The sequence below is a fragment of the Burkholderia sp. WTPI3 genome (assembly GCF_021483755.1).
Taxonomy (GTDB): domain Bacteria; phylum Pseudomonadota; class Gammaproteobacteria; order Burkholderiales; family Burkholderiaceae; genus Burkholderia.
This window is the reverse complement of sequence record NZ_JAGIXF010000004.1, coordinates 114359-171582: the sequence shown is the minus strand read 5'-3', so window position 1 is coordinate 171582 and position 57224 is coordinate 114359. Positions and strand designations below refer to the sequence as shown.

At 66.7% G+C, this 57224-nt stretch carries 47 protein-coding genes and 3 pseudogenes (2 of these 50 running past the window's edge); 25 read left to right on the top strand and 25 right to left on the bottom strand.

The features are described 5' to 3' along the window. Positions 1-916, bottom strand: partial view of an alanine racemase gene (alr, locus tag J7024_RS04055; protein ID WP_234744809.1) — the 5' portion only. It extends 206 nt beyond the left edge of the window; 916 of the gene's 1122 nt are visible here — the first part of the coding sequence; its start codon is at positions 914-916; its stop codon lies beyond the left edge, outside the window. A gap of 303 nt (positions 917-1219) precedes the next feature. On the opposite strand from alr, the gene J7024_RS04050 reads away from it, so the two are divergent. Next, a complete protein-coding gene (locus J7024_RS04050; protein WP_124826253.1) occupies positions 1220-1591 on the top strand; it encodes an MAPEG family protein in 372 nt (123 codons plus the stop codon). A gap of 42 nt (positions 1592-1633) precedes the next feature. Here the strand turns inward: J7024_RS04050 and J7024_RS04045 are convergent, their stop codons facing one another. Beyond that, complete coding sequence (locus J7024_RS04045) at positions 1634-2587, bottom strand: LysR family transcriptional regulator (RefSeq protein WP_234744808.1); 954 nt, start codon at positions 2585-2587, stop codon at positions 1634-1636. Between the two features lie 119 nt (positions 2588-2706). On the opposite strand from J7024_RS04045, the gene J7024_RS04040 reads away from it, so the two are divergent. The 6 genes from J7024_RS04040 to J7024_RS04015 all read left to right on the top strand — a co-directional run bounded on the left by J7024_RS04040 (position 2707) and on the right by J7024_RS04015 (position 11460). Then, a complete protein-coding gene (locus J7024_RS04040; protein ID WP_234744807.1) occupies positions 2707-6249 on the top strand; it encodes an ABC transporter ATP-binding protein/permease in 3543 nt (1180 codons plus the stop codon). Positions 6250-6433: 184 nt separating this feature from the next. Continuing rightward, positions 6434-7483, top strand: a complete 1050-nt coding sequence (locus J7024_RS04035; protein WP_234744806.1) for a C45 family autoproteolytic acyltransferase/hydolase — start codon at positions 6434-6436, stop codon at positions 7481-7483. A gap of 15 nt (positions 7484-7498) precedes the next feature. Continuing rightward, positions 7499-8833, top strand: a complete 1335-nt coding sequence (locus J7024_RS04030) for an aspartate aminotransferase family protein (RefSeq protein ID WP_124826249.1) — start codon at positions 7499-7501, stop codon at positions 8831-8833. Positions 8834-8858: 25 nt separating this feature from the next. Beyond that, a complete protein-coding gene (locus J7024_RS04025) occupies positions 8859-9413 on the top strand; it encodes a carboxymuconolactone decarboxylase family protein (protein ID WP_124826248.1) in 555 nt (184 codons plus the stop codon). A gap of 208 nt (positions 9414-9621) precedes the next feature. After that, complete coding sequence (lpxO, locus tag J7024_RS04020; RefSeq protein WP_124826247.1) at positions 9622-10521, top strand: lipid A hydroxylase LpxO; 900 nt, start codon at positions 9622-9624, stop codon at positions 10519-10521. A gap of 168 nt (positions 10522-10689) precedes the next feature. After that, positions 10690-11460 carry an extensin gene (locus J7024_RS04015; RefSeq protein WP_199568737.1) on the top strand — a complete coding sequence of 257 codons (771 nt, stop codon included), beginning with the start codon at positions 10690-10692 and terminating at the stop codon, positions 11458-11460. A gap of 135 nt (positions 11461-11595) precedes the next feature. Here J7024_RS04015 and ahpF read toward each other — a convergent pair whose 3' ends face one another. Beyond that, the gene (gene ahpF, locus J7024_RS04010; RefSeq protein ID WP_124826245.1) at positions 11596-13194 is read right to left on the bottom strand and encodes an alkyl hydroperoxide reductase subunit F; all 1599 of its coding nucleotides are present in this window, start codon (positions 13192-13194) and stop codon (positions 11596-11598) included. 123 nt (positions 13195-13317) lie between these two features. Further along, positions 13318-13881, bottom strand: coding sequence for an alkyl hydroperoxide reductase subunit C (gene ahpC / locus J7024_RS04005; RefSeq protein WP_006750178.1), 564 nt, complete (start codon positions 13879-13881; stop codon positions 13318-13320). Positions 13882-13956: 75 nt separating this feature from the next. On the opposite strand from ahpC, the gene J7024_RS04000 reads away from it, so the two are divergent. After that, positions 13957-14418: a hypothetical protein gene (locus tag J7024_RS04000; RefSeq protein WP_175750525.1), complete on the top strand. Its 462-nt coding sequence runs from the start codon at positions 13957-13959 to the stop codon at positions 14416-14418. Here J7024_RS04000 and J7024_RS03995 read toward each other — a convergent pair. The 4 genes from J7024_RS03995 to J7024_RS03980 all read right to left on the bottom strand — a co-directional run bounded on the left by J7024_RS03995 (position 14415) and on the right by J7024_RS03980 (position 16168). Further along, entirely contained in the window at positions 14415-14780 is a 366-nt protein-coding gene (locus tag J7024_RS03995) for a type II toxin-antitoxin system VapC family toxin (protein ID WP_124826244.1), read from the bottom strand. The genes J7024_RS04000 and J7024_RS03995 overlap by 4 nt on opposite strands. Then, positions 14774-14950, bottom strand: a complete 177-nt coding sequence (locus J7024_RS03990) for a hypothetical protein (protein WP_175750526.1) — start codon at positions 14948-14950, stop codon at positions 14774-14776. Before J7024_RS03990 ends, J7024_RS03995 begins: the two co-directional genes overlap by 7 nt. Then, positions 14944-15162, bottom strand: a complete 219-nt coding sequence (locus tag J7024_RS03985) for a ribbon-helix-helix protein, CopG family (RefSeq protein WP_124826243.1) — start codon at positions 15160-15162, stop codon at positions 14944-14946. The genes J7024_RS03990 and J7024_RS03985 overlap by 7 nt, the downstream gene beginning before the upstream one ends. 112 nt (positions 15163-15274) lie before the next feature. Continuing rightward, positions 15275-16168, bottom strand: a complete 894-nt coding sequence (locus tag J7024_RS03980) for a LysR substrate-binding domain-containing protein (RefSeq protein WP_124826242.1) — start codon at positions 16166-16168, stop codon at positions 15275-15277. 177 nt (positions 16169-16345) lie between these two features. On the opposite strand from J7024_RS03980, the gene J7024_RS03975 reads away from it, so the two are divergent. The 4 genes from J7024_RS03975 (at position 16346) to J7024_RS03960 (ending at position 21029) form a co-directional block, all read left to right on the top strand. Further along, positions 16346-17512 carry a branched-chain amino acid ABC transporter substrate-binding protein gene (locus J7024_RS03975; protein WP_124826241.1) on the top strand — a complete coding sequence of 389 codons (1167 nt, stop codon included), beginning with the start codon at positions 16346-16348 and terminating at the stop codon, positions 17510-17512. A gap of 16 nt (positions 17513-17528) precedes the next feature. After that, entirely contained in the window at positions 17529-18071 is a 543-nt protein-coding gene (locus tag J7024_RS03970; RefSeq protein WP_124826240.1) for an L-2-amino-thiazoline-4-carboxylic acid hydrolase, read from the top strand. Further along, positions 18064-19314 carry a Zn-dependent hydrolase gene (locus J7024_RS03965; protein WP_124826239.1) on the top strand — a complete coding sequence of 417 codons (1251 nt, stop codon included), beginning with the start codon at positions 18064-18066 and terminating at the stop codon, positions 19312-19314. Before J7024_RS03970 ends, J7024_RS03965 begins: the two co-directional genes overlap by 8 nt. A 170-nt stretch (positions 19315-19484) precedes the next feature. Further along, positions 19485-21029 (top strand): hypothetical protein, encoded by a 1545-nt coding sequence (locus tag J7024_RS03960; protein WP_234744805.1) that lies wholly within the window; start codon positions 19485-19487, stop codon positions 21027-21029. 93 nt (positions 21030-21122) lie between these two features. On the opposite strand, the pseudogene J7024_RS03955 reads toward J7024_RS03960, so the two are convergent. Both J7024_RS03955 and J7024_RS03950 read right to left on the bottom strand, forming a co-directional pair. Continuing rightward, a pseudogene (locus J7024_RS03955) lies at positions 21123-21957 on the bottom strand (c-type cytochrome). Positions 21958-22330: 373 nt separating this feature from the next. Then, the gene (locus tag J7024_RS03950) at positions 22331-23326 is read right to left on the bottom strand and encodes a LysR substrate-binding domain-containing protein (protein WP_124826236.1); all 996 of its coding nucleotides are present in this window, start codon (positions 23324-23326) and stop codon (positions 22331-22333) included. Between the two features lie 632 nt (positions 23327-23958). Between J7024_RS03950 and J7024_RS03945 the strand changes: the two genes are divergently transcribed. From J7024_RS03945 to J7024_RS03915, 7 genes are all read left to right on the top strand, one after another. Further along, complete coding sequence (locus tag J7024_RS03945; RefSeq protein WP_124826235.1) at positions 23959-25374, top strand: circularly permuted type 2 ATP-grasp protein; 1416 nt, start codon at positions 23959-23961, stop codon at positions 25372-25374. A 64-nt stretch (positions 25375-25438) separates the two neighbouring features. Beyond that, positions 25439-26380, top strand: coding sequence for an alpha-E domain-containing protein (locus J7024_RS03940; RefSeq protein ID WP_124826234.1), 942 nt, complete (start codon positions 25439-25441; stop codon positions 26378-26380). Between the two features lie 9 nt (positions 26381-26389). Then, on the top strand, positions 26390-27367 hold the full coding sequence (locus tag J7024_RS03935) for a transglutaminase family protein (protein WP_124826233.1): 978 nt from the start codon (positions 26390-26392) through the stop codon (positions 27365-27367). A gap of 93 nt (positions 27368-27460) precedes the next feature. Continuing rightward, positions 27461-30898: a transglutaminase family protein gene (locus tag J7024_RS03930; RefSeq protein WP_124826232.1), complete on the top strand. Its 3438-nt coding sequence runs from the start codon at positions 27461-27463 to the stop codon at positions 30896-30898. 224 nt (positions 30899-31122) lie between these two features. Then, positions 31123-33729, top strand: a complete 2607-nt coding sequence (locus J7024_RS03925; RefSeq protein ID WP_124826306.1) for a circularly permuted type 2 ATP-grasp protein — start codon at positions 31123-31125, stop codon at positions 33727-33729. Continuing rightward, a complete protein-coding gene (locus J7024_RS03920) occupies positions 33723-34802 on the top strand; it encodes a transglutaminase family protein (RefSeq protein ID WP_234744804.1) in 1080 nt (359 codons plus the stop codon). Before J7024_RS03925 ends, J7024_RS03920 begins: the two co-directional genes overlap by 7 nt. Before the next feature lie 185 nt (positions 34803-34987). Continuing rightward, positions 34988-35260: a hypothetical protein gene (locus tag J7024_RS03915; RefSeq protein WP_124826230.1), complete on the top strand. Its 273-nt coding sequence runs from the start codon at positions 34988-34990 to the stop codon at positions 35258-35260. A gap of 72 nt (positions 35261-35332) precedes the next feature. Here J7024_RS03915 and pip read toward each other — a convergent pair whose 3' ends face one another. Beyond that, entirely contained in the window at positions 35333-36265 is a 933-nt protein-coding gene (gene pip, locus J7024_RS03910) for a prolyl aminopeptidase (protein WP_124826229.1), read from the bottom strand. Positions 36266-36417: 152 nt separating this feature from the next. Between pip and J7024_RS03905 the strand changes: the two genes are divergently transcribed. Then, positions 36418-36660, top strand: a complete 243-nt coding sequence (locus tag J7024_RS03905) for a hypothetical protein (RefSeq protein WP_234744803.1) — start codon at positions 36418-36420, stop codon at positions 36658-36660. Between the two features lie 25 nt (positions 36661-36685). Here the strand turns inward: J7024_RS03905 and J7024_RS03900 are convergent, their stop codons facing one another. Then, positions 36686-37504 carry a multidrug ABC transporter ATPase gene (locus J7024_RS03900; protein ID WP_124826228.1) on the bottom strand — a complete coding sequence of 273 codons (819 nt, stop codon included), beginning with the start codon at positions 37502-37504 and terminating at the stop codon, positions 36686-36688. A 391-nt stretch (positions 37505-37895) separates the two neighbouring features. Between J7024_RS03900 and J7024_RS03895 the strand changes: the two genes are divergently transcribed. Further along, on the top strand, positions 37896-39155 hold the full coding sequence (locus tag J7024_RS03895) for an IS256 family transposase (protein ID WP_175762639.1): 1260 nt from the start codon (positions 37896-37898) through the stop codon (positions 39153-39155). Between the two features lie 3 nt (positions 39156-39158). Here the strand turns inward: J7024_RS03895 and J7024_RS03890 are convergent. Further along, a pseudogene (locus tag J7024_RS03890) lies at positions 39159-39362 on the bottom strand (penicillin-binding transpeptidase domain-containing protein); the annotation flags it as partial. Continuing rightward, positions 39322-40068: an IS630 family transposase gene (locus J7024_RS03885; protein WP_353254558.1), complete on the bottom strand. Its 747-nt coding sequence runs from the start codon at positions 40066-40068 to the stop codon at positions 39322-39324. The gene J7024_RS03885 and the pseudogene J7024_RS03890, both read right to left, overlap by 41 nt. Positions 40069-40946: 878 nt before the next feature. On the opposite strand from J7024_RS03885, the pseudogene J7024_RS03880 reads away from it, so the two are divergent. Continuing rightward, positions 40947-41698: pseudogene (locus J7024_RS03880) on the top strand (acyltransferase family protein). A gap of 336 nt (positions 41699-42034) precedes the next feature. Here the strand turns inward: J7024_RS03880 and J7024_RS03875 are convergent. The 9 genes from J7024_RS03875 to J7024_RS03835 form a co-directional block, all read right to left on the bottom strand. Then, entirely contained in the window at positions 42035-42679 is a 645-nt protein-coding gene (locus tag J7024_RS03875) for a trimeric intracellular cation channel family protein (RefSeq protein ID WP_124826227.1), read from the bottom strand. Continuing rightward, the gene (locus J7024_RS03870; RefSeq protein ID WP_175750587.1) at positions 42676-43944 is read right to left on the bottom strand and encodes a M20 family metallopeptidase; all 1269 of its coding nucleotides are present in this window, start codon (positions 43942-43944) and stop codon (positions 42676-42678) included. Before J7024_RS03870 ends, J7024_RS03875 begins: the two co-directional genes overlap by 4 nt. Positions 43945-44401: 457 nt before the next feature. Next, entirely contained in the window at positions 44402-45466 is a 1065-nt protein-coding gene (locus tag J7024_RS03865; RefSeq protein WP_124826226.1) for a 2-aminoethylphosphonate aminotransferase, read from the bottom strand. Beyond that, entirely contained in the window at positions 45466-46653 is a 1188-nt protein-coding gene (gene aepY, locus J7024_RS03860) for a phosphonopyruvate decarboxylase (RefSeq protein WP_124826225.1), read from the bottom strand. Before aepY ends, J7024_RS03865 begins: the two co-directional genes overlap by 1 nt. Beyond that, positions 46650-48323: a phosphoenolpyruvate mutase gene (gene aepX, locus J7024_RS03855; protein ID WP_234744802.1), complete on the bottom strand. Its 1674-nt coding sequence runs from the start codon at positions 48321-48323 to the stop codon at positions 46650-46652. Before aepX ends, aepY begins: the two co-directional genes overlap by 4 nt. Continuing rightward, positions 48320-49087, bottom strand: coding sequence for a phosphocholine cytidylyltransferase family protein (locus J7024_RS03850; RefSeq protein ID WP_124826223.1), 768 nt, complete (start codon positions 49085-49087; stop codon positions 48320-48322). The genes aepX and J7024_RS03850 overlap by 4 nt, the downstream gene beginning before the upstream one ends. Before the next feature lie 36 nt (positions 49088-49123). After that, entirely contained in the window at positions 49124-50125 is a 1002-nt protein-coding gene (locus J7024_RS03845) for an HpnL family protein (protein ID WP_124826222.1), read from the bottom strand. Continuing rightward, positions 50122-50931 (bottom strand): HalD/BesD family halogenase, encoded by an 810-nt coding sequence (locus tag J7024_RS03840; protein ID WP_124826221.1) that lies wholly within the window; start codon positions 50929-50931, stop codon positions 50122-50124. The genes J7024_RS03845 and J7024_RS03840 overlap by 4 nt, the downstream gene beginning before the upstream one ends. After that, positions 50928-51623: a CDP-alcohol phosphatidyltransferase family protein gene (locus J7024_RS03835; RefSeq protein WP_124826220.1), complete on the bottom strand. Its 696-nt coding sequence runs from the start codon at positions 51621-51623 to the stop codon at positions 50928-50930. Before J7024_RS03835 ends, J7024_RS03840 begins: the two co-directional genes overlap by 4 nt. Positions 51624-52269: 646 nt before the next feature. On the opposite strand from J7024_RS03835, the gene J7024_RS03830 reads away from it, so the two are divergent. Further along, positions 52270-53784, top strand: a complete 1515-nt coding sequence (locus J7024_RS03830; RefSeq protein ID WP_124826219.1) for an acetyl-CoA hydrolase/transferase family protein — start codon at positions 52270-52272, stop codon at positions 53782-53784. Between the two features lie 55 nt (positions 53785-53839). Here J7024_RS03830 and J7024_RS03825 read toward each other — a convergent pair whose 3' ends face one another. Beyond that, positions 53840-55321: a DHA2 family efflux MFS transporter permease subunit gene (locus J7024_RS03825; RefSeq protein ID WP_124826302.1), complete on the bottom strand. Its 1482-nt coding sequence runs from the start codon at positions 55319-55321 to the stop codon at positions 53840-53842. Between the two features lie 189 nt (positions 55322-55510). On the opposite strand from J7024_RS03825, the gene J7024_RS03820 reads away from it, so the two are divergent. Together J7024_RS03820 and J7024_RS03815 are read left to right on the top strand one after the other, a co-directional pair. Beyond that, positions 55511-55951, top strand: coding sequence for a MarR family winged helix-turn-helix transcriptional regulator (locus tag J7024_RS03820; RefSeq protein ID WP_124826218.1), 441 nt, complete (start codon positions 55511-55513; stop codon positions 55949-55951). A gap of 56 nt (positions 55952-56007) precedes the next feature. After that, positions 56008-57081, top strand: a complete 1074-nt coding sequence (locus J7024_RS03815; RefSeq protein WP_124826217.1) for a tetratricopeptide repeat protein — start codon at positions 56008-56010, stop codon at positions 57079-57081. An 87-nt stretch (positions 57082-57168) separates the two neighbouring features. Here J7024_RS03815 and J7024_RS03810 read toward each other — a convergent pair whose 3' ends face one another. After that, positions 57169-57224 carry the 3' portion of a DUF2938 domain-containing protein gene (locus tag J7024_RS03810; protein ID WP_124826216.1) on the bottom strand. The gene runs 442 nt beyond the window's last position, so only the last 56 of its 498 coding nucleotides appear in the window; its start codon lies beyond the right edge, outside the window — the gene reads right to left on this strand; the stop codon is at positions 57169-57171.

Here is a 57224-nt window from a genome sequence, read left to right as displayed (position 1 = left end):
CGACGGTCAGCATGTCCATCGACACGCGGCCGACGACGCGCGTCATCACGCCGTCCACCGCGATCGGCGTGCCGGTCGGCGCGTGGCGCGGATAGCCGTCCGCGTAGCCGCACGCCACGACCCCGATCCGCATCGGCTGGTCCGCCGTGAAGTGGCGGCCGTAGCCGACGGTTTCTCCGGGCGCGAGCGTCTGCACGCCGATGATCCTGCTGGTGAGCGTCATCGCGGCCATCAGCGGCGTGTCGGCGATGTGCCGCGCCGCACCGGTCGGCGATGCGCCGTACAGGATCGTGCCGGGCCGCACCCAGTCACGATGCGCGCGCGGATGCCACAGCACGGCCGCCGAATTCGATGCCGAGCGCTCGCCCGGAATCCCGGCGGTGGCCGCATCGAACTGCTCGAGCTGCCAGTCGACCTCGCCTTCGTCGGCGTTCGCGAAATGCATCATCAGCGTGATCTTGCCGATCGACGGCGCGGCCGCCACGCGTTCCCATGCGGCGCGAAACGCGTGCGGCCGGTAGCCGAGCCGGTTCATCCCGGAATTCATCTTGAGCTGGATGTCGATCGGTTGCTGCGGCTTCGCGGCGATCAGCAGGTCGAGCTGCTGGTCGCAGTGCACGGCCACCGTCAGCCGGTGGCGATCGGCGAGTTCGACGTCGGCCGGCTCGAAGATCCCTTCGAGCAGCAGCACCGGCTTGTCCCAGCCGAGCTCGCGCACGCGCACGGCTTCGTCGAGATCGAGCAGCGCGATGCCGTCGGCGGCCGCGAGGCCCGGATAAATGCGCTCGATTCCGTGACCGTATGCGTTGGCCTTGACCACGGCCCACACGCGCGACTGCGCGGCGGTGCGGCGGATGAAGTCGAGGTTGTGGCGGACGGCGTCAGGACGGATATGGGCGACGATGGGACGGGGCATGGGCGGGCTCGGGTCGAAAGTCGTTCGGTGCGCGCGGCGGCGCCATTCGGGTCGGCAGGCTCGCGCGGCAACGCGTCAAGCCAGTGTTGATCGCTATATTATTGGTGTTCGACCAGTTTTAATTAACGTATTTGTCGACGATTTGGTGGAATTTTTGGTGTCGGACCACTGCCGTCGCGGCGTCCGATAGCCGCCGATGCCGAGTCTCCCGTCTAGAAAACCGGTGCGCGATCGGCGCGGCGCAATGCTAAGCTTCCGGCAATCATGTCATTGAACAATGTAATCATAAAGGAGGAGACTTTGATGACGACGTCCCAGCTGTGCCTGTTCATCGTGGCGCTGTTGCCGTTCCCGATGACGTTCCTGGCCAAGGCCCGCAAGGGTTACGACAACCATGCGCCGCGCGAGTACCTGGCGAAGCTCGCCGGCTGGCGTGCGCGGGCACAGGCCGCGCATCAGAATGCATGGGAAGCGCTGGCGCTGTTTACCGCTGCATTGGTCGTGGCATGGCACAACGGCGCGAACGCGCACCACGTCGACCAGCTCGCGATGGCGTTCGTCGCGACCCGCGTCGTCTATGCGTTGATGTATCTGCTGAACTGGGCGTCGCTGCGCTCGCTCGTGTGGTTCGCCGGCATGGCCTGCGTCGTCGCGCTGTTCTTCGCTACGCCGTGACGCGATGACGGGCGGCCGGCAGCGGCTTCGCGTGCCGGCGCGTCATGCGCCGCCCGCACCGCGCGCATGACTGTCGTTGGATGCGGGCGCAACGATCTTCGCGACATCGAACGGCGGGGCATCCGCTTCGCGGTGCAGGAACGCGATCAACGGATCGAGCAGCCGGTGCCGCGTCGCCGGATTGCGGCGCAGCACGAAGCGCCATGACGCATCGCGCGCGAGGCCCGGCACCAGCGGAACGAGACGGCCGCTGCGCAGTTCCGGCTCGATCAGCGGCACGCGGCCGAGCGCGATGCCCGCGCCGCCGACCGCCGCGCCGATCACCTGGCTGAAACTGCTGTAGCGGACGATCTTCGTTTCGAAATCTCCCGGCAGCCCGAACGCGGACGCCCAGTTGCGCCAGTCGATCTCGGGGCTGTCCTCGTGCATCTCCTGCAGCAGCCGCGAGCGGCACACGTACCCCGATGCGTACGGGAACAGCTCGGGGCTGCAGACGGGGAACACGGTTTCCCGTATCAGGATGTCGTCGTCGGCGCGCAGCCGATGCGCGGGCACGTGCACGATCGCAAGATCGACACCGCTGCGCGCGAAGTCCGGTTCGTCGTCGACCACGACGGCGTGCAGCGGCGTTTCAGGGTGGAGCGACGAGAATTCGGCGAGACGGCGCGCGAGCCACATCGACGAAAACGGTGCGTTGGCGGACACCGTGAGCCGTTGCGTGGCGGTGCCGCGAATCTCGGCGCACGCGTCGGTCAGCTTCGACAGCGCGTCGCTGACGGTCGGCAGCAGGCGGGTGCCGGCCGGTGTGAGGCTGATGCCGCCGAGCCCCGTGCTGCGTTCGAGCAGCCGTGCCCCCAGCGATTCCTCGAGCGCGCGGATCTGGTGACTGATCGCGCTGGTCGATACGTTCAGCTCGGCCGCCGCGCGCGCGAAACCGCCGAGGCGGACGGCCGCCTCGAAAGCACGCAACGCGCTGAGGGGAGGAAGGTGCGACATGCGGGGTATTGTAGTTGACTCAACACCCGTTGAAAAATCATCTTTTGCCGCGCGTCGGGTGCGCGGGTAGCCTTGGTTCGGTCAATAAAACCGCAACGAAAATCCGACCGGAGGGCTTCATGTATTTCGACCGACGACTATGGGCAATGATGGCGGGATTGCGTGGGCGGGTCGCCGCGGCGGTCGCGCTCGGGCTGCTCGCGATGGGCGTCGGCATCCTGCGTTTCGTGTTTCTCGGCCGCGTGCTGGCGCTCGTGTTTTCCGGTGCAGCGGCGCGCGATGTCGCCGAAACCGTCGCTGCGACGGCGGCCTGCGTGCTGTTGCGCGCATGGCTCGACCATCGCCGCACGCTGCTCGCGCAACATACGGCCGGGCGCGTGCAGTCCGCGCTGCGCGCGCGGCTGTTCGACCGGATCGCCGCGCTCGGACCCGCGTGGTTCAGCGGCGAGCGCACCGGGGGGGTGATGCTGGCTGTCGTCGACGGGGTCGAGCAGTTGCAGACCTTTTTCGGCGTCTACCTGCCGCAGCTCGTGATCGCCGCGTGCGCGCCGGTGATGATCTTCGCGGTGCTCGCATGGTGGGACGTGCCGACGGCCGCGGTCCTGCTGGTCGCGGCGCTCGTCACGCTCGCACTGCCGCAGCTCGTGCATCGCGCGGATCGTCGCGCGGCGCTCGCGCGTTCGTCGGCGTTCAAGGCGTTCGGCGAGGAGTTTCTCGACGCGGTGCAGGGCCTGCCGACGCTGAAGGCGTTCGGTCAGAGCCGCGCGTTCGGCGCGAAGCTGGCAGAGAAGGCGCGCGCGTTGTCCGACAGCACGTTCTGGGTACTCGCGCTCGGGCTGCTGACGCGGCTCTTCACCGATCTCGGCACCGGGCTCGGCGCGGCGGCGGCCATTGCGGTCGGCGCATGGCGCGTGCGCCACGGCGACATGAGTCTCGAAGCGCTGCTGATCGTGCTGATGGCCGGCAGCGAGATTTTCCGGCCGCTGCGCGACCTGCGCGCGGTACTGCATCAGGGGATGATCGGCCAGTCGGCGGCGAACGCGATTCACGCGCTGCTCGACGCCCGCAGCGAGACGCCGGCCACCGCGGCACCGCGCGTGCCGCACGTGCGGCCGGAGATCGCGTTCGACGGCGTCAGCTTCGCGTATCCGGGACGTCGCGCGGATGCGCATGCGGCGCTGAGCTTCACGGTCCGCGAAGGCGAGACGGTCGCGATCGTCGGCCCGAGCGGTGCGGGCAAGTCGACCATCGTGCGTCTGCTGCTGCGCCAGCACGATGCGCAGGGCGGCGCGATCCGCATCGGCGGTCACGACGTGCGCGCGCTCGACGCCGGCCAAGTGCGCGAAATGATTGCAGTGGTCGCGCAGGACGCGACGCTGTTCGACGGCAGCGTCGCCGACAACCTGCGGCTTGGCCGTCCCGACGCGAGCGACGCCGACATGATCGCCGCCGCGCGCGCGGCCAACGCGCACGATTTCATCTCGGCGCTGCCCGAAGGCTATGCGACGCGCATCGGCGAGCGCGGGCTCATGCTGTCGGGCGGCCAGCGCCAGCGGATCGCCATTGCGCGGGCGCTGTTGCGCGATGCGCCGATCCTGCTGCTCGACGAGGCGCTGTCGTCGGTCGACGCGGAGAACGAGGCGCTGATCCAGCAGGCGCTCGACCGGCTCACGCGCGGCCGCACGACGCTGGTGCTCGCGCACCGGCTGTCCAGCGTGATCGGCGCGGACCGGATCCTGGTGCTCGACCAGGGGCGCGTCGTCGACGAAGGCGCGCATGCCGAACTGATCGCGCGCGACGGTCCGTATCGCCGGCTGATGGGGCCGCAGCTCGAAGCGGCGACCGAAGCCGTCGGCATGGCCGCGGCCGGCAGCGGCGCGGGCGCGCGTGCCGCATCGGGCCCGCAGGTCCGGCCCCTGAACGACGACGCGGCGACCATCGGCTGGCCGGAAACCCTGCGCGCGCTGTTGCGATTCGTGCGACCGTGGACGGGCAAGGTCGTGCTGACCGTGCTGTTCGGGATCGGCCGCGTGCTCGCGTTCATCGGCGTCGGTGTGATCGGCGCGCTGGTGGTCGGCGGCGTCTCGACCGGGCATGCGAACGGCGCGCTCGTCACGGCGCTGCTCGTCGTCGCGCCGGTCGCGGCCGTGCTGCACTGGCTCGAATCGTGGCTCGCGCACGACATGGCGTACCGGATGCTCGCGGAAATGCGTATCGCGTTGTTCGCGACGCTCGAACGGCTCGCGCCGGCCGGGTTGCTGCGCCGTCGTTCCGGCGACCTGGTCGCGCTCGCGACGCAGGACGTCGAGACCGTCGAGTACTTCTATGCGCATACGCTCGCACCGGCGTTCGTCGCGGTGCTGGTGCCGGCCGGCGTGCTGGTGCTGCTCGCGTCGATCGCATGGCCGCTCGCGCTGGTGCTGCTGCCGTTCCTGCTGTGGGCCGGGCTGGCCCCGGTGCTGGCGCGGCGCGATGTCGACCGGCTCGGCACCGGCGCCCGCGAAGCGCTCGGCCAGCTCGGTGCACATCTGACCGAAACGATCCAGGGCCTTGCGGAGCTCACCGCGTTTCAGGCGATCGCGCGGCGGCGCGCCGCGTTCGTCGCGCAAGCCGATGCGTACCGGCGGCAGCGCGCGAAGCTGCTCGACGATCTGTCGACGCAAAGCGCCGCGCTCGAAGTCGCGAGCGGGCTCGGCGGGCTGGCCGTCGCGGCGCTGGGTGCGCTGCTCTGCGCGCGCGGCTGGTTCGCCCACGAGTCGCTGCCGCTGCTGGTGCTCGTCGCGGTGGCCGCGTTCATGCCGGTTGCGGAGATCGGTCAGGTCGCGCGGCAACTGGCCGACACGATCGCGTCGACCCGCCGCTTGCGGGCGCTCGAGAAGGAACCGGTGACGGTCGTCGACGGCTTGCATGCACTGTCCGGCAGTGCGACCGTGCGGTTCGAGGAAGCGGGTTTCACGTACCCGGGCCGCGGCGTGCCGGCGATCGATCGCGTGAGCTTCGAGGTGCCGCCTGGCAGCACGGTCGCGCTGGTGGGCGCATCGGGCGCGGGCAAGTCGACCGTCGCGAGCCTGCTGCTGCGCTTCTGGGATCCGCAGCACGGGCGCGTGACGCTCGGCGGCGTCGATCTGCGCGACATGCGGCTCGACGATCTGCGCCAGCACATCGCACTCGTTGCGCAGGATACCTACCTGTTCAACGACACGCTCGAGGCGAACATCCGGCTCGCGGCGAGCGATGCGTCGGCCGCCGACGTGCAGCGCGCGATCGACCAGGCGGCGCTCGGCGATTTCGTCGCGCGGCTGCCCGACGGACTCGCGACGCGCGTCGGCGAGCGCGGCGTGCAACTGTCGGGCGGGCAGCGCCAGCGGATCGCGATCGCGCGCGCGTTCCTGAAGGATGCGCCGGTGCTGATCCTCGACGAAGCGACGTCCCATCTCGACACGATCAGCGAGCAGCAGATTCGAGCGGCGCTGGAGGACCTGATGGCGCAGCGCACGTCGGTGATCATCGCGCACCGGCTGTCGACCGTTCGCAATGCCGACGCGATCCTCGTGATGGAGCACGGCAGGATCATCGAGGCGGGAACGCATGCGCAACTGATCGCGCGGCAGGGCGTGTATGCGCGGCTGGTCTCGCATCAGGCGAGCGGGGTAGCGGCCTGACCACCGTTGGCGAAGGGCGGCGATTTCCGCACTTATTGTTGTTTCTGATAATTTGTTGACAACATATGTTGTGTGGTTGTCTAATTCCTCGTCGCGCCATGCGTGGCGGGCGCCCGGCATCGTTTGACGGGCGGCGCCGTCCGGGCGCGCGGTACGCCATCGGAATCAGACCCTAACGCCCGACATGCCGCTTTCCCTTTCTCCCGTCATCGCCGGCACGCCGTTCGACATCGGCGTGCGCCTCGGCGAACTCGCGCGCCCCGTATTCGATACGTACATGCAACAGAGCAGCGCATGGCTGGCCGTGCGCCGCTGGCGCGGCCATCCGTTCGTCGACGCGCTGCGACAGGCCGCGCTGGCCGCGTACCCGGATCTCGTCGCGGAGCTGGACGGGATCGCAGCGGGAGTCGGCTGGCCGGCCGAGGACATTTTCCTGTGGAACTGCCGAGGCGAACTGATCCACGACGCGCCGGACGGCTGCACGACGCTCGCCGCGCCCGGCGCGGACGGCGCGCGCTGGATCGCGCACAACGAGGACGGCGACCCGTACCTGCGCGAGCGGTGCCTGCTCGTCGACGTGCAACCGCACGGCAAACCCGGCTTCATCAGTTTCTATTACCCCGGCTCGCTGCCCGGCCATACGTTCGCCGCGAACCGTGCCGGCATCGCGCAGGCGATCAACAACCTGCGCATCCGCACGCCCGCGGCCGGCGTGCCGCGGATGATCCTCGCGCGCGCGGTGCTCGATGCGCCGTCGCTCGATGCGGCCACCGACGTGCTGCGCACGCATGCCCGCGCAAGCGGTTTCCATCACGCGCTCGGCGCGACCGGCGACATGCGGGTGCTCAGCATCGAGGCGAGTGTCGCGCGTTGCTCGGTCGTCGATGTCGCACGTCTCACCGGCCACGCGAACCATCTCGTGCATCCGGGTTGCGACGCGGAAGCGCAGATCGTCACGCAGTCGTCCGGCGATCGGCAGCGGCGCGTCGATGCGCTGACACCGGATATCGACGCAATCGACGCAGCCGCGTTGCTGCGCGTGCTGGGCGATCGCGCGCCGGAAGGGTTGCCGATCTATCGCGACGACCCGGCCGACCCCGACGACGAAAACACGCTGGCCACCGCGGTGTTCGCGATTCGCGACGCCGCGATCGACTTCACCATTCATCAACACGGCACGCAGCGTTTCGCGACGCGCATCGTGCCGGTCGCGCACGCGCCGAGCGCGTCCTGAGCCATGAGGCAACGCATGACGACCGTTTTTCATCGCGCTCCGCGCGCCACCTTGCCCGTTGCCGTTGCAGGCGACGGCATCGAGATCGTCGATTCGACCGGCAAACGCTATATCGATGCGTGTGGCGGGGCGGCGGTCTCGTGTCTCGGGCACAGCAACCAGCGCGTGATCGATGCGATCAAGCGTCAGGCGCAGCAATTGCCATACGCGCATACGTCGTTCTTCACGACCGAGGTGGCCGAGGAACTGGCCGACCGGCTTGTCGATGCGGCGCCGGCCGGCCTCGAGCACGTGTATTTCGTGTCGGGCGGGTCCGAGGCAATCGAAGCTGCGCTGAAGCTCGCGCGCCAGTATTTCGTCGAGAGGGGCGAGCCGTCGCGCCGCCATTTCATCGCGCGGCGCCAGAGCTATCACGGCAATACGCTCGGTGCGCTCGCGATCGGCGGCAATGCCTGGCGACGCGAACCGTTCCTGCCGCTGCTGATCGAAGCGCATCACGTGAGCCCGTGCTACGCGTACCGCGATCAGCTGGCCGGCGAAACCGACGAAGCGTATGCGCAGCGTCTGGCCGATGAGCTCGAGCAGAAGATCGTCGAGCTCGGTGCGGAAAACGTTGCCGCGTTCGTCGCGGAAACGGTGGTTGGCGCGACGGCTGGCGCGGTTCCGCCGGTGCGTACCTATCTGAAGAAGATTCGCGCGGTGTGCGACAAGCACGGCGTGCTGCTGATTCTCGATGAAATCATGTCGGGGATGGGGCGCACGGGTTACCTGTTCGCATGCGAGGAAGACGGCGTTGCGCCCGACCTGCTGACGATCGCGAAAGGACTCGGCGCGGGCTACCAGCCGATCGGCGCGACGCTCGTCAGCGACCGCATCTACCGGACCATCGTCGACGGCTCGGGTTTCTTCCAGCACGGCCATACATATCTCGGCCACGCAACGGCATGCGCGGCCGCGCTCGAAGTGCAGCGCGTGATCGCCGAAGAGAAACTGCTCGACAATGTGAAGGCGCGCGGCGAGCAACTGCGTGCGTCGTTGCGCGAGCATTACGGCGCGCATCCGCATGTCGGCGACGTGCGCGGCCGCGGGCTGTTCGTCGGCGTCGAACTCGTGCATGACCGCGACAGCAAGGCGCCGTTCGATCCCGCGTTGAAGCTGCATGCGGCAGTCAAGCGCGAGGCGATGCAGCGCGGCCTGATGGTATATCCGATGGGCGGCACGATTGACGGCGTGCATGGCGATCACATCCTGATCGCGCCGCCGTTCATCTGCACCGCGCGGCAGATCGACACGATCGTCGAGCGGCTGTCCGGCGCGATCGATGCGGCGCTCGCATCGGCCGGCGCGTAAACAACGACCTCACGGAATCCTCGCCATGACAGACAGACTGCCTCCCTTCGATCCCGCATCGGCCACCGGCGAGCAGAAGGCCGTGCTCGCGGAGATCCTCAGCGGCCCGCGCGGCAACCTGAACGGGCCGTTCCTCGGCTGGATCGCGAGCCCCGAGCTCGCGCAGCACGCGCAACGCCTCGGCGCGTTCTGCCGCTATCGCACGGGTTTGTCGCTGCGCCTGTCGGAGCTCGCGATTCTCGTGACCGCCGCGCGCTGGCGCTCGCAGGCCGAGTGGCACATCCATCATCCGATCGCGCTCGATGCCGGCGTGCCGGCCGCGACGGCCGACGCGATCCAGCGTGGCGTCGAGCCGGTGTTCGAATCGGACGACGATGCGCTGATTCATGCGTTCGCAACCGAGCTGTACGACACGAAGCGCGTGAGCGATGCAACCTTCGCGCGTGCGCAGGCGCGTTTCGGCCACGAGACCGTCGTGAATCTCGTCGCACTGCTCGGCTATTACGCGCTCGTCGCGATGACGCTCAACACGTTCGGTATGCGCGCGGACGGGCAAACTGTTTTGCCGTTTCCGGAATAATCGCCGCGCGCACGCGCATCCGCACAGGCCGAGCGTACGTTCCGATTGCGTCGAAAAGCCCGTCTGCACGGGCTTTTCGCATGTTGGGCCTGGCTCGATCGACAGGCTCGCTGCGTCGTGCCGACGCATATCGCACCGCCTGCGCTTCAGCGCAGGAAATTCTCCTCGTCCATAGAATTCCGGCAAACAGCTGACGGGGGAAATGACGATGCGCTGGGTCCTGTTGATCGTGTTCATTGCGTGTGTGGTGTACACGCATCGGCGCGGCAAGGTTCGGCACAGGTTGTTCAGGCAACTATCCGATCACTCGACCTTCACTGCACCGCTGAACTGCTTTTCCTACGCATTCTCGTCGGTGCCCACCACGCCGTTTCTCGACCTGCAGCACTTTCCGGAACTCGCGGTGCTGCAGCGCGAATGGCAGACCTTGCGCGGCGAAGCGCTTGCATTGCGCGACGCAAGCCGGATCAAGGCGTCGGTCGAGTACAACGACATCGGCTTCAATTCATTCTTTCGCAACGGCTGGAAGCGCTTCTATCTGAAGTGGTACGACGCGCCGCATCCGTCCGCGCAGGCGTTGTGTCCGCGGACGGTCGAGATTCTGTCGCGGATTCCTTCGATCAAGGCCGCGATGTTCGCGCAGCTGCCGCCGGGCGGCAAGCTCGGGCTGCATCGCGATCCGTATGCGGGCTCGTTGCGCTATCACCTCGGGCTCGACACGCCGAACGACGCTGCGTGCCGGATCGTCGTCGACGGCGAGTCGTATGCATGGCGCGACGGCGAGGCCGTGATGTTCGACGAAACCTATCTGCATTGGGCCGAGAATCGCACCGGGCACGATCGCGTGATCCTGTTCTGCGATATCGACCGGCCGATGAAATATCGCTGGGCACAGCGCATCAACGATACGTTCGGACAACTGCTGATGCGCGCGGCCGCGTCGCCGAACGAAACGGGCGACCGCACCGGCGGGCTCAATCATGCGTTCAGGTACCTGTATGCGATTCGCCGTGCCGGCAAGCGGCTGAAAGCGTGGAATCGCACGGTGTACTACATCGTCAAGTGGGTTCTGTTCGGCGGGATAGCGGTAGCGATCTTCTGCATCTGAAGGCGGAAGGCAGGCGCAGTCGAACCATCTGGCGATAGGACGGCGCGCTGTTGCGCGGCCCCGGCGACGTGGCGTCGACATCAATGCAACCAAATGTATTCGCGCGGGATCAAGCGCGAACGCACGCGTATGATGGCTTGCTCACGTCGATAAGCTCGGTGAGCAAGCATGACTCGTACCCGAAAAACCTTGATGATCGCCGGCGGATTGCTGGTAGCCGCGGCAGGCACCGGCTACGTGATGCTCCTGCGTGCGGACCACCGCGCGATCGCGGAAGCCGGCATCGGCGATTCCGCCACACCGGTCGCCGTGGCGGCCGTGAACGACGGCCACACCGCGGAAGGCTCGATTGCACCGCCTGCGGCGGTCGCGGTCCCGTCCGCGCATGTGGACGACACAGTGCCGCAACAACCGCCCGCCGCGCGCACGAGTGCGGCGCCGGTATCCGCTGCCGCCGTGCCGGGGATCGCCGCGCACGCGCCATCGGCGCAGCCGAGCGTGCCGCCGCCGACCGTCCATGTCGTGACGGTGGAGCCGGAGGGCGCGACCCCGCCGAAGGCCAAACCGGCGCAACCGGTGCAATCCACGCCGCCGGTCCAGGCGGCACAGGCGGGTCAGCCGAGCCAGCAGGCGTATCAGCAGGCGTATCAGCCGTCGCAACACGCGGCGAGCAAGCGCGATGGACTCGAGCGGCATGCAGCGGCGACCGCGGCCAGAAATGCCGAAACGCCGGAAACGGCAGAGCTCGTGCGCGAATCGGCGAAGCTCGATCCGTCGTTGCCGCCACCGCAATACGTGCCGCCGTCGAACCCCGACCGGCAGCACGCGTCGGCGGGCTCGAACGCAGTGGCTGCCGCGCTGACGGACCAACTGGTGCGCCAGTCGAGCAGTTTCACGGCACCGGCCCCGGCGAACGCGGGCCCCGCCGTGGCTCAGTAAGCGGGGCTCGGTAAGACAAGCGCGGCCGGCCAGTGCACTCGCACATCGCAAACCGACGCCGGATGAAAAAGGACCCCGCACGCCGACCAGGGCATGCGGGGCCAAGAGAGACTATTCGGTGTGGCGTGTCGCGCGTTACGCGGCGATCGCTTCTTCGGCCTGCGGCGCGGCGGCTGCAGCCGGCGTCGCGTCTTGCCGGATCAGGTAGTCGAACGCACCGAGCGATGCCTTCGCGCCTTCACCGACTGCGATCACGATCTGCTTGAACGGCACCGTCGTCACGTCGCCGGCCGCGAACACGCCCGGCACCGATGTTGCGCCGCGTGCATCGACGACGATCTCGCCGTGCTTCGACAGCTCGATCGTGCCTTTCAGCCATTCGGTGTTCGGTACGAGGCCGATCTGCACGAACACGCCTTCGAGATCGATGCGCTTCGTGTCGCCCGAACGCAGATCCTTGTAGACGAGCCCGTTCAGCTTGCTGCCGTCGCCGGTCAGCTCGATCGTCTGCGCCTGCGTGACGATCGTCACGTTCGGCAGGCTGCGCAGCTTGCGCTGCAGCACTTCGTCCGCGCGCAGTTGCGTGCCGAATTCGATCAGCGTGACTGCCTTGACGATGCCGGCCAGATCGATCGCGGCTTCGACTCCCGAGTTGCCGCCGCCCACCACCGCAACGCGCTTACCCTTGAACAGCGGGCCGTCGCAGTGCGGGCAGTACGCGACACCGCGGTTGCGGTATTCGCGCTCGCCCGGCACGTTGATTTCGCGCCAGCGCGCGCCCGTTGCGAGAACGATCGTCTTCGCCTTCAGCACCGCGCCGTTTGCGAGGCGGATCTGGTGCATGTCGCCGGGAATCAGCGCATCGGCGCGCTGCACGTCCATGATGTCGACGTCATACTGCTTCACGTGTTGCTCGAGCGCGGTTGCGAACTTCGGCCCTTCGGTTTCCTGCACCGACACGAAATTCTCGATCGCCATCGTGTCGAGCACCTGGCCGCCGAAACGCTCGGCCACGACACCTGTCGCGATGCCCTTGCGTGCCGAGTAGATCGCGGCTGCCGCACCGGCGGGGCCGCCGCCGACGATCAGCGTGTCGAACACCGGCTTGTTCTCGAGCGACTTCGCGGCGCGGGCGCTTGCGCCCGTATCGAGCTTCGCGAGGATTTCCTTCACGCTGCTGCGGCCCTGGCCGAACGATTCGCCGTTCAGGAACATCGTCGGCACGGCCATGATCTGGCGGGCTTCGACTTCGTTCTGGAACAGCGCGCCGTCGATCGCGACGTGGCGGATGCGCGGGTTGACGAGCGACATCACGTTCAGCGCCTGCACGACTTCCGGGCAGTTCTGGCACGACAGCGAGAAATACGTTTCGAATGCGTAGTTGCCGTCGAGCGCGCGGATCTGTTCGATCACATCGTCGTCCAGCTTGATCGGGTGGCCGCCCGTCTGCAGCAGCGCGAGCACGAGCGACGTGAATTCATGGCCCATCGGGATGCCGGCGAAGCGGATGCCGGCCGGCTTGCCGGGCTCGCCGATCGAAAACGACGGCTTGCGCTCGGCGTCGTCGCGGCGTTCGACCACGGTCACGCTCGACGTCAGCGACGCAATCTCGTTCAGCAGCGCAAGCAGTTCCTGCGACTTCGCGCTGTCGTCGAGCGACGCGACGAGTTCGATCGGGCGCGTGATCTTTTCGAGGTACGCTTTCAGTTGGTTCTTGAGATTGGCGTCGAGCATGGCGTTTCGGATTCCGTATTGATTATTCTGGTCGGGCACGTCGTGCCGGAGGAGGGCGCGGGCCGCGCGAGGCGGCCCGAGGTGATGCTTGTTGCGCGCCTCGTGCAAGGCGCGCAACGACCCTTAGATCTTGCCGATCAGGTCGAGCGACGGAGTCAGCGTTTCCGCGCCCGGCGTCCACTTGGCCGGGCACACTTCGCCCGGGTGCGCTGCGATGTATTGCGCAGCCTGTACCTTGCGCAGCAGTTCGCCCGCGTCGCGGCCGATGCCGTTGTCGTGGATTTCGCACAGCTTGATCTCGCCTTCCGGGTTGATCACGAACGTGCCGCGCAGGGCCATCCCTTCTTCCTCGATCAGCACGTCGAAGTTGCGCGACAGCGTGAGCGTCGGGTCGCCGATCATCGGATACTTGATCTTGCCGATCGTGTCCGACGTGTCGTGCCATGCCTTGTGCGTGAAGTGCGTGTCGGTCGACACGCCGTAGATTTCGACACCCAGCTTCTGGAATTCCGCGTAGCGGTCGGCGAGATCGCCCAGCTCGGTCGGGCAGACGAACGTGAAGTCGGCCGGGTAGAACACGACGACGGACCACTTGCCCTTGAAGTTCTCTTCAGTCACGGGCACGAAATCGCCGTTGTGGTATGCGGTTGCCTTGAACGGTTTGATTTGGGTGTTGATGATCGGCATCTTGCGAGTTCCTTTTGCTTGGGTGTTGATGAAGTGTTCCCAGTATCGGGGTTCACCCCAGGTTTGGGAAATTGCTTGTTTCAATCCGCGGCATCGGGAATTTCTATCTGCTTCCGGCCCCCGTTCGCGGCGGTCGATCCGTTCCGCGAGATAGTGCGCATGCTGTTGCCGGTGATCGACAACCCGGCCGTCGTGTCGGCGCTCTGCGTGCCGTCGCCGCCGCCGCGCGTGAAGGGCAACGGCGAACATCGTGACGCTCACCTGCGTATTGGGCGTATTGGGCGTATTGGGCGGGATGGGGGAAATGAGGCCGCTGGCCACGGGCGACCTCATGCGCCGCGTGATTCGATTGACACGCACGCGACGCTCATGCGCGGGGCCGTCGGCGTTGCGGTGATGAACTGCATGGAAATGCCGATCGCCGCATGCGCGCTGCCTGATGCGCAGTTCGCATATGCCATCGGGCACGGCTGGAGCGCGCAGCGTGATGCGGCCGGGCGGGTGTCCGTCGGGCCCGACGGACACCGCTCGCGCTAGATCTGATAAGGCGCGCGGACGCCGGGCTCGGTGACGGGAAAGTCCTTCGTGTTGCGCGACACGAACAGCAGGCCGTTCACTTGCGCGGACGCCCAGATGATCGCGTCGGGCAGGCGCATGCGATGTTCCTTGCGAATCGTTACGGCCCGATTCGCGACCGTGCCATCGAGCGGGATGATCTCGAACGACGAAAGCCACGTGCGGATCGCCGCGTCGTCGCCGGCCGTCGCGCCGACCAGGACTTCCATCCAGGAAACCATGCTGATCGCCCGGTAGTCGTAGCGGGCGAGTTCCGCTCGTGCGGCCTCCACGCCACCCAGGTAGTCGATCAGGATGTTGGTGTCGAAGAGGGCTTTTACCATTCTGGGCGCAGTGCCTCCTGATAGGCGAGCCCGTCGAGCGCGCGGTTTCTCCAGAGGCCGAACACGGTGTCGGCAGATTGCTGCCGGTGCTGCGCGCGGCAGGCGTCGGCCGGATTCGGGCGGCCGGAATGCCGGGCCGCACCGTGGGTGTCGATGAGTGCTTTTACCATTCTGAGCGCAGTGCCTCCTGATAGGTGAGCCCGTCGACCGCGCGATCCTTCCAGAGACCGAACACGTTGTCGGCATGCGAACGCTTGTGCTGCGCGATATACGCGTCGATCGCATCGCGAATGATCGCGGCGCGAGGGCGTTGCTCAGTCTCGACGATGGCGGCCAGCGCGTCGAGCTGGCCATTCGACAGATCAACCAGGATACGGCTCATCGTAACCTCCGATATACGATATGCATATCATATATATGCCTGTCGGCACCCGCAAGGCGCCGGCGTGGCAGAGCGGCCCGACGGGGGCGCAGGCAGCCGGCCGCCCGCGCGTTCACGCCGCCATCTTCCTCAGCCATTCGGCCAGCCGTCGTGCGCCGTCCGGCATATCCGCATCCTCGCGCGTGCACAGGTAGTAATCGCGCCCGTCGTCGAGCGCGTGATCGAACAGCTTCACGAGCGCGCCGCTGGCCAGTTCGCGCTCGACCAGCGGCGCGCGCAGCAGCGCGGCGCCGAGATCCGCGCGCGCCGCGCTCAGCGTGAGCTGCCCGTCCTCGAACATCGGCCCGACCGCGTGCGACACATGGCGCACGCCGGCGCCCTGCAGCCAGTTGACCCACGTGCTGCGATCCTCGTCGTGCACGAGCGGGACATGCGCGAGGTCGGCCGGCGTGCGGAACGGCCCGTGGCGCTTCAGGAACGACGGGCTGCACATCGGCACCATCGCGCCCGGCAGCAGCCGCTCGCAGCGGTAGCCGGGCCAGTCGCCGGTGCCGAAGCGGATCGACAGGTCCGACGCGTCGCTTCGGTAGTTGCGGTGGTGCGCATACAGCACCGTCACGTCCACGTCGGTGTTGTCGGCGAGGAACCCATGCAGCCGAGGAATGAACCAGCCGATACCGAGCAGCGGGATCAGGCTGATCGTGATTTGCCGCAGCGACGAACGATCGCGCACGAAGCGCGTCGCGCTGCGCAGCACCGAGAACGCGGCGCTGATCGAGCGGTAATAGTCGCGCCCTTCGTCGGTGAGCGCGAGCAGCCGCCCTTCGCGCACGGTCAACGGCGTCTGGATGAATGCCTCGAGCAGCTGCAGTTGATGACTGACCGCGGATGGCGTGATGTCGAGCTCGTGCGCGGCCCCGGTCACCGAGCCGAGACGTGCGAACGCCTCGAACGCGCGAACGGCGCGCAGCGGCGGATCGTGCGGCAATTGTTCGATATTTTTCATGTATCGAATTTTATAGAAAAGTCAGGGTAAGCGACAACAATAAAATATCCTGTATTTACAGGTAATTACGCTATCTTGTCGGGATTGGCATAAGCATCCAACAATTGAATATTTGGGGTGTGGGTGCTTAATATTTAATATTTTTCATGTTTTGATCCGAATCGGTGATCCCCGCACATGAAAATCGCTTTCCTTCCCGCCAGCCTCGCATTCTCCGCGCTCGCGCTGATCGCGTCCGTTCCCGCCTTTGCGCAATCCGCGCCGCAGACGATCCTGATCGGCCTCGCCGCGCCGCTCACCGGGCCGTCCGCACGGATCGGCAAGGACCTGCAGAACGGCGCGCAGCTCGCGATCGACGACGCCAACGCGAAGCATCCGAGCATTGGCGGCAAGCCGGTCGTCTACAAGCTCGTCGCGGCCGACGATCAGTCCGACCCGCGCACGGCCGTCGCGGTCGCGCAGCAACTCGTCGACCAGCACGTGATCGGTGTCGTCGGCCACTGGAACACGGGCTGCAGCGTGCCGGCGTCGCGCGTCTATCGCGATGCGGGCATTCCGCAGATCGCGCCGGCGTCCACCGGCCACCAGTACACGCAGCAGGGCTACGCGACGGCGTTCCGGATCATGGGGCACGACGATGCGGGCGGCAACTTCACCGGCGCCTATGCGGTGAAGACGCTGAAGGCGAAGCGCATCGCGGTGATCGACGATCGCACGTCGTTCGGCGCCGGACTGGCCGACCAGTTCATCAAGGGCGTGCAGGCGAACGGCGGCACGATCGTCGATCGCCAGTACGTGAACGACAAGACCACCGACTTCAGCGGCGTGCTGACCGCGATCAAGGGCAAGCGCGCGGATCTCGTGTTTTTCGGCGGGCTCGACGCGCAGGCGGCACCGATCGCGCGCCGGATGCGCCAGCTCGGCGTAAGCGCGCCGCTGCTGGGCGCCGGCGGCTTCGTGAGCCAGACCTTCCTGTCGCTCGCGGGCAAGGACGGCGACGGCGTGACGGCGCTCGAACCGGGCCTGCCGCTCGACCGGATGCCGGGCGGCAAGGCGTTCGACGCGCAATATCGCGCACGCTTTCGCGCGCCGATCGAGCTGCACGCGCCGTTCGCGTACGACGCCGCCGCCACGCTGATCGCCGCCGCGCAAAAGGCCGGCACGACGCAGCCGGCGAAGCTCGTTGCGGCGGTGCGTACGATCGACCGTGCCGGCGTGACCGGCCGGATCGCGTTCGATGACGAAGGCAATCTGAAGGACCCGGCATTCACGATCTACCAGGTGCGCGGCGGCAAGTGGACTGTCGTCGACGTGCTCGGCGGCGCGCGCACCGCAGCGAAATAACGACGGAGACGACCCCATGACCGATACCACCCAGGCATCCGCCGCCGCAGCGCCCGAGGACACGCGCCTCGGCATCCTCGCGCGGCGCCGCATCGAAGCGGAAATCATCAAGCCGATCTACGAGATCATGAAGCGCGACTTCGGCACCGAACGCGCGCAGGCCGTGATCGCGGAAGCGGTGCGCGGCGCGGCTGTCGACGCGGGCCGCGCGTTCGCCGCGCAGGAGCCCGGCGGCACGAGCGTGCAGTCGTTCATCGCGCTGCAGGTGCTGTGGGAGAAGGACGATGCGCTCGACGTGGAAGTGCGGCGCGCGGACGACGCGCACTACGACTACGACGTGCATCGTTGCAGCTACGCGGAGATGTATCACGCGATGGGGCTTGGCGAGATCGGCCACCTGCTGAGCTGCGCGCGCGACAGTTACTTCATCGACGGCTACGACCCGCGCATCGCGCTGACGCGCACGAGCACGATCATGCAGGGCGGCAGGCGCTGCGATTTCCGCTACGCGCTGCAGACCGCGCCGGGCGACGACGCAGCGGAGAGCGGCAATGCGTGACGACCTCGCGCTTGCGCCGCGCGTCGACGGCGAGCGCCTGTGGGCGTCGCTCGAACGGATGGCGCAGATCGGCGCGACGCCGAAGGGCGGCGTCTGCCGGCTCGCGCTGACCGATCTCGATCGCGAGTCGCGCGACCTGTTCGTGCAGTGGGCGCGCGACGCCGGTTGCACGGTGCGCGTGGACCGGATGGGCAACGTGTTTGCGCGCCGCGCGGGCCGCAATCCCGATGCCGCGCCGGTGCTGACCGGTTCGCACGCGGATTCGCAGCCGACGGGCGGCCGCTACGACGGCATCTACGGCGTGCTCGGCGGCCTCGAAGTCGTGCGCGCGCTCAACGACGCGGGCATCGAGACCGAGCGCCCGGTCGACGTCGTGATCTGGACCAACGAGGAAGGCTCGCGTTTCGCGCCGGCGATGATTTCGGCCGGCGTGTTCTCGGGCGTCTATACGCTCGAATACGGACTGTCGCGCACCGATGGCGCGGGCAAGACGATCGGCGAGGAACTCGAGCGGATCGGCTACGCGGGCACGGAGCCGGTCGGCGGCTATCCGCTGCATGCCGCGTACGAACTGCACATCGAGCAGGGCGCGATTCTGGAGCGCGCCGGCAAGACGATCGGCGTCGTGACGGCCGGGCAGGGGCAGCGCTGGTACGAGGTGACGCTCACGGGCGTCGATGCGCACGCGGGCACGACGCCGATGGAATTCCGTCGCGACACGCTCGTGGGTGCCGCGCGGATGATCGAATTCGTCGATGCGCTCGGCCGTCGCCATGCGCCGCACGCACGTGCGACGGTCGGGATGATCGAAGCGCGGCCGAATTCGCGCAACACGGTGCCGGGCGGCTGCTTCTTCACGGTGGAATTCCGCCATCCCGACGATGCGGTGCTCGATGAACTCGATGCCGCGTTGCGGGCAGAGCTGGCGCGCGTGGCCGACGCCGCCGGGCTCGGCGCGCAGATCGAGCAGATCTTCAAATATCCGCCGGTGCCGTTCGCGCCGGCCTGCGTCGGTGCGGTGCGCGATGCAGCGCAGGCGCTTGGGCTGTCGCACATGGACATCGTGTCCGGCGCGGGCCACGACGCGTGCTATATCGCGCGCGTCGCGCCGACCGGCATGATCTTCGTGCCGTGCGTCGACGGCTTGAGCCACAACGAGGCCGAGGCGATCACGCCGGAATGGGCGGCGGCCGGTGCCGACGTGCTGCTGCGCGCGGTGTTGCGCAGCGCGCAGGAAGTCTGAGCCTCGCGCGGGCGGTCTCCGGGCCGCCTGCCCGATGGCGCGACGTCGTCATGCCGCGCGGCATCGACGCGCGCCGGCACGGTTCGATTCCGTGCGATCGTCCGGCGCGGCGGCTGCTGGCTCACGGCATCGACCCGTTTGCCCGGCGGCCGTGGCACTATAGCAACCCGTTGGAACGACAGGAAAAGGCGGCGCCCGGCATGCAGATCGTGCTCGACTATTACGCGTGGAAACTGGACAACGGCGTCGACAAGACCAACGTGTTCGCGGGAACCTGGAAAGACAACTTCGCGTTTTACGCGTCCAGCCCCACGCATCCTGTTTCCCGGATTCGGTTCATCAAGGGCGCGCTTGTCGGCGGCTACGGGCTGATCGGCACGATGATCAACGACCTGACGGCCAACCCGGCGGAAATCGCGCATCTCTACGGGCTGATGCGCAGCCGCTACACGATGCTGGCCAGCGCGTTCACGCTGGCGGCCGGGCAGCCGGTCCTGACGACGAGCGTCGCGTGGAAATACATCGAGCAGTCGGAACGGACGGTGGCCTCGTTCCTGCTCGGCGGCGCGTGCGCGTTCTACGGCGTCACGACCTGGCTGAAGTCATGGCAGGTGCCGCAGGGCGTCGCGGATTTCTATCACTACGGCATTTACACGGATCCGGCGCTGTCGAATCTGGGACTGATGCCGTTCGGCGCGGCCGAGCAACGGCCGGATTATCTGTGTCGCGCATACGGCGATGGTCACACGCACTGGTTCTGGGTCGAAGCGAAGGCGCGCCTGAACAAGGGGCTCGAATGGGGCGACGAGGATGTCGCCGGGGCGATGGCGCAGGCTACGTCGGTTCCGGTACTGGTCGTCGCGGGTGTGCCCGTAGAGGTGCACTTTCCGGAGCCGGTCGTGACTTACGCCGGGATGTCGAGGAAGGGGCCGCTGTCCAGGGTCAGGCTGTCGCTGATCGATCCGCCCGCCGATCCGCTGCCGGACCAGCCCGCTCGCGATGTGCCGCGTTTGTTCGTGTCGGACGTACTGTTGCGTCTGTCGAGTATCGTCGGGGCTGTCGTCACGCGGGACGCGCTGGCGCCGCGCGAAACGCAATCGATGATGTCCGACTCGGGATACGATTTCTTTCCTATCGATGCCGACGTCTGCCTCGGATTGCCGCATTTCATGGCGGAAGAGATCGACACGCCACGTGGTGTGCGGACGATCGCGGAAGCCCTCGTTGCGGTCTATTTCGATCTGGCGAAGATCGGCGCGGCATGGTTGCGGCTGTCGTCGGCGCGTGAACGGGATGCGCTCGATCGAGCAGGCGTGCTTCGCTACTTGGAAGAGGCGGTGGCGGCCGTGGGCGGAACGTCGGCGTTTCGCGCCATGCTGGACACCATCGAAGCCGTCGAGCGGCAGCCGCCGCACACAGACGATGAGATTGTGGACGGTGCGCGATTCGTCGATCTTCTGCTACCGGAAAGACAGTCGGCGATATTGCCTGCCGACTTGCTCGTCAGGTGGCTGAACTGGATCGGCGTCGTCTCGATGGTGACTTACGTGGAAAGGCAGACGCTGGCATCGGTGCGGCTGACGAGACTCAACCTGAATCGCGGGAATGCGCTCGCCTATGGCGACTTGACGAATCCGGTCGAAGACGCTGTCGCTTGCGGCGGATTGTGGATCCTCGAGTCCGAGGTCGCGACGCGCTTGCAAAGGGCGGAGTAGCCCGCGGTAGGGCAATCGCGGGCCGGGGGCGGCCGATTCCTCTCGTTGCCGGATCCTGCCGTCCGGCGTGATCGCTGCGCTACGGCGCGCACATTACTTCCCCGTCTTGCGCCGCGCCATGTACGCGAGGTAGGCGACGATGTCGTCGAGTTCCCAGTCGCTCAGTTGCTCGGGCGGGAAGGCTGGCATCACGCGGCCCGGCCAGTCGCGCACCGACGCCGGGTTGCGGATGTAGCGGCGCAGCGCGGCGGGCTGGAAGTAGTCCACCGGGTTCATCGGCGTGTTCAGGTCCGGGCCGGCATGGCTGCTGCCCGCGCCGTCGAGCCGGTGGCACGCGAGGCACTGCGTGACGAACAGCCGCTGGCCCGCGCGGGCCGGATCGTTCGCGGGCAGCGCGGGATCCACGGCGAGCGACGGCCAGCGCGCGAGCGGCGACGACTCGATCGTGATCCGCACGATCTGATAAGGCCACTGCTCGCCGCGCACCGACGACGCGTCCGGCCCCAGCCACACGAGATAGAACGGCCCCGCGCTGACCGGCTTGCCCGGGAGCTTCGGCCATGGATGAGCCGGGTCCTCGATCGCGAGCCACGCGACGGCGCCGGCCGGCGCGCCGCGGCGCACGAGATCCAGCGGCAGTTGCGCGGCGAAGCCGTCGGCCGCACGCGTTTCGAGCACGCCGGCCGTCGGCAGCGGTGTGTCGCCGAGCAGCGCGGCAAACGGCACCGCGGAACGTCATCGGCCGGCCGTACGCGATGTCGCGCGGCACGTGGATGTCGGTCGCGTCGGGGCGGGCAAGCAGCGCCTGCCGAGTCAGGACGCGCGGCGTGCCGTCGGTATCGAGTTCGAGCGAGCCTTGCGCGCACGCGCGCGCGGCGATCAGGCACATCGTCAGCAGCAACAGCGAAAACCACTGGCGCTTCAGCATTCGTTCTCCGTGGAAGGGTATTCCGGCGGCGGCGGGAAGGCGAGCGCCGCGGCCGATGGATGGAATCGGGCGACAGTCTATCCGGTGCGGGCGGCGCTGGCGACTTCGGCGCGGGGGCGGCGTGGTGTCCCGGATGGAGCCGACCGGCGGATGGCGCGGGCAATCGCGCTACGCGCGGCGCGATGCGGGTCTGCGCTTCGAGACCGAACGTCGGCACGAGTTTTTGCCGCCCGTTGAGGAAAGAAATACACGTCGGACTCGCAAACGTCTGGCGATGCGATGACGTCGATCGAGCGTGGCGAACACGGCCCGATCATCGAGCAGGATCGAAAATACGCCGCGCCGGACGAGGACGCATCGCGCGAGCGCAGCGTTACCGGCTGCCGCCTGCGCTGCGACGCGCGATGCGAACGGCCGGCCCGACCGGCTGTTCGGCTGCGATGGTGCCGTCGGCCGCGGCGCGCGGCCGGTTCATGATGTAGGCCCACAGCTGTTCGGCGGCGAGCCCGCGCTTGCGCGCCGACCGGTACAGGCGGATCTCGAGTTCGGTGATCCAGTGTTCCGAGCCTGCGCGCACGAGCGAGCCCTCCGTGAGTTCCTTCGCGACGCAACTCTCCGGCAGCCAGCCGATGCCGTGCCCGGCCACGACCATGCCCTTCAGCGCCTCCGACATGTGCGTCTCGAAGCACCGGTGCAGCGCATACGATTCGGACGCGTTCAGCAACAGCATCTCCACGACGTTGCCGAGGAATGCGCCCGACGAATACGCGAGCAGCGGCAATGGCGCGTCCGGCGTGCCCGGCAATTCGAAGACCGGCTTGCCGCGCGCGTCGGGTGTCGACACCGGCAGGATCCGTTCGACGCCGAGCGTGACGAACGGGAAGTGGTTCGGATCGAGCACGATCGGCAGTTGCGGATGGTGATAGCCGAGCAGCAAGTCGCATTCACCTTCGACCAACTGCTGCACGCCCTCGGGCACGTTCACTGCATTGACGCGCGCGGTCACGTGGCCGACTTCGCCGTTCAGTTGCTTGAGCCATTCTGGAAACAGCGTGAACACGAGCGTATGCGCGACCGCAAAACGCACGACCTGGTCGCTCGCCGCGAACTGGTCGTAGCCGTTCACGAGATTGCGTGCCGCATACATGCTGCGCAGGATGTCCGCAGCCAGCCCGCGGAACATCTGTCCGGCCGGCGTCAGCGTGATTGGATTGATGCTGCGGTCGACGAGCTTCGCATCCATCCACGTTTCGAGCGCGGCAATTCGTCTGCTGAATGCCGACTGCGTGAGATGCCGATGACGCGCGGCCCGGGAAAAGCTCTTGGTATCCGCGAGGCTCAGGAAATCTTCCAGCCACTTTGCTTCCATTTCGATCTTCGCTTTTTATAGTCGGGCGCCCACGCGGGTGGCGGCGCCGTTTCGCTGCACGAACCTTCTAGCCTACCGCGCCTCGCGCGTGAGCAGCCGATGTTTTTTTTCGATTGGTGTCAGTCGAAATATGCATGAGCGTTGTCGGCGGCATTACGGCTGCATACGTTTGAGGCGCCGGACCCGGCTAACCGGTTGGTTCATCGCGTCGAACGACGGTGCAGCCGCAGACGGTACTTCCCCAGGGCCGGCCGCGCCGGTTGCGTGGCTGGCCCGCCCATCGCGAAACCCGTCGCGACGGGCGGCCACGGAAGCCGGGACGGTGGCCGGCGCGGGCCGCCGCGTCGCACAAGGGGCGCGCGACGCATGCATGGGTGCGGTGCAGATTACATACGCGTGACATGCGGGGAAACTATGTTCGGCAGGCGCGGCGCCAGCCGCGCGATCGCGACGCCTCGATGCGCCGGTTCGAGCTGTCTTGCACCGTCGTGGTGCGGCGTGGCGCGCAGGCGTGCGCGAATGACGCGAAAAGGGGGAATCGACGGGGGTCAAGCAAGGCACGTTCCTTGCAAAGCAGTGATTACGCCGGTCCGGCATGCGCAATGCCGGGGAGAACGATGGAGAACAATTCGATGAAACCGTTCGATGAAATGCTGCAATCCGGCGAAATGGTCAGAGCGCCTTATGCGCGCCTGAAGCAGTGGCTCGACACGCAGAACCCCGCGAGCCTCGCCCAGAAAGCCCACGATGCGGAAGGCGTGTTCCGCAGGACGGGCATTACGTTCGCCGTATACGGCGATGCACAGGCCGCCGAGCGGCTGATTCCGTTCGATATCGTCCCGCGCATCATTTCGGGTGCCGAATGGAGCCGGCTGTCGCTCGGCATCGAGCAGCGCGTGATGGCGCTCAACGCGTTCCTCGACGATATCTACCACCGCCAGGAAATCGTGCGCGCGGGCATCGTGCCCAAGCACCTGATCGCGCACAACGAAGCCTTCATCCCGGAAATGATCGATTTCCGGCCGCCTGGCAACGTTTATACGCACATCATCGGCGTCGACATCGTGCGCACCGGCGAGAACGAGTTCTACGTGCTCGAGGACAACGCGCGCACGCCGTCGGGCGTGTCGTACATGCTGGAAAACCGCGAGACGATGATGCAGCTCTTCCCGGAGCTGTTCCAGCAGGTCAAGGTGCGCCCGGTCGAGACCTATCCGCAGATGCTGCGCCAGTCGCTCGCGGCCGTGTGCCCGCCGGGCGGCAACGCCGACAACCCGACCATCGCCGTGCTCACGCCCGGCATCCACAATTCCGCGTACTACGAACATTCGTTCCTCGCCGACCAGATGGGCGTGCACCTCGTCGAGGGCAGCGACCTGCAGGTGGTCGACGGCCGCGTCGCGATGCGCACCACCGAGGGCTTCCGCCCGATCGACGTGCTGTATCGCCGCGTCGACGACGCATTCCTCGATCCGCTCACGTTCCGCCCCGATTCGGTGCTCGGCGTGGCCGGGATCATGGACGTCTATCGCGCCGGCAACATCACGATCGCGAACGCGCCCGGTACCGGCATCGCCGACGACAAGGCGATCTATTCGTACATGCCGGAGATCGTCGAGTTCTACACGGGCCGCAAGGCGCTGCTGGAGAACGTGCCGACCTGGCGCTGCGGCGAGGCCGACAGCCTCAAATACGTGCTCGACCATCTCGACGAACTGGTCGTGAAGGAAGTGCACGGCTCGGGCGGCTACGGCATGCTGGTCGGACCGTGCGCATCGAAGGCCGAACTCGAGGCATTCGCCGCGAAGCTGCGCGCGCGGCCCGCGAACTACATCGCGCAACCCACGCTGGCGTTGTCCACGACGCCGATCCTGACCGAAGCGGGCCTTGCGCCGCGCCACGTCGACCTGCGGCCGTTCGTGCTGGTGTCGGACCGGATCCGCATCACGCCGGGCGGGCTCACGCGCGTCGCGCTGAAGGAGGGATCGCTCGTCGTCAACTCGAGCCAGGGCGGCGGCACCAAGGACACCTGGGTGCTGGCCGACTGAGCCGGGCACGACCGCGCGCGCCGCAGCCGGCGCGCGAACCGAACGAAGACGGAGTGGACACGAGATGCTTCTGGGACGAACTGCGAGCGGTCTCTACTGGATGTACCGCTATATCGAGCGCGCGGAAAACATCGCGCGCATCGTCGATGCCGGGCTGCGGATGGCGCTCACGCGCACGTCCGATGCACCGGCCGAATGGTCGTCGGTGCTGGTCAGCTCGGGCGCGGACGACGGCTATCGTCAGAAGTACGACGCATATGCCGCCGATACCGTGACCGACTACCTGCTGCGCGACCGCGACAACCCGTCGAGCGTGCTGTCGTGCATCGAGGCCGCGCGCTCGAACGCGCGGATGGTGCGCACGGCGCTCACCCGCGAAGCGTGGGAGAGCGTGAACGGTGCGTGGCTCGCGCTGCGCGGCGCGCTCGCGCAGCCGGTGCCGGAGAGCGCGCTGCCGGCCGTGCTCGACGAGGTGAAGCGCGAAACCGCGCTGATCCTCGGCAGTTTCTACAGCACGATGCTGCGCAACGAGATTTTCGACTTCGCGCAGATCGGCGCATTTGTCGAGCGCGCGGACAACACCGCGCGCATCCTCGACGTGAAATACCACCTGCTGCTGCCGTCGGTGTCGCACGTCGGCACGATCCTCGACAACTACCAGTGGGAGACGATCCTGCGCTGCGTGGCCGCACACCGGTCATATCGCTGGGTGTACGACGTGCAGTACAAGCCGATGAACATCGCCGACTACCTGATCCTGAACGGCCGCATGCCGCGTTCGCTGCGCTATTGCTACGGGCGCGTCGTGTCGAGCCTGAACCTGCTCGCGAAGGATTACGGCGTGACACACCCGTGTCACGACACGGCCACGAAGATCCTGCAGATGCTGTCCGATACCACGGTCGAGCGGATCTTCAAGAGCGGCCTGCACGAGTTCCTGACCGACTTCATCGGCCGCAACAACAGCCTCGGGATCGACATCGCCCAGGCCTACAACTTCGACTGAGACTTAGCCATGCGACTCGCCATTCGACACATTTCGCGTTATCAGTTCGACGATCAAGCCACCCATGCGCTGCAACGGCTGCGGCTGCGCCCGCAATCGGGGCCCGGGCAGACGGTGCGCGCGTGGCAGGTCACGATCGACGGCGTCGAGCCGACGCTGTCGTATGCGGACGGGCTCGGCAACCGGATCGATCTCGTGCGTCACGAGCGCGGTGCGAAGCACGAGATCGTCGTGGTCGCCGCCGGCGTCGTCGAAACACAGGATCGTGCGGGCATCGTCGGCAATCCGGAGGGTTATGCGCCGCCCTGGATCTTCGAGCGCGAGACCGCGCTCACGAAAGCGGGCGAACTCGTGCGCGAGCTGGCGCAGGCGCTGCCGATCGAGCCGCACAGCCTCGATGCGCTGCACTGGCTGATGACGGAAGTGCACGGTCGCATCGCCTACGCGCCGAACCTGGCGGCGGACGCGCCCGTCGATGCCGAAACCGCGTTGCAAAACGGCGAGGGCACGAGCCGCGACCATGCGCACGCGTTCATCGCGGCCGCGCGTGCGTTGAAGGTGCCCGCGCGCTATATCTCCGGCTACGTGCTCGCCGACAGCGCGATGCAGCGCATCGCCGACGCGAAGCAGAGTGCCGGCGGCGAAGACGCGGAGGAAGCACTCGCGCTGCAGAGCGGCGATGGCATGCAGCAGGCGCTCGGCGCGTCGCATGCCGCGCAGTCGCAGGGTGCGCCGCACGCGGCGCTCGCCGCGCAGCAGCAGGGCGTTGCGCTGAGGCAGCAGCCGGCCGGCCATGCATGGGCCGAGGCCTATGTCGAAGGGCTCGGCTGGGTCGGCTTCGATCCGTTCATGAACCGCTGTCCGGACGAGCGCTATGTGCGCATCGCCGTCGGCCTCGACTATCGCGATGCGCAGCCGGTCACGGGGCTCGGCGCGTGCGCCGTCGGCGTCGAGATCAGCGTCGTGCAGTCGCCGGAACTGGTCTGACACGTACTTTCGCCGAACCCGTCGTGCCGTGCCGCCGCAGCAGCGGCGACGCGGCGCGCGCGGGCGGCCCAACCCGAACCGAGCGGCTTCCCCATGCCCATCCACGTCGCGCTGCATCACACCACCCGCTACCGCTACGACCGGCCCGTGAACCTCGGCCCGCAGATCGTGCGGCTGCGGCCCGCGCCGCACTGCCGGACGCCGATCGTCGCGTATTCGATGACGGTCGACCCGGCGCAGCACTTCATCAACTGGCAGCAGGATCCGTTCTCGAACTATCTCGCGCGGCTCGTGTTTCCGGAGCGCACCGAGCACTTCGAGATCACGATCGATCTGGTCGCCGAGATGTCGGTGTACAACCCGTTCGACTTCTTTCTCGAAGCGAGTGCGGAGCAATACCCGTTCAGCTATGACGACGCGCTGAAGACCGAACTCGCGCCGTATCTCGCATGCGATCCGCAAACGAGTGCCGCACCGCTGTTCCGTGCATACGTCGACGGCGTCGACCGCACGCCGGCCGGCACCGTGAACTTCCTCGTCGCGCTGAACCAGCAGTTGCAGCGCGACATCGGTTATCTCGTGCGGATGGAACCGGGCGTGCAGACGCCCGAAGAAACGCTTGAACTCGCATCCGGATCGTGCCGAGACAGCGCATGGCTCCTCGTGCAGCTATGCCGCCATCTAGGCATCGCCGCGCGCTTCGTATCCGGCTACCTGATCCAGCTCACGCCCGACGTGAAGGCGCTCGACGGCCCGAGCGGCACGTCGGTCGACTTCACCGACCTGCACGCGTGGTGCGAGGTCTACCTGCCGGGCGCGGGCTGGATCGGCTTCGACCCGACGTCGGGCCTGCTCGCCGGGGAAGGCCATATCCCGCTCGCGTGCACGCCGCAGCCGACCAGCGCGGCGCCGGTCGAAGGGCTGATCGACGAATGCGAAGTCTCGTTCGAGCACGCGATGACGGTGACGCGCGTGTACGAATCGCCGCGCGTGACGAAGCCGTATACGGAGCAGCAATGGGACGCGGTGCGCACGCTCGGCGCGCAGGTCGACGGCGCGCTGACGGCTGGCGACGTGCGGCTGACGCAAGGCGGCGAGCCGACCTTCGTGTCGATCGAGGATCGCGACGGCGCCGAATGGAACACCGATGCGCTCGGCCCGACCAAGCGCGGTTATGCGACCGAACTCGTGCAGCGGCTGCGCGCCGAATACGGCGAGGGCGGTTTCCTGCATTTCGGGCAGGGCAAGTGGTATCCGGGCGAGCAGTTGCCGCGCTGGGCGCTGTCGATCTTCTGGCGCGCCGACGGGCAGCCCGTGTGGCACGATCCGTCGCTGTTCGCCGACGAGCGCGAGCCGTCCGCCTGCACGACCGGCGACGCGAAGCGCTTCATCGACGCGCTGGCCGCGCGGCTCGGGCTGACCGACGAATTCGTGCGGCCCGGTTACGAGGACGTCTGGTACTACCTGTGGCGCGAACGCCGGCTGCCCGTCAACGTCGACCCGTTCGATTCGCGTCTCGACGACGAACTCGAACGCGCGCGGCTGCGCAAGGTGTTCGAGCAGCAGCTCGACAGCGTGGTCGGTTACGTGCTGCCGATCAAGCGCACGGAGAAGGTGCCGGGCCTCGATCGGCCGGACCTCGACGGCCCGCACTGGCAGACGGGGCCGTGGTTCTTCCGCGACGAGCGCATGTATCTCGTGCCCGGCGATTCGCCGATGGGCTATCGGCTGCCGCTCGATTCGCTGCCGTGGGTCGGCAGCGCGGACTATCCGTACCTGGTCGAACGCGATCCGTTCGCGCCGCGCGACGCGCTGCCGGACGCGGCGGCGTTGCGCGCGCGACACGCGGGCGCCGCCGATGCGCCGCGCTATCTGGCAGGCGTGCATCGTGAAGCGTCTGCCCAGACCGTCATGCAGTGGCGCAACGACGGCACGGGAGCAAGTGCCGGGGTCACCGCACAAGGCGCGCAGGACGCACACCGTCGCCCCGAGCGCTTCGAATCGGCCGCGTGGATCACGCGCTCCGCGCTGTGCGCCGAAGTGCGCAACGGCATCCTGTATATCTTCATGCCGCCGCTGGCCGCGCTCGAGGATTATCTCGACCTGCTCGCGGCGATCGAGCTGACCGCGCACGCGCTCGACGTGAAGCTCGTGCTCGAAGGCTATCCGCCGCCGCGCGATGCGCGGCTCAAGCTGCTGCAGGTCACGCCCGACCCCGGCGTGATCGAGGTAAACATTCATCCGGCCAGGAGCTTCGGCGAACTCGTCGATCAGACCGAATTCCTGTATGACGCCGCGTGGCAGTCGCGGCTTTCCAGCGAGAAGTTCATGGTCGATGGCCGGCACGTCGGCACCGGCGGCGGCAACCACTTCGTGCTTGGCGGTGCGACGCCGGCCGACAGCCCGTTCCTGCGCCGCCCGGACCTGCTTGCGAGCCTGATCGCGTACTGGCACAACCATCCGTCGCTGTCGTACCTGTTCTCCGGGCTCTTCATCGGCCCGACGAGCCAGGCGCCGCGCGTCGACGAGGCGCGCAACGACCAGCTCTACGAACTCGACATCGCGTTTGCCGAGATCCAGCGCAACAAGCTGCTGTACGGGCAGGACATGCCGCCGTGGCTCGTCGACCGCGTGCTGCGCAACCTGTTGATCGACGTGACCGGCAACACGCACCGCAGCGAATTCTGCATCGACAAGCTGTATTCGCCCGATTCGCCGACCGGGCGGCTCGGCCTGCTCGAACTGCGCGCATTCGAGATGCCGCCGCACGCGCGGATGAGCATCGTGCAGCAACTGCTGCTGCGTGCGCTGGTCGCGCGCTTCTGGGCCGCGCCGTATACGACGCCGCTCACGCGCTGGGGCACCGCGCTGCACGATCGCTTCATGCTGCCGGCGTTCCTGAGGATGGATTTCGACGACGTGCTGGCGGAACTGCGCGACGCCGGTTTCGCGTTCGATTCCGCGTGGTTCGCGCCGCACTTCGAATTCCGCTTCCCGCTGTTCGGCCAGATCGCGGTGAACGGGATGCAACTGTCGCTGCGCGGCGCGCTGGAGCCGTGGCACGTGATGGGCGAGGAGGGGGCGAGCGGCGGTACCGTGCGCTATGTCGATTCGTCGGTCGAACGGCTCGAGGTGCGCATGACGGGGCTGAACGACAACCGGTACGTCGCGACCGTCAATGGCCGCGCGCTGCCGCTGCAGCCGACCGGCACCGTCGGCGAGTACGTCGCGGGCGTGCGCTACAAGGCGTGGGCGCCGCCGTCGGCGCTGCATCCGACCATCGGCGTGCATGCGCCGCTCACGTTCGACATCGTCGATACGTGGCTGCAGCGCTCGCTCGGCGGCTGCCGGTATCACGTCGCGCATCCGGGCGGGCGCAATTACGCGACGTTTCCCGTCAACGCCTACGAGGCCGAAAGCCGCCGGCTCGCGCGCTTCGTCGCGATGGGACACACGCCGGGACGGATGACGGCCGAGGCCGCCGCGCCGAGCCGCGAATTCCCGTTCACGCTCGACTTGCGACGGCCCTGATCTCCGGATGAAAGGACGGATGTCGATGCGCCATTCGCGCGTTCCCGGCCCGCTGGCCGATGGCGAGCCCGACGGAGTGCTAGGATGCGGGCAGATTGCGCCCGCTCGCCGCGCCTGCCGAGTTCGATTGCCGATGCGGCGGCGCGCGGGCGCTGCCGCATCCTGACGACGGAACGACCCCCGTGCCGCCCATTCACCCCGACGATCTCGCCGCCGACGACGCGATGTCCACGCTCTTCGATACCGGCGCGCAGCCGGACGCCGCCGAACTGGCCGCCGCGCTCGCCGCGCCTGCCGCTGCAGGCCGCTACGACGAACTGCGCGGCAGCGCCGCCGGCCTCAACGCGCCGCTGCTCGCACCGGCGTGGCGCAGCTTTTTCACGTCGCTCGGCAGCGACGGCGTGGCCGACCTCGATCGCCGCGCCGATGCGTTGCAGCGGCGCATGCGCGAGAACGGCCTGTTCTATCAACTGCACGAACAACGCGCGGGCGACGGCGCGGTCGGGCCATGGTCGCTCGACCTGTTACCGCTGATCGTCACGCCCGAGGACTGGGTTGCCATCGAGCGCGGCGTGCTGCAGCGCGTACGGCTGCTGAACGCGACGATGGCCGACCTGTACGGGCCGCAGACGATCCTGCAGCGCGGGCTGCTGCCGCCCGCGCTCGTGACCGGGCATCCCGGCTACCTGCGCGCGATGCGCGGCGCACGCGTGCCGGGCGATACGTGGCTGCACGTCGTCGCGTTCGATCTCGCGCGCGGGCCCGACGGGCAATGGCGGATCGTCGCACAGCACACGCAGGGCGCGGCGGGCCTCGGCTATCTGCTCGAAAACCGGCTGATCGTGTCGCGGCTCTTTCCGCGCGGATTCCGCGGGCTGCGCGTGCAGCGGCTCGCGTCCGCGTACCGTTCGCTGCTGCAGAGCATGCAGGCGCTGAGCCCGGCCGCCAGGAAATCGCGGATCGTGCTGCTGACGCCGGGGCCGCACAGCGCGACCTATTTCGAGCATGCATATCTCGCGCGTTATCTCGGCCTTACGCTGGTCGAGGGCGGCGACCTGACCGCGCGCGACAACCGCGTATTCCTGAAGACGCTGCGCGGGCTCGAACCCGTGCACGGGATCCTGCGCCGCGTCGACGACGCGTGGCTCGATCCGCTCGAGTTGCGGCCCGATTCGCTGCTCGGTGTGCCGGGGCTGCTGCAGGCCGTGCGCGCCGGCAACGTGCTGCTCGCGAACGCGCCGGGCTCGGGCTTTCTCGAATCGCCGGGCGTGCTCGGTTTTATGCCGCGCCTCGCGGAAGGGCTGCTCGGCGAAACGCTGACGCTGCCTGCCGTGCATTCGTGGTGGTGCGGCGAGGCAGCCGCGTGCGACGATGCGCTGCCGCAACTCGCGCGCAGCATCGTGAAGCCTTCGTATCCGCCCGATGCGCAGGCGGGCGGCGCGTTCGATCCGGTGATCGGCGCGCGGCTCACGCAGGCGCAACTTGCCGAGTGGCGTGCGCGGATTCTGGCGCGGCCCGAGCATTACACGGTGCAGGCCGACCTGCCGCTGTCGCAGGCGCCCACCTGGCCGGGACACGACGCGCACGACGGCAACGGCGGCGCGCGCATCGTGCCGAAGCCGCTGCTGCTGCGCGTGTTCGCGTTCGCCGACGGCGCGCAGCGCTGGCGTCTCCTGCCGGGTGGACTGTCGCGGGTCGGCACGCGCGACACGCTGTTCAATGCGCCGATGCCGAGCGGCGGCAGCACCGTCGATACGTGGGTGATGACCGAAGGCATCGTCGATTCGACGACGCTGCTGCAGACGCATCTCGGCCCCGACGATCTCGTCGGGCGCCCGCGCGCGATCGCGAGCCGCGCGGCCGAGAACCTGTTCTGGCTCGGCCGCTACACCGAGCGCGCGACCAACCTGATGCGTCTTGCACGTGCCGCGCTCGAGCGGCTGCGCGGCGAGGACGACGTCGACAGCCCCGCCCATCTGGAGCTGATCGACACGCTGTGCCGCGATACCGGCTTGATTGCCGCTGACGCGCCGAACGCCGTCGATGCGCCGCGCGCGTTCCAGCATGCGCTCGCGACGTCGCTCACGCGCGGCGCGGACCGCACATCCGGCATCGCATCCTGCCTGTTCGGGATGCGCGGCGCGGCCGCCGCGATTCGCGAGCGGTTGTCGAGCGATCAGTGGCGGTTGATCGACGACGCGACGCAACTCTTTGCCGACAGTGCCGATCATCCGGAAGCCGAGGAGCAGATCGGCAACGAGGCGCTGCAACTGCTGGAACGCCTCGGGCTGCTGCTCGGCGCCATCACCGGCGCGCAGACCGACAACATGACGCGCGACGACGGCTGGCGGCTGCTGTCGATCGGCCGGCAGATCGACCGGCTGGACTTCCTGTGCAGCGTGCTGAAGTTCGCGTTCGAAGAGGGCGCCGTGCACCGGCAGGACGGCTTCGAACTCGTGCTGGAGCTGTTCGACAGCACGATCACGTTCCGCTCGCGTTTCCAGCGCGGCTTCGACGTCGCGCCACTGCTGTCGCTCGCGGTGCTCGACACCGACAACCCGCGCTCGCTCGGCTGGGTCGTGCAGGCGCTGCGCGGCCGGCTGACGAAGGTCGAGCGCGGCGAAGGCTATGCGCTGTCCGAGCTGGCCGAGACGATTCCCGACGTGCCTGCCTGGTCGCTGCACGAACTGTGCGAAACCGGCAATGACGGCCGGCACGACAAGCTGCTCGAAGCGCTCGATACGACGGTGAAGGCCGTGTGGGATCTGTCGAACCGGATCGGCGAACGCTATTTCAGTCACGTGCGCGAGGCGGGCAGAACGCTATGGTGACGCCGAAACACACGGCGAAGACGCCGCCTGCATCCGGTTCCGGCAACGCCACGGCGGCGACACGCACCGAGCCGAAAACACCGGCAGCGTCGACCGTGCCGGCCACGCCGGCTGCCGTCGCGCCCGGCCGTTTGCTGCGCGTGACGCACGATACCGAGTACCGTTACGCCGCGCGCGTCGAATCCGCGCAGCATCAGGCGCGGCTGCAGCCGCTCGCGACGCTGCGCCAGCAGGTGCTGTCGTTCGCGCTGGAGATCGAACCGAGGCCGGAAGCGGTCGGCACCGAGATCGACGCATTCGGCAACGCACGCGCGTCGTTCGCGCTGAATCAGCCGCACGACACGCTGTTCGTGCGCAGTCGTAGCACCGTACGCGTGACGACCCCAGTGTGGTCGCAAGGGGCACGCGGTGCGCCGCCGCCCGCGATCGCGAACCCCGATGCCGAACGTGCGACGGCCTGGGAGGCCGTGCGCGAGCGCCTGCGGTTTCGTGCGGGGCAACCGTACGATGCCGCGAGCGAATTCGTGTTCGCGTCGCCGCATGTGGCGTGCGATCCCGAACTGGCCGCATATGCGGCCGAGAGCTTCACGCCGCAGCGGCCGCTCGTGCAGGCGGCATGGGATCTGATGCGGCGGATTCACGCCGATTTCGCATACACGCCGAACAGTACCGACATCACGACGACCGCGCTCGATGCGCTGCGCTTGCGCAAGGGCGTGTGCCAGGATTTCGCGCACGTGATGATCGGCGCGCTGCGCTCGCTCGGGCTTGCCGCTCGCTATGTGAGCGGCTATCTGCTCACGCAGCCGCCGCCAGGGCAGCCACGATTGATCGGCGCGGATGCGTCGCACGCGTGGGTCGACGTGTACGACCCAGCGTGGCCGGAGGATGGCGGCTGGCTGCAGCTCGATCCGACCAACGACCGCGCACCGGGCGACGACTACGTGATGCTGTCGATCGGCCGCGACTATGCGGACGTGACGCCGCTGCGCGGTGTGATCCGCGGCGGCGGCGCGGATCAGGAACTGAAGGTCGGCGTGACGGTCGAGCCGCTCGACGAGGAGGCGCCGTAACACGGCGTGATCGGCCCGCGGTGGCGCTGTTGCGGCGTTTAAGTCCTCGTTAATACTGCACGCCTAGCATGGTCATGCCGGCGAATGGATCGGACCCCGATCCGGCGCCGGCGGCACGCGCGGGTGCGTCGACGTTATGGCGCCGCGCCGTCGCGCGGCGCCATACCCTTGCAACGGCGGCGGACATGATCAAGCACTTCGATTACACGCTCGGCAACGAGACGATTGAGCTTTGCGCGAGCTTCGGCGCGGGCCCGGCGTTCCGCCGTGTGCTCGTGAGCCGCGCGGATTCGATGGAGACGCTGGTGGTGCTCGATGCGCGTGGCCTGTCGGGTCTGCTGAAGGTGGCGACCGAAGAGCCGGAAGGATTGCTCGACGATGCGATCCGCAAGGTCGGGGACGAACAGCTCGTCGAGCGCGCGATCCACGGCAGGACGATTGTCGAAGCCGCGCTGTGATCGGGCGGCGCGGGCAGGCCGGCAGGCCCGGCTGCAGCGCGCCGTGTGGTGTCGTACCGCGGCTTATGCGGCTTATGCGGCGAACCGGTCCGTCGCCGCGAGCAGCGCCTTCAGGATGCCCGGCTCGTTGTACGCGTGCCCGGCATCGGCGACGATTTCGAACGTCGCGTCGGGCCACGCCTTGGCGAGATCCCACGCGGTGCGCGCCGGCGTCGCGACGTCGTAGCGGCCCTGCACGATCGCGCCAGGAATGCCGGCGAGGCGATGCGCGTCTCGCAGCAACTGGCCTTCGTCGACGAACCCGCGATTCACGAAGTAGTGGTTTTCGATCCGTGCGAACGCGAGCGCGTAGTGGCCGTCCGCGAAGTGTGCGGCCAGCGCCGGATCGGGCAACAGCGTGATCGTGCGGCCTTCCCAGATGCTCCATGCGCGCGCGGCTTCGAGCTTCGCGGCTTCGTCATCGCCTGTCAGCCGGCGATGGTAGGCGGCCATCAGGTCGCCGCGCTCGGCTTCCGGAATCGGTGCGAGGAATGCTTCCCACAGGTCAGGGAACAGCCACGACGCGCCTTCCTGGTAGTACCACAGCAATTCCGCGCGACGCATCGTGAAGATGCCGCGCACGATGAGCGCGCTCACGCGTTGCGGATGCGTTTGCGCGTAGGCAAGGGCGAGCGCGCTGCCCCACGAGCCGCCGAACACGAGCCACTGTTGCGCGCCGACCATCTCGCGCAGCCGCTCGATGTCGGCCACCAGATCCCATGTCGTGTTGTGCTCGAGGCTCGCGTGTGGCGTCGAGCGCCCGCAGCCGCGCTGGTCGAACAGCAGGATGTCGTAGCGCTCGGGATCGAACAGGCGGCGATGGTCGGGGCTGCAGCCCGCGCCCGGGCCGCCGTGCAGGAACACGGCAGGCTTGCCGGCCGGGTTGCCGCAGCGCTCCCAGTAGATGCGATGGCCGTCGCCGGTATCGAGGTGGCCGTGGGCGTAGGGTTCGATCGGTGGGTACACAGGCTGGCTCCGGTTGAGGGTCGGTAGAAGGGCGGATGCAGCACGGCCGGTGCGCGGGCGCGATACGCGCAAGACGGAAAGCGCATATTGCAGCGCCGCAAGATTCGTTGTGTGGGCATCGGACCGGCCGCCGCCGGACAAGGCTTGTCATTATGCCCATTCATCACGGCCGCTGCGCGCCGATCGGCCCCGTTTTGCCGGCCGGTATTTCGCGCTGGCTTCGCCTCGGGATCGTGTGGGCGCTGCTGGCCGCGAGCGCCAGTTACTTCGTCGTCGAGAAGCCATTCCTGCGGTTGAGGGGTCGCTTCGCCGCGCGCGAGGCACGACGGGTAAATGACGATGCGTGGCGCGTTGCGACGGCCTCCGAGGCGCGCGGACCGAAAGTGGTGGAGTAGGCGGGCAGGGTGGGCCGCCGCGGTTTTACTTGAAGCGCTTCATCGCGGCGGGCGAATACCAGAAGTTTCGGAACATATCGATCCCATACGTCTTGCCGTCGTAGTGGACGATCGTTCGCGCGGTGCGCTTGCCCGTCTCGGAATAATTGCCGTCCTTGCGTTGCGTCTTCGTGATGTGGGCGGTGATCGACAGGTCCGCGAGGCCGTGGCTCGAAGTCTTCTCGACGGCAATCGTCATGCGCGCCTCTTCGCTGTTCGCGTCGCCGACGCCCGGGCCGCAGGCTTCACCTTCGACGGCGACCCATCCGTAGCGGTTGGTGCCGAACACCGGACGGATGCGGTTGCCTTCGCGCACCCACAGCGTCAGCTCCTCGCTGGCATCGGCATCGGGGCAGCTCGGCCCGCGTGCGCTGCTCGTGAATACGACGCCGAACGCCCGCACGTCGGGCGACAGGCGGTAGGGTGCCGTGTCGATTTGATAGCTGTGCTCGCCGATCTCCGTCACGACATCTTCCTGAACCACCGACCGTTCGGCTGCCACGACCTTGCCACCCTCGACGAGCGCGACGACCTGCAGCTTGTTGCTGTCGTCCGGGTTCTCGCTCTTCGGAAGCGAGTCGAATGCGGCAGCCACGATCGTTGTTTCCGGCGCGTTCGGCATGACCTTGCACGCCGACGCGACGACGAGCCGGTCCGTGTCGCGCGCGGCAAGGCGCGCGTTCGTGATGCCGGCCCAGCGGGCAACTGCGACGAGGGTTGCGTCGTCGCAAGTCTGGTTCTCGGCGGCTTGAGCGGCGGGGGCGGCGGCGAGCGCCAGTAGCGGGGCGAAGCGGAGGATTTTCATGGTCGCGTTGGGAGAGGGTTTCACCGATTTTCGTGGGTGTCGCTTGCTGACCCACAAGGGACGATCAACTTTCCGCGAAGCGGACATTAAATTAATTGAGGCGCCCGAGACGACGTGGACCGAGTAACGGCCATCAGTCGAAGGCATCGCAACTGGCAGCGAGGTTCATCTAGGTGGCAGGTTCGAACGTCTCTGCCCCAAACGACATCGACGTGCGCTGCCACATGAAGCGGATGCTCGCTGCACGGACGATTTCAGCGTCTTGAGGACGCAAGAGGCGCGATCTGGCTGTGACGTTCGGATAGAAACGCGTCGCGAGCCCGCAATCCGACGGGAGCCTATCCGGTCTTTTGTGTGTGATGCATAAACTGACGGCCAAGGAGCCACTTTTATGCCACGCAAACGCAAGGAAGAAGTGACGATAGAACCGGGCAAGGGCTTGAACCTGGACCCGGAACTGATCAAGCAACTGGTGCCCGGAACGCTGGACCGGGCGACGATCAACGAGCAGCTCGCGGCGCTCAAGAAGGCGATCTTCGAGCGCGCACTGGGCGGCGAGTTGGCCCACCACCTCGGCTACGAGAAGGGCGAAGCCAAGCCGGCCGGCAGCACGAACCATCGCAACGGCACCAGCCGCAAGCGCATCGCGACCGATGACGACCTGCTCGACGTCGAGATTCCGCGCGACCGCGAAGGCACCTTCGATCCGGTGCTGATCGCCAAGGGCGAACGGCGCTTTACCGGCTTCGACGACAAGATCATCGCGATGTACGCCCGCGGCATGAGCGTGCGGGAGATTCAGGGCTTCCTGCAGGAGATGTACGGCATCGAAGTGTCGCCGGACTTCATCAGCACCGTCACTGACGCGGTGATCGACGAAGTGCGTGAGTGGCAGCAGCGGCCGCTCGAGCCGATGTATCCGGTCGTGTTCTTCGACGCCTTGCGCGTCAAGATCCGCGACGAAGGCGTTGTGCGCAACAAGGCGATCTACCTGGCGCTGGGCGTGCGCCGCGACGGCACGCGTGACGTGCTGGGCCTTTGGATCGAGCAGACCGAGGGGGCCAAGTTCTGGCTGCGGGTGGTGAACGACCTGAAGCTGCGCGGCGTGCAGGACATCCTGATCGCCGTGGTCGATGGCTTGAAGGGCTTCCCGGAAGCGATCAACACGGTGTTCCCGGAAACGACGGTCCAGACCTGCATCGTGCATCTGATCCGGAACTCGCTGGACTTCGCCAGCTGGAAAGACAGGAAATCGGTTGCAGCGGCGCTCAAGGAGGTCTATCGGGCACCGTCGGCCGAAGCGGCCACCGTGGCGCTGGATGCGTTCGACGCGAGCCCGTGGGGTACGAAATACCCCCCGATTGCCGCCCTCTGGCGCCGGGCCTGGGATCAGGTGATTCCGTTCTACGCCTTCGCACCTGACATCCGGAAAATTGTATACACGACCAACGCGATCGAGTCGCTGCACATGCAGCTTCGGAAGATCATCAAGGCGCGCGGCCACTTCCCGTCGGACGAGGCCGCGCTCAAACTGATCTGGCTGGCGCTGCGCAACGTCGTGGCCAAGTGGACCGGTTCCCGGCACGATTGGAAGAGCGCGATGACCCAGTTTGCGCTGCTTTACCCGGAACGATTCAACATTGGAGTCTGAATCTCAACCCGCCTCACACACTAAATTCCGGATACCTCCTCCGACGGGCGTTTTCTGCGGTCCCGCACCATCGTCCTGTATCAGTCTCGCGAACACAAGAGTCTTGCCGTCACGCCGCGCCCATCCGACGAACCATCCCCAGCCGTGCGTCATGCCGTCCGACCCGTCAGCGTTGGCGGGGAGCCCGGTGCCGGTTTTTCCATGGACGTCCAGCGACCGACCGATGCACCGGATGCCCCTCGACGATCAGATAGATTTTGCGTGTTGCCTGCCTGAGCATGCGCTTCATGAACTCGATAAACACGGCTTTCTTGAACTTGCCCTCGAAGATCATGAAGGACAACTCACCGCGATTGGTGATCGCCGAGATCATGTTGCAACCAAAGCGCTGGCCGGTGGCGCGCACCACTGGCGTTTGGCCCATTGGCGCAAAGCTCTTTCCGTTCACATGGTCACTGCGCAATCCCATTTCATCGCCCCAATGGATGGTGGCCTTTTCTTGCGTCGCTTCCTTCACGAGCTTCGGGTAGTCCTCATTCAGCCAGCGGGCGATCGCCGCATCGTTTCGTTCGTACGCGCGGCGCACCGGCTTCCGGGCACTCGTGCCCCACGCCTTGAGATAGCGCCCGGCTGTCGTCGGCGAAACCGTGACACCATATTCCCGCTCGATCAGGCTCGCGACGCACTCGCGCGTCCACAGGTAGAACGGCATCGCCAGATGGTCCGGCATCCTGCTCACGATCAGCCCACGAATCCGGCTACCCTGACGAGCATCCAACCGTCCGCCGCCAGGGCGGCGGCCCTTTTTGCGGGGCTTCAACGCTCGTACGCCGCCTTCTCTGGACAACTTCATCCATTTGCTGACCGCTCGCAGGCTTACGCCAAACGTCGACGCCGCTCCGGTCTGCGTCATTCCCCTCGAACCGCTTCCACCACGAGTCTTCTCAGGTGGGCTTGCGTCGCGACATCCGGTTTTCGGGCATCAGTCTTTGTCTTCATGCCCGTATCACGCACCACGCACTATTTGGTGCGCACGGCAGTATCTCTCGCCTCAGCAAAGCCAGGGCCGAGGGCGACCGGCGCGATTCGCCCCATGATGGGCCGACAACGTTCCGTTGGCGAACCGTCATGATTGATCGGTGTGTGGCAGGCCCGCCAGGAAGTTCGACATGTGATCCGTTGACCGCTCGAAAGTCGAAGCCTTACCGGATGCTATCCCGGTGTATTACGAACGTTTCGGCTCGGGTACGATAATGCTTCGTCACCTCGGCATCGGCCATCAGTTTGGACGATTTCAGTATTGGTCCCGCTACCATATACAGTCGATCGGGATCGGGACCGTACATATACAAATATCCGTCATTGCCGTCAACATGAAACTCGGTCTCGCCAAGTTCGCCGACGCCCGCACGCTTTATCGCGCTTGCTAGCCGATGTTCCAGGGCCCGAATTCGCGCCCGGTCCTTGGGGTAGAAATCGAAATGGACCATCATTACTGGCCCAGGTGGCCTCTGTGGTTGTTCTGAAGATGCGTTGCCTGTGAACAAAGCCATGCATAGAAACATGACGAATACTTCTCTTCTCAACATGGGTGCGATATCGTCTGCGAAATGAAAATCAATTGTCGGCGATGTAGACAGTCTCGTCGAGCATCCTTGTGTGGTCGAATCTGGACCCACGATACGGTTGGTGCTGAGGCAACTATCTGCCTGCGCAACGCGTTTCTGCAGGCGCTACCCACGTCCGCAGACGCGACGCCGGGACAGAGACCGTGAGCCCGGCCCCCGCAATCTGCGGATCGATACGCAGCGCGGCGTGTCGATCCTGCTCGTTCTGCTGCACCACTTCAACATAGCGTAGGTGCTGCGCGATACGGCCGTCGCGTAGGCATTCGGCTGGGATGCCATGCATGCCGTGGTCCGGAACGGCAACTATGGCGTCACGATGTTCTTCGTCATCTCCGGCTACCTGATCACGTCAAATGCTCGGCGCCGATGGGGCTATCTCGGTGCAATCGATGCGCGAACTTTTTATGTGTCGCGCACCGCACGCATCATGCCATGCCTGCTCCTGTTGCTCGTCCTCGTCAACGGGCTTGCGGCGGTCAGCGTGGCAATATTCAGCAATCATGCGCCGCTCGGCGTGGCCGTGTCGTTCTGGCTCGTCAATTTCGCGTCGTTGACTTTCTGGATTGCGTGGCCCATCGCGCAAAGCCACGTCTTCGGCGTGACCGGCATCGCGCTCGGCACGGCCGTGCTGCTGATCAACGCGCACGCCAGCGGTGCTCCCGGAAGCGCTCGCCTGCTGGCGCCGCTACGCTGGAGCGGCAAACTCAGCTACGAGCTTTATCTGTTTCATCTCGTTGTGCTCGGGGGGGCCTTCGCACGCTGTACCCACCATCTGCGATGCACGGTAATGAGAAACTGCTATTGCTCGGCGTTTATCTGGTGCTGTCGGCTGCCGTGAGTACACTGATCGCACGAGGCTATGCGACGCCGCTCGATCGCTTCGTTAAGCGGAAGTGGCTTCGCGTCTCGGCGTGAGCTCCGGACGGCGCTCGCCTTTGACACCACGACGCGGGTTCCCATCAGTTGCATCGATTGTCAGCGATCTAGACATCAACCGCGAATGGCCGAAAGTGGCCGGCCGCCGACGTTCGTCCCCGGCGCTCCCCGGAATCTGCGATGAACCTTTTTGTCTGGATCGGGTTACAACGGCGCGGTATGCAGTGTCGGTGGGTGATCAGGAACATCAATCGAGTGCATCGCGTTGTACTTGCAAGGGCAGCACGAATCCGCATCTCCCTTGAGCCGACCTGCACGCGGTAAACATGCAATCGTGAAGACCTGGGTGTTGTCGGATTCGTACGTCCATGCAGGCTATTCGTCGTCGGGAAGCTCGCTGGCGCGTTGCCCACGAAAGGTGGGCAAGCGCCAGCCAAACCGAAGCGAAGCAAGCCGAATGGCGACGCAGAGGATTGTCGCGAACCATGGCGTCCACCATTGCGTCCAGTGCGCGGACGAGAACAGAACTTGTGCGCCCGCACCGGCGAGCGCAGCCGTCGCATAGACCTCGCGGTCCAAAATGGCCGGCAGGCGCGAAAGCACGACGTCGCGCATGACACCGCCGCCGACCGCAGTCACGATGCCGAGCAAAATGGCGAGCTCCGCATTGTGTCCGAAGCTCAGTGCCTTTTGCGCACCCGCAACGGAGAACAGGCCGAGCCCAATCGCATCGAAGAAGAGGACGGGCTGCCGTAGACGGCGTACCGGCGCATACGCGAAAATCGCGACCGCGGTCGCGAGCACGGAAGCCGCCAGATATCTCCAGTTTGAAAGCCCTGCCGGCGGAATCGCGCCAATGCAGACGTCACGCACGATTCCGCCGCCGCATGCCACCATGAACGCGATGGACAAGATGCCGAACAGGTCCAGCCGCTTTTGGCGAGCGGCAATAGCGCCGCTCATGGCGAATACGAAAGTCCCGACCAGATCGAGGGCGAAGTAGGCCGCGTGCGAATTCACGCCGATGTATCTCGCTTGTCGAGCCACGCCCCGGCCGCACATAGCATCGCTTCCAGCCCCGTACGCAGCGTCGGGTCGAGTACCGGCGCGAACTTCGGCGAATGGTTGCTGGGGATCTCGTTGAGCTTTTTCTCTGCCAACGCTTTTCTAAACGTATCCGGATCGGTTCCGCCGATGAACCAGAACCCATATGGCACGCCCCATTCGCGCCCGAATATGCTGAAGTCCTCGCTCGCCGCTGCCGGGGGCGTTTCGTAGGCGCGCTCGCCAAAGTGTGCTTCGAAAGCCGCCTGCACACGCTCGCTTGTCTGCGCGTCGTTGATCGTCAGCGGATAGCTCGAGAGCGTCGTGAATTCGGGCTCGCGTGGTGCGTTGGAAGCCATGCATTCCGCGCAACAGATGCGACGGATCGCACCCAGCATGTATTCGCGCACGTCTTCGTCGAAGGTGCGCATGTTGAGCTTGAGCGTCGCGTCGTCGGGGATGATGTTCTCTTTCGTGCCCGCCTGCAGCGCACCAATCGTCAGCACCGCACTATCGCGCGGGGAGATTTCCCGCGATACGATCGTCTGCAGACGGAGCGTCGTCGAAGCCGCCATGATGACCGGATCGATCGAGGTTTGTGGCTGCGATCCATGCGAACCGCGTCCAAACAGCCTTACCTTCAAACTGTCGCCCGCCGAAAGAATCGTGCCACTCCGATAGCCGACCGTGCCCGCCGCGCCAACCATGACGTGCTGGCCAAGGATCACGTCAGGCTTCGGGAAGCGTTCGGCCATGCCGTCGTCAATCATGCTGCGGGCGCCGCGCGCCACTTCCTCGCCCGGCTGAAAGACCGCCATCAGCGTTCCGCGCCAGGCGTCCCGGTGCGCTGCCATCAGGTGCGTCACACCCATCAACCAGGTCACGTGCATGTCGTGGCCGCACGAGTGCGCGACGCCCACTTCGAGGCCATCCTCGTCCTTCGCCCTCGCCGTGCTGGCATACGGCAATCCGGTCGCTTCTGCCATCGGAAGCGCATCCATGTCGGCGCGCAACATTACAGTCGGACCGTCGCCGTTGCGTAACACCGCCACGACGCCGGTCACGCCGACACCCCGCGTAACGTCATAGCCGACATTTTCGAGATAATCGGCTGCAATACGTGCGGTGCGCACTTCCTGCATCGACAGTTCGGGATGCTCGTGCAGGTCCTTGTAGATCGCCTCGAGCTCAGGCAAGAGGCTTTCGATGGCGTCCTTGGTCGCTTCCACCAATGCAGGCATGATCGATCCTTTCAAATGGTTCGTTGCGGTGGCCGATGTCGCATCGCACGCACCGGCCGTCGGTGAAGCCTGGCAGCGCTTGCGCCCGATCTGGCGACCCGGCGGCAGGAGCGCGGTACGCAATCCGCCGACTCGTCCGATGTATGCGACAGGGCGAAACACGGAACATCCGGGCGAGCCGCCTCTACCCTGGCACTTCGGTTTGCGTTTCCGTCAAATATCGCCTACTGCCCCTAAGCGGGACAGGAATACAAGAGAACCATAGTCTCGATAGCGGCAATCCGGAAGTTCCTGTCGATTCATGAGACAAAGCGGTCGCCCGCAGGTCCGGCTCGGCGAGACGGCGTACGACTCCTTCTGACCGAACCTGGACAAATGTGCCGCGTTCCCCGGAATTCCGCGTTGAATCAACAAAAGGCCCTCGCGGGCCTTTTGTCTGCACGGTGCGGGCGAGCGCTTACCGCGTCAACGCCGTAAACCCGTCCAGCAACCGATCGACATCAGCCGCCGCAATCGCGCCCATCGTCGAGATCCGGAACAGTTCCTTCGACAACCCGCCTTGCCCCGCATAGATCACGAAGCCGCGCGCCTTCAACCCGTCGTGCAGCGTCTCGTATGTGACGCCTTGCGGCAGCCGATACGCACGCAGCACGACCGACGAAGCACCTTCCGGCAACACGAGCGGCATCCCGCGCGCGGCAAGTCCGGCCTGTGCCTGATCGGCAAGCGCCTTGTAGTGCGCATGCCGCGCACGCCAGCCACCCGCCTCATCGAACTCGCGCAGCGCCTCGACAAGCGCGTAATACGCATGCACGGACGGCGTAAACGGCGTATTCCGCTGATCCTGCAGCTTGGCGAGACGACCGAGGTCAAGATAGTAAGTACGGCTCGCGGCCTTCGCGAGCGCGCTGCGGCGCACGATCACGAATGCCGCGCCCGGCACGCCATGCAGGCACTTGTTCGCGGTCGCGGCAACCGCGTCGATCACGCCACCGGCAAAATCGATCGCTTCGGCGCCGAAGCTGCTGACGCCGTCCACGAGCATTTTCACGCCACGCGAACGGCAGACTTCCGCGATCGCGCCGAGATCGTTCAGCCGGCCGGTCGTCGTTTCGTGATGAATCACCGCGACGTGCGAATAGCTGCCGGCGTCGAGCCGCGCGGCGATCTGCGCGAGATCGGGCGCCTGCATCCATTCGTGCTTCAGCACGTCGTGCGCGATGCCGTACTGCGTCGCGATCTGCGTGATGCGCTCGCCGTACACGCCGTTCTCGATCACGAGCAGCTTGCCGTCCTGCGGCACGAGCGCCGCGACCATGCTTTCGACGGCGGCGGTGCCCGAGCCCGTCATCAGCACGGCGGCCCATTCGGCCGGATCGAGTTCGTACGCGGCGACGAGTCGCGCACGCGCTTCATCCTGCAGATCGAAGAATTCGCTTTCGCGATGACACAGGTCGGGTTGCAGCAGGCTGCGGCGCACGCGTTCGGTCAGCGTTACCGGGCCGGGGTTCAGCAGCAGCATCAGTGCGCTCCTTCGGTATGGGCTTGCGCCTGCGCGGCGCCGATATGCCGCATCAGACGGGTCTTCACGTCGACCGGCGTCACGGTCGGGCGGGGCAGGCCGTCGGGCACGCCGGTGCGGATCGCGAGTCGCACGAAGCACGTGCCGTCGTTCGGGTTCGATGCGTCGAGCGCGGCGTCGAGCACGTCGAGCGTGTCGCCTTCGACGGCCGACGCATAGCCGCATGCGGCCGCGACGCCCGCGAACGACACATGTCGCGACACCGTCGCCTGGCCGCCCGTCGATTCGTGCGCGCCGTTGTCGAGCAGCACGTGCGTGAGGTTGGACGGCCCGTAGGTGCCGAGGGTCGCGAACACGCCCATGCGCATCAGCGCGGCGCCGTCGCCGTCAACGGCCACCACGCGCAGGTCGGGGCGCGCGAGCGCGAGACCGAGCGCGAGCGGCGTCACGCAGCCCATCGAGCCGACCATGTACAACTGGTTCGGGCGATCGTCGAGCGCATAGAGTTCGCGGCCGCAGAAACCGGTCGACGCGAGCACGACGGTCGAATCGACCGGCGTGTGTGCGATCACGCGTTGCAGTGCGTCCTGGCGGGTCGGCCACGCGGCCGGCGATTTCGCACGGGCCGCCGACTGCGCGGCGACATGCGCACGCGGCGCGGCCGCCGGGTTCGCCTTCAGCTCATACGGCGAGACACTGCCTTTCTGCATCACGAGCGCGTACGGGCGGCCCGTTTCGTCCATGTGCGCGATCGCGCGGTCGAGCGCCGGGCCGACCTGTTCGGGGTCGGTCGGGAACGTCTCCCACGGGATTTCCATCGTGTCGAGCATCGCCGGCGTGATCGGGCCCATCAGCGCGTGCTGCGGCTCGTCGGACACACCGGGCTGGCCGCGCCACGTGACGATCAGCAACTGCGGCAGCCGGAACGTCCACGTCAGCGACGTGAGCGGGCTCACCGCGTTGCCGAGGCCGGAGTTCTGCATCATCGCGATCCCGCGCTTGCCGCCGAGCGTGGCGCCCGCGATCAGCGCGACCGCGTCGCCTTCGTTCGCGGCCGACAGATAGTGCAGCGTCGGGTCTTGCAGCACGTAATTGATGAACGGCGTCAGGTACGAGCAGGGCACGCCCGCGTACCAGTCGAAACCGCGCTCGCGCGCGGCCTCGACGAACTGGGCCGCTTCGATCATTGCGCGCTCCCGTCGCCGAGCGGCGTCTGGCCGTGCGCGAAGTCGCCCGCGCGGCGGAAGTCTTCCAGATCGTTGACGCCGCGCCAGTGGCCGTGCACGTACTGCACCTCGATCTTCTCGCCGGCGGCGATCAGCTCATTGAGCAGCATGGGGATGTCGAGCGTGTCGAAATCGGGGCGCGCCTGCAGCGTCGCGAGCATTGCCTTCAGGCGTTCGACGCCGGCGCCGCGCACGTTCAGCAGGCCGATCCAGCGGCCGTGCGGCGTGCCCGCGGCGACGTCGCTCGACACGCGTTGCAGGTAGGTTTTCTGGCCGAACAGGCCGCGGTCGTCCGCAGCCGAGCAGAGCGCGAAGTCACGCACGCTCTGGTTGGTCGGCTCGGTGAGCGACGAATCGACGACGACGCTGAACTCGGCCTCGCTCTCCGCGAGGTCGCGCAGGATATAGCTGCGGAACAGCAGGTCGCCGTACGAGATCACGGTGTCGCCGTTCAGCCGTTCGGCCGCGCACGCGAGCGATGCGAGCTCGCCCGTCTGCGCATGGCGCTCGTTGACGACCAGCTTGATGCCCGACGTGTCGATCGCGTCGGCGCGATAGCCGCCGACCACGGTGATGTCGTTGACGCCATGCTTCTTGAAGCCGTCGACGAGCCAGCGCAGCAGCGGCTTGCCGGCGACCGGCAGCATGACCTTGGGTTTATCCTCGGTGACGGCTTCGAGGCCCTTGCCGCGGCTCGCGGCGAGCACGATCGCCGCGTTCGATGCGCGCGACGCCGACGACAGGTAGATGCGCTCGGCAGCCGAGTATTCGTCGGCGTCCTGCAGGCGGAAGATCTCGTTGACCGATGCGACGCGGTCCTCGATGTTGATCAGCGTCTGGTTTTCATGGATCTCGCGCGCGACGGACTGCATCGCCGATGCCGACGCGCGGATCAAGTGGTTCGCCCAGATCACGGTGCTGATGCCGGCCTGGCGGAACACGTCGGTCGGCGTGCTGTAGTACTTGGTCGGCACGATCACGAGCGGCGCCTTGCCGCTCCATTCGCGCGCGAACTGCAGGATCTCGTCCGGGCGCGACAGCTTGCTGTGGATCAGGATCGCGTCGGCGCCGGCTTCCGCGTACGCATTCGCGCGGCGCAGCGCCTCGTCCATCCCCCAGCCCGCGATCAGTGCCTCGACACGCGCGACGATCGAGAAGTCGGGATCGCTCTGCGAGTCCTTGCCGGCCTTGATCTTGCCGCAGAATTCGTCGATTTCCGCGAGCGGCTGGCGCTCGCCGCCGATGAAGCTGTTGGTCTTCGGGAACTGCTTGTCCTCGATGCACACGCCGGCGATGCCGCGCTGCTCGAGCTTCTTCACGAGGCGGCGCACGTTGTTGAAGTTGCCGTAGCCGGTGTCGCCGTCGAGCAGGATCGGCAGGTCGCTCGCGTCGGCCATGAACTCGAGCACGTCGACGACCTGGGTCCAGCTCGCCTCGTTGTTGTCGCGCACGCCGAACTGCGCGGAGATCGCGAGACCCGACGCCCAGATCCCCTTGAAGCCGGCTTCGCGGACGATCCGCGCGGACAGGCCGTTGTGCGCTTCCATCAGGAATTCGAGTTCGTTGCTGACGAGCATGCGGCGCAGGCGTGCGCTGCGCGATTCGGAGAAGTTGGGTTCGCGTGCATTCATCGTGCGGCTCCTGCGGTCGTGCGTTGAATCAGGGGGAGGATTTCTTGCGTCGCGCGAGCGACGTCGTTCGGGAAGTCGATCTCGATCCACGGCGAACCGGTGACGTCGGCGACGTCGAACGAATGGCCGCCTTCGAGCAGCAGGTCGCGCACGGCTTCCTCGTGCGGCATGTTCGCGCGGCCGCTGTCGACGTAGCCCGCGACGATCTTCGCAAGGCGGCGCGCGGTGCCTTCGGTGAAGCGGAAGAAGCCGACCGATTCGCCGATCGTGTCGTAGTCGAGCTCGACCGCGAGCTGCTTGCGCAGCTCGACCGGCACGCCGTTCTTCAGGCACAGCTTCACGGGTTCGTCGCCGGCCTCGAAGTCGCGGTCGATCAGCAGGCGATCGACCGCCTTGTCCTGATCGGCCACCAGCGCGTGCAGGATGTTCTCGTCGTACAGCACGTCGGCGTCCATCAGCAGCACGTCGCCGCCGCGCGTCATCGCATCGGCGACGGTGTGCACGGTCAGCACGCTGCCAAGGTCGTAGCGCTCGTTCAGCACGATCTCGGCGGTGCGGCCGAGACGCTTCAGCTCCTGCTCGACCTTCTCGGACTGGAAGCCGAGCCCGAGCACGATTTCGTCGACGCCCGCGGCATCGAGCACGCGCAGATGGCGCTCGAGCAGGGACACGTCGTCGAAGCGCAGCAGGCACTTCGGGAACTGCGCTTCGGGCGGTTGTTGCAGGCGCAAGCCGAGGCCTGCCGCAAGAATGATGGCTCGCATGGGTTCTCCAACCAAAAAGCCGGCGGATCTGAACGATCAGTCGGCGAGCGGCTGCGGCGCGCGGCGCCGCTGCCAGTTTCTTTCACTGAAATGCAGATAGAGCAGGCCGGGCAGGCCGAGCGCGAGTTCGCGCGCGCGCTTCGCGAGCGACAGCGCGAGCGCCGCGTCGGGCGGCAGGCCGACCAGCGGGGCGAGCAGCAGGTAACCGCCTTCCTGTGCGCCGAGCGAGCCGGGAATCGCGAACGCCGCACCGCGAATCGCCTGGCCGACGCTCTCGAGCAGCAGCGCGTCGAGCCAGCTGACCGGGTGCCCGAGGAAGTGCAGCGCGAGCCACACTTCGGCGGTGCCGACGATCCAGCCGACGAGGCTCAATGCGAAGGTCTTCGCGACCTTCGCGCGATCGCGGTACAGCGCACCGACCGCGTCGTCGATCGCGTCCGCGCGGGTCGCCAGCGACGACCAGTCGCGCGGGCCGAGCAGCTTCGACGCGATGCGCAGCCCGCGGCCGAACAGCCCGCGCCGCTGCGCCGCGTAGAACGCGATGGCGAGCGCGCCGAGCACGCCGGTGGCGATCAGCGCGGGCGTGCGCAGATGCGCGACCGAATCGTGCGTCGCATAGAGACTGAACGCGGCGATGCCGATCAGCGCGAACGCCATCTGCGCGAGCGCCTGCATCGTCGTGCTGACGGTGACGACGGCGGCTGCATCGGCCATGCGCGTGCCGCGCTGCGCGAGATGGCGCACCATCAGCACCGGGCCGCCGATCTGTCCGGCGGGCAGCAGGCTGTTTACCGATTCGCCGACCCAGCGCGCGCGCAGCGCGTTGCCGAGCTCGGCGCCCGGCTGGCCGCGGCGGAACATCACGGAAATCGCCATCGCGTCGATCACGAGCGGCACGACGTGGAATGCCGCGACGAGCGCGAGCCCCCAGCCTGCCGCGAGGAACGTCGACGCAACCGCGCCGACACCCTGCCACGCGAGCAGGGCGACGAACAGTGCCGTGCCGAGCGACAGCAGGATCAGGCCGGCGCGTGTCATGACCCGCTCGTCCGTCGCGACGCCAGTTGCTTGAACACCTGGCGGAAACCGAAATACGCGATCGCGTCCTTCATGTTCGAGATGAAGCGCTTCCACGGCCGCATGCCGGGGTTCGTGACGTATTCGAAGGTGAGCGACACGCGCATCTCGTTCTGGCCGAGCGGCGTGATGCGATGGCGCAGCTTGTCGCCGTCGAACAGCACGATGCCGCCGTCGGCGATCTGCACGGAACCCGGTTCGTCGGGCACGTCCGGGTTGCGCGTGTGCAGCTCGTAGTCGAGCCGGCACGACGATTCGTCGATCACGCCGATCAGCAGCGTGTAGCGGCGGCCGTCGTAGTACGACGTGTCGTAGTGCCAGCCGATGTGGTCGCCCGGCTTCGTGTAGTAGTACAGCGCGTAAGCGTGCGGATCGTTGTCCGGCGACAGCATCAGCTTGTCGCCGGTGACCTTCTCCAGGAAGCCGAGCAGCGCCTTCGAGCGGTACAGTTCCGCGATGTACGGCGCCTGCTCGTCGATCGTATGACGGCTCACGCTGCCGCCCTGCTTGTGGCCGGGCAGGTAATTGCGGTTCAGGCCGGGCTGCATCGCGCGCGCGGCATCCGCGAGTTTCGCGTAGGCGTCGGGCGGCAGGAACGCGTCCAGATACAGGAACGACCCCTGGCGCGTGTAGTCGCCGCGCAGACGGTCGAGATCGAGGCGGCCGACGCAGTCGGCCACGGTGCGATCGGGATCGGCCGCAACCGCGCGCGCAGGCGCGGGGCGTGCCGGGCTCAGCACGGAGTCGTCGCGCGTGCTAGGAGTCATTTGGAAGCCTGGATTTCGGTTGGGTTCTGCGCGGCCGGGTTCTGCGGGCGGTTGCCGCGCCGCACGACGCGCCACCAGTCGATCACGACCCAGGCGGCGAACAGCGGAGCGCCGATCGACGCCGCGAGCAGAAACGGCTGGACGCCGCTGGTGAGGGTCACGAGCGGCAGTAGATAAAGGACGTCCTCCGTCTCGAAGCCGCCGGCGAATGCCTGCTTGGTGCCGGCCTTGCCCGCGATCGATTCGATCCGCATGCGCAGGAAGAAGATCAGCGCGACGGCCGCGCCGGCCACCGCGCCGAGCAGTACCGGCGACGTGACCATCTGGCCGCCCTGGGCGACGATGCCGACGCCCATGCTGACGAACAGCGCGACCGTCACGAGCGCATCGGCCGCGAGGTCGTAAAAGTGACCGATCTTGCTGGTTTTGCCGCTGATGCGCGCGAGTTCGCCGTCGGTGTGGTCGACGAAGTTCGACAGCACGATCAGGAATGCGCCTGCGTTGCTCCAGCCGAAACCGCCGTGCGCAAGGCACCAGGCGCCGGCGAGGCCGATCAGCAGACGTACGGTGGTGAGGTGATTCGGGGTGACGGGGGTGTCGACGAGCGGTCGGACAAGCGAGCGCGCCAGCCGCGCATCCCAGGTGCGCGGCAGGGGGGGCTCGGAGCGTGTTGCAGTTTTTCTTTGGTCCATCGGCGAAATATATACGGAATTGTAATTTGTTGCTTTTTATTCGATCAATGTCCTGACATGCGGGAGTGTTACCGCGTATTCCAGACATCGGTCGGTTGCGAACCGGATGCGCGAAACGGCGTTCGGACAGGCGGGCCATACCTGATCCAGTGTGGTTCGCGTGGCGCGACTGTCAAGGGCGCCCGGGCCTGTCGCGCGGGCTCGGCGGCGTTTTCATGCGCGTACCGCCGGTGGCTGCGCGCGTGCGCGGTTTGATGTCGATCAGGCAGGAAAAACGGTGGCGGGCGACAAATGGTCGTGCCGATCACGCGTCGGTTCTTGCAGATTCATTACGGCCGTGAGCGCGGACAATGTGCGCGTGTTTCGGCCGATTCGTCGTTCGCTTTCGCGCACCTTTCGGGTGCATCCGCTGCGTGCGCGGCGCAGCGCGCCGAGGGTTCGCGCCTGTCACAGAACGGCCGTTCGATACCCGATACATTCAGTAAGTATCTTTTGCATTCAGCGGACATTTCGCGGCGATGGCCTCTGCGATACTCCGACCGTGCCTGTGGTGCCGGCCGCTCCTCGCGGCCCCAAGGGCTTCGCGTCGCTCCGGAGACACCCCCCGCGACGTCAACGACAGACCAAAAGCGTCAGATATACAGCCATGTCTTCTTCACGCATCCTCGCTCCCGCCCTGCGTTCGCTCGTCCGCACCGCCGACGAAGCCGCCGCGCTGATCCGTCCCGGCATGACCGTCGCGATGAGCGGCTTCACCGGCTCGGGCTATCCGAAGGCCGTGCCGGCCGCGCTCGCCGCGCATATCGACGCGGCGCACTCGCGCGGCGAGGACTTCCGGATCAACGTACTGACGGGCGCCTCGACCGCGCCGGAACTCGACGGCGCGCTCGCGCGCACCAACGGCATCTCGATGCGCCTGCCGTACCAGTCCGACCCGACGCTGCGCGACAAGATCAACGGCGGCGAAGTCGACTATCAGGACGTCCACCTCAGTCATGTCGCGCAATACGCGTGGTTCGGGCTGTACGGCGACCTCGACGTCGCGATCGTCGAAGTCGCGGGCATCCGCGAAGACGGGCTGCTGATTCCGTCCGCGTCGATCGGCAACAACAAGACGTGGCTCGAGCGCGCCAGGCATGTGATTCTCGAAGTCAATGCGCGCCAGCCGCTCGGCCTCGACGGGATGCACGACGTCTATTACGGTACCGCGCTGCCGCCGCATCGCAAGCCGATTCCGCTGACGAAAAGCGACGACCGCATCGGCGAGCCGTACCTGCGCTGCCCGGCCGACAAGATCGTCGCGATCGTCGAGACCGATGCGCCGGACCGCAGCAACGCATTCTCCGCGCCGGACGCTACGTCGAAGCAGATCGCGTTGCAACTGATCGACTTCCTGCGCCACGAAGTGAAGCGCGGCCGTCTGCCGGAAAACCTGCTGCCGCTGCAGTCGGGTGTCGGCAACATCACGAACGCGGTGCTCGCGGAACTGAGCTCGGCCGGCTTCTCGAACCTGACCGCTTACACCGAAGTGATCCAGGACGGCATGCTCGACCTGCTCGACGACGGCACGCTGAGCTTCGCGTCGGCCACGGCGCTGTCGCTGAGCCCGGCCGCCGTGCAGCGTTTTGCCGACGAGATCGCGACGTTCCGCGAAAAGATCCTGCTGCGTCCGCAAGAGATCAGCAACCATCCCGAACTCGTGCGCCGCCTCGGCTGCATCGCGATGAACGGGATGATCGAGGCCGACATCTACGGCAACGTGAACTCGACGCACGTGATGGGCACGAAGATCCAGAACGGCATCGGCGGCTCGGGCGACTTCGCTCGCAACGGCTACCTGTCGTGTTTCATGTCGGCCAGTACCGCGAAGGGCGGCGCGATCTCGCGGATCGTGCCGATGGCGAGCCACGTCGACCATACCGAGCACGATGTCGCAGTGGTGGTCACCGAGCAGGGGCTCGCCGATCTGCGCGGCCTGTCGCCGAAGCAGCGCGCGCGCAAGGTCATCGCGACCTGTGCGCACCCGGATTACCGGCCGATGCTCGAGGACTACTTCGAGCGCGCGTCGCGCGAGAGCTTCGGCAAGCACACGCCGCATCTGCTCGCCGAGGCGCTGTCGTGGCACGAACGCTACGTGCGTACCGGCACGATGAAGGCCTGACGGGAGGTTTGACACGACGCAACGGGCGCGCGCGATGCATGCGCCCGGCGTGTCGTCAATCCATCGCCGCGTGCGAGACGTCGACGCTCGCCGTTTTCTGCGGCGGGCGGATCAGCAGCAACAGCGGGATCATCAGCAGCGTCGCGACGAACATCAGCTTGAAGTCGTTCAGGTACGCGATCATCGCGGCCTGCTGGTTGATCGTGCGGTCGAGCAGGGCGATGTCCAGATTGCTGCCGGCCATCGCCTGCACGGCCGGGTTGAACGGCGTGATGTGGGTCGCGAGGTCGGCGTGCGCGACCTGCGTGTTGCGCGTCATCAGCGTCTGCACGATCGAGATGCCGATACTGCTGCCGATGTTGCGCATCAGGCTGTAGGTCGCCGTGCCGTCCGCACGCAACTCGGGCGTCAGCGTCGAGAACGACAGCGCGCTCAGCGGCACGAACACCAGCCCCAGCCCGAAGCCCTGGACCACGCCGGGCCACACGATGTCCGCCTCGGACAGCACGATCGTGTACTGCATCATCTGCCACAGCGCGAGCGCGGAAATCGCCAGCCCGGCGAGCAGCAGCGCGCGCGCGTCCACGTATTTCAATAATCGCCCGACGAACAGCATCGCGATCATCGTGCCTGCGCCGCTCGGCGCGGTGACGAGGCCCGTCGTCGCGACCGGATAGCCCATCAGGTTCTGCAGCATGGGCGGCAATAGCGCACGCGTCGCATACAGCACCGCGCCGACGACGAAGATGAACAGCGTGCCGGTCGCGAAGTTCGGGTCGCGCAGCAATTCCGACTTGAAGAACGAGGCCTTGCCGACGGTCGCCGTATGCACGAGGAAGAACGCGAAGCCGAGCGCCGCGACGAGCGCCTCGATGCGGATCTCGTACGAGCCGAACCAGTCGAGCTGTTCGCCGCGGTCGAGCATCGCCTGGAACGCACCGATCGCGAGCGCGAGCGTCGCGAAGCCGAACGCGTCGAATTTCACGTGCGGGCGCGGCGCGCGCGCGGGCAGGAAGGTCAGCACGCCGGCCAGCGCGAATGCGCCGATCGGCACGTTGATGAAGAACACCCAGCGCCAGTTGTAGCTGTCGGTGAGCCAGCCGCCGAGCGTCGGGCCGAGGATCGGGCCGACCATCACGCCCATCCCCCAGATCGCCATCGCCTGACCCTGTTTCTCGCGCGGGTTGATGTCGAGCAGGATCGATTGCGACAGCGGCACCAGCGCGGCGCCGAACACGCCCTGCAGTAACCGCGCGCCGACGATCTGCACGAGCGACTCGGACAGCCCGCACAGCGCGGACGCGATCGTGAAGCCCGCGATCGAGATCGTCAGCAGCCGCTTCATGCTGAGCCGGTCGGACAGCCAGCCGGTCAGCGGCGTCGCGATCGCCGCGGCGACGATGTAGGAGGTCAGCACCCAGGTGATTTCGTCCTGCGACGCGGACAGCGTGCCCTGCATGTGCGGCAGCGCGACGTTCGCGATCGTGCTGTCGAGCGTCTGGATCAGCGTCGCGAGCATGATCGACAAGGTCAGCATCGGCCGATTGAGGGCGGGCGGCGAGGCGGCAGCGTCGGCGGCGGGGGGATTCAAGCGGTGTCTCCGTGGAGCGGTCGCCGTGGGCGGCAATCCGGTATGACCGGAATTATAAGCACGCTTATTATATTTGTGCTCATCGCCGCAGCCGTGTCGCGCGGGTCATGAACGGCTTGACCCTATAATCGCCCGATGGACAAGACCTACGAGAACCGGATCGGCTACCTGATCTCCGACGTGGCACGCCTGCACGGACGCCTGTTCGACCGGCGCGCGAAGCGCCTCGGGCTGACGCGCGCGCAAAGCCGCGTGCTCGCGTATCTCACGTGGAAAGGCGAGATGAATCAGGCGCGGCTTGCGGAATGGCTCGAGATCACGCCGATCTCGCTGACACGGCTGCTCGACCGGATGGAAGGCTACGGCTGGATCGAGCGGATCGCGAACGACGAAGATCGCCGCGCGTTCGTGATCCGTCTGACCGACAAGTCGCGCGCGATCTTTCCGCAGATGCTGGAAGTGGGCGATACCGTGTCCGACGACGGGCTGCGCGGCTTCACCCCCGACGAGCGCGACACGCTGGTGCGCCTGCTCGGGCGCGTGCGCCACAACCTGATCGACAGCGGCGGCGAATGATGCGGGCGTCCGTCAGGGCGCGCCGTTTGCAACAACAATAAAGAGAACACCGAGAGATGGCACAGGCACGACGAATCGGCCGGAAGACCCGTATTGCAATTTTCACCGCGCTCGCGCTGGTCCTGATCCTCGGGATCGGCATCGTCTGGCTCGCGCACGACGACGATGTGCCCATGACGTTCGACGAGGCGATGGCGAAGGCGAAGCTCGGCGACCCGGTCGGCGAGTACAACGTGGGCGTGATGTACGAGACCGGCAACGGCATCGAGCGCAATGTCGACGAAGCCGCGAAGTGGTACAGGCGTGCGGCCGATCAGGGCGATTCGTCCGCGCAGAACAATCTCGGCACGCTTTACGAAGACGGCACCGGCGTCCCGCAAAGCGCGTCGGAGGCCGTGGGCTGGTATCGGCGCTCGGCCGCGCAGGACAACGCGAGCGCGTGGGGCAATCTTGGCCGCGCATACGAGGATGGTCGAGGCGTGCCGCAAGATCTGGCGGAGGCGGTGCGCTTCTACCGGCTTGCGGCCGAACACGGCTCGGCCAAAGGGCAATTGTTCCTCGGGATGATGTACGACGACGGCAAGGGCGTGCCGCAGGATTACGCGGAAGCCGCGAAATGGTATCGACGGGCGGCCGAGCAGGACAACCCGAAGGCGCAGAACAGCCTCGGCTATCTGTACGACGTCGGGCACGGGGTGCCTCAGAGCGATACCGACGCATTCAACTGGTACCGGCGTGCCGCGGAACAGGGCAATGCGAACGCGCAGAACAATCTCGGCCTGATGTACGAAAACGGGCAGGGCGTGCGCAAGGACGACGCCGAAGCCGTGAGCTGGTACCGGCTGGCTGCCGAGCAGGGCATCGCATCGTCGCTGTTTCGTCTCGGCCTGATGTACTACTCGGGGGAGGGCGTCGGATACGATCCGATCGCCGCGAATGCGCTGTTCGGTCTGGCCGCTGCAGCGGGCGATACGCGTGCGCAGACGTATCTCGATCAGGGCGCGAAACTCACGGCGCCGGCCGATATCGAGAAAGCCGCGCGGCTGAAGGCGGCGATGAGCCGGCCGGGCAAACTGCTCGACGCGCTCGACCATTACGAGGAAACGGCGCAACGCAGCGACGGCGGGTGAGGTCTTGATGGCCGCTCCGCTTGGATGGACGTGGAGCACGCTTTCTCCACCGGGCAGCGGTTGCGCGACTGTTTTCGGCCTGGTCTGTCAGCGACCCGGCGCGGACAGCGCGATCGCCGCCAGATAAAGCCCCGCGCCGAACG

What these genes read in the sequence shown, in the direction of transcription:
- J7024_RS03935 (WP_124826233.1), top strand. Translation starts at nt 26,390, where the DNA reads ATGCGACTCGCCATTCGACACATTTCGCGTTATCAGTTCGACGATCAA.
- J7024_RS03895 (WP_175762639.1), top strand. Translation starts at nt 37,896, where the DNA reads ATGCCACGCAAACGCAAGGAAGAAGTGACGATAGAACCGGGCAAGGGC.
- J7024_RS04050 (WP_124826253.1), top strand. Translation starts at nt 1,220, where the DNA reads ATGACGACGTCCCAGCTGTGCCTGTTCATCGTGGCGCTGTTGCCGTTC.
- J7024_RS03930 (WP_124826232.1), top strand. Translation starts at nt 27,461, where the DNA reads ATGCCCATCCACGTCGCGCTGCATCACACCACCCGCTACCGCTACGAC.
- J7024_RS03995 (WP_124826244.1), bottom strand. Translation starts at nt 14,780, where the DNA reads ATGGTAAAAGCCCTCTTCGACACCAACATCCTGATCGACTACCTGGGT.
- J7024_RS03900 (WP_124826228.1), bottom strand. Translation starts at nt 37,504, where the DNA reads ATGAAAATCCTCCGCTTCGCCCCGCTACTGGCGCTCGCCGCCGCCCCC.
- J7024_RS03835 (WP_124826220.1), bottom strand. Translation starts at nt 51,623, where the DNA reads ATGGACCAAAGAAAAACTGCAACACGCTCCGAGCCCCCCCTGCCGCGC.
- J7024_RS03830 (WP_124826219.1), top strand. Translation starts at nt 52,270, where the DNA reads ATGTCTTCTTCACGCATCCTCGCTCCCGCCCTGCGTTCGCTCGTCCGC.
- J7024_RS04025 (WP_124826248.1), top strand. Translation starts at nt 8,859, where the DNA reads ATGACAGACAGACTGCCTCCCTTCGATCCCGCATCGGCCACCGGCGAG.
- J7024_RS03985 (WP_124826243.1), bottom strand. Translation starts at nt 15,162, where the DNA reads ATGAGCCGTATCCTGGTTGATCTGTCGAATGGCCAGCTCGACGCGCTG.
- J7024_RS04045 (WP_234744808.1), bottom strand. Translation starts at nt 2,587, where the DNA reads ATGTCGCACCTTCCTCCCCTCAGCGCGTTGCGTGCTTTCGAGGCGGCC.
- J7024_RS03975 (WP_124826241.1), top strand. Translation starts at nt 16,346, where the DNA reads ATGAAAATCGCTTTCCTTCCCGCCAGCCTCGCATTCTCCGCGCTCGCG.
- J7024_RS03815 (WP_124826217.1), top strand. Translation starts at nt 56,008, where the DNA reads ATGGCACAGGCACGACGAATCGGCCGGAAGACCCGTATTGCAATTTTC.
- J7024_RS03870 (WP_175750587.1), bottom strand. Translation starts at nt 43,944, where the DNA reads ATGCCTGCATTGGTGGAAGCGACCAAGGACGCCATCGAAAGCCTCTTG.
- J7024_RS03905 (WP_234744803.1), top strand. Translation starts at nt 36,418, where the DNA reads ATGCCCATTCATCACGGCCGCTGCGCGCCGATCGGCCCCGTTTTGCCG.
- J7024_RS03820 (WP_124826218.1), top strand. Translation starts at nt 55,511, where the DNA reads ATGGACAAGACCTACGAGAACCGGATCGGCTACCTGATCTCCGACGTG.
- J7024_RS03845 (WP_124826222.1), bottom strand. Translation starts at nt 50,125, where the DNA reads ATGACACGCGCCGGCCTGATCCTGCTGTCGCTCGGCACGGCACTGTTC.
- J7024_RS03990 (WP_175750526.1), bottom strand. Translation starts at nt 14,950, where the DNA reads ATGGTAAAAGCACTCATCGACACCCACGGTGCGGCCCGGCATTCCGGC.
- J7024_RS03940 (WP_124826234.1), top strand. Translation starts at nt 25,439, where the DNA reads ATGCTTCTGGGACGAACTGCGAGCGGTCTCTACTGGATGTACCGCTAT.
- J7024_RS03945 (WP_124826235.1), top strand. Translation starts at nt 23,959, where the DNA reads ATGAAACCGTTCGATGAAATGCTGCAATCCGGCGAAATGGTCAGAGCG.
- J7024_RS03840 (WP_124826221.1), bottom strand. Translation starts at nt 50,931, where the DNA reads ATGACTCCTAGCACGCGCGACGACTCCGTGCTGAGCCCGGCACGCCCC.
- aepX (WP_234744802.1), bottom strand. Translation starts at nt 48,323, where the DNA reads ATGAATGCACGCGAACCCAACTTCTCCGAATCGCGCAGCGCACGCCTG.
- J7024_RS04015 (WP_199568737.1), top strand. Translation starts at nt 10,690, where the DNA reads ATGACTCGTACCCGAAAAACCTTGATGATCGCCGGCGGATTGCTGGTA.
- J7024_RS03970 (WP_124826240.1), top strand. Translation starts at nt 17,529, where the DNA reads ATGACCGATACCACCCAGGCATCCGCCGCCGCAGCGCCCGAGGACACG.
- J7024_RS04040 (WP_234744807.1), top strand. Translation starts at nt 2,707, where the DNA reads ATGTATTTCGACCGACGACTATGGGCAATGATGGCGGGATTGCGTGGG.
- aepY (WP_124826225.1), bottom strand. Translation starts at nt 46,653, where the DNA reads ATGATCGAAGCGGCCCAGTTCGTCGAGGCCGCGCGCGAGCGCGGTTTC.
- J7024_RS03885 (WP_353254558.1), bottom strand. Translation starts at nt 40,068, where the DNA reads ATGACGCAGACCGGAGCGGCGTCGACGTTTGGCGTAAGCCTGCGAGCG.
- J7024_RS03915 (WP_124826230.1), top strand. Translation starts at nt 34,988, where the DNA reads ATGATCAAGCACTTCGATTACACGCTCGGCAACGAGACGATTGAGCTT.
- J7024_RS03825 (WP_124826302.1), bottom strand. Translation starts at nt 55,321, where the DNA reads ATGCTGACCTTGTCGATCATGCTCGCGACGCTGATCCAGACGCTCGAC.
- lpxO (WP_124826247.1), top strand. Translation starts at nt 9,622, where the DNA reads ATGCGCTGGGTCCTGTTGATCGTGTTCATTGCGTGTGTGGTGTACACG.
- J7024_RS03980 (WP_124826242.1), bottom strand. Translation starts at nt 16,168, where the DNA reads ATGAAAAATATCGAACAATTGCCGCACGATCCGCCGCTGCGCGCCGTT.
- J7024_RS03920 (WP_234744804.1), top strand. Translation starts at nt 33,723, where the DNA reads ATGGTGACGCCGAAACACACGGCGAAGACGCCGCCTGCATCCGGTTCC.
- J7024_RS03925 (WP_124826306.1), top strand. Translation starts at nt 31,123, where the DNA reads ATGTCCACGCTCTTCGATACCGGCGCGCAGCCGGACGCCGCCGAACTG.
- J7024_RS03850 (WP_124826223.1), bottom strand. Translation starts at nt 49,087, where the DNA reads ATGCGAGCCATCATTCTTGCGGCAGGCCTCGGCTTGCGCCTGCAACAA.
- ahpF (WP_124826245.1), bottom strand. Translation starts at nt 13,194, where the DNA reads ATGCTCGACGCCAATCTCAAGAACCAACTGAAAGCGTACCTCGAAAAG.
- J7024_RS03950 (WP_124826236.1), bottom strand. Translation starts at nt 23,326, where the DNA reads ATGGAAGCAAAGTGGCTGGAAGATTTCCTGAGCCTCGCGGATACCAAG.
- J7024_RS03965 (WP_124826239.1), top strand. Translation starts at nt 18,064, where the DNA reads ATGCGTGACGACCTCGCGCTTGCGCCGCGCGTCGACGGCGAGCGCCTG.
- J7024_RS04030 (WP_124826249.1), top strand. Translation starts at nt 7,499, where the DNA reads ATGACGACCGTTTTTCATCGCGCTCCGCGCGCCACCTTGCCCGTTGCC.
- J7024_RS03865 (WP_124826226.1), bottom strand. Translation starts at nt 45,466, where the DNA reads ATGCTGCTGCTGAACCCCGGCCCGGTAACGCTGACCGAACGCGTGCGC.
- ahpC (WP_006750178.1), bottom strand. Translation starts at nt 13,881, where the DNA reads ATGCCGATCATCAACACCCAAATCAAACCGTTCAAGGCAACCGCATAC.
- J7024_RS04035 (WP_234744806.1), top strand. Translation starts at nt 6,434, where the DNA reads ATGCCGCTTTCCCTTTCTCCCGTCATCGCCGGCACGCCGTTCGACATC.